The sequence below is a fragment of the Paenibacillus sp. S-12 genome, from assembly GCF_030363895.1.
GTDB lineage: Bacteria > Bacillota > Bacilli > Paenibacillales > Paenibacillaceae > Paenibacillus_B > Paenibacillus_B alvei.
In genome coordinates this window covers 1-57,671 of the sequence record NZ_JASIUF010000027.1, presented here as the reverse complement: position 1 = coordinate 57,671, position 57,671 = coordinate 1, and the positions used below count along the sequence as shown (strand labels likewise).

43 protein-coding genes and 1 pseudogene (1 of these 44 running past the window's edge) are annotated in these 57,671 nt (G+C 48.1%); 12 read left to right on the top strand and 32 right to left on the bottom strand.

The window, feature by feature from the left end; translation table 11 throughout:
• The 8 genes from NO352_RS24885 to NO352_RS24855 form a co-directional block, all read right to left on the bottom strand.
• Window positions 1-7,116 carry the 5' portion of a non-ribosomal peptide synthetase gene (locus tag NO352_RS24885; RefSeq protein WP_289357026.1) on the bottom strand. It extends 447 nt beyond the left edge of the window, so 7,116 of the gene's 7,563 nt are visible here — the first part of the coding sequence; it begins with the start codon at window positions 7,114-7,116; the stop codon falls past the left edge of the window.
• A gap of 562 nt (window positions 7,117-7,678) precedes the next feature.
• The gene (locus NO352_RS25235) at window positions 7,679-8,026 is read right to left on the bottom strand and encodes a YrvL family regulatory protein (protein WP_353961280.1); all 348 of its coding nucleotides are present in this window, start codon (window positions 8,024-8,026) and stop codon (window positions 7,679-7,681) included.
• Window positions 8,027-8,546: 520 nt separating this feature from the next.
• Entirely contained in the window at window positions 8,547-10,088 is a 1,542-nt protein-coding gene (gene guaA / locus NO352_RS24880; RefSeq protein WP_005543185.1) for a glutamine-hydrolyzing GMP synthase, read from the bottom strand.
• 234 nt (window positions 10,089-10,322) lie between these two features.
• Window positions 10,323-11,288 (bottom strand): ABC transporter ATP-binding protein, encoded by a 966-nt coding sequence (locus tag NO352_RS24875; protein WP_005543186.1) that lies wholly within the window; start codon window positions 11,286-11,288, stop codon window positions 10,323-10,325.
• Entirely contained in the window at window positions 11,281-12,264 is a 984-nt protein-coding gene (locus NO352_RS24870) for an ABC transporter ATP-binding protein (RefSeq protein WP_289357025.1), read from the bottom strand. The genes NO352_RS24875 and NO352_RS24870 overlap by 8 nt, the downstream gene beginning before the upstream one ends.
• A gap of 14 nt (window positions 12,265-12,278) precedes the next feature.
• Window positions 12,279-13,205 carry an oligopeptide ABC transporter permease gene (opp4C, locus tag NO352_RS24865; protein ID WP_005543188.1) on the bottom strand — a complete coding sequence of 309 codons (927 nt, stop codon included), beginning with the start codon at window positions 13,203-13,205 and terminating at the stop codon, window positions 12,279-12,281.
• A gap of 12 nt (window positions 13,206-13,217) precedes the next feature.
• Window positions 13,218-14,174 carry an ABC transporter permease gene (locus NO352_RS24860; RefSeq protein WP_289357024.1) on the bottom strand — a complete coding sequence of 319 codons (957 nt, stop codon included), beginning with the start codon at window positions 14,172-14,174 and terminating at the stop codon, window positions 13,218-13,220.
• 69 nt (window positions 14,175-14,243) lie between these two features.
• Complete coding sequence (locus NO352_RS24855; protein WP_289357023.1) at window positions 14,244-15,986, bottom strand: ABC transporter substrate-binding protein; 1,743 nt, start codon at window positions 15,984-15,986, stop codon at window positions 14,244-14,246.
• A gap of 753 nt (window positions 15,987-16,739) precedes the next feature.
• Here NO352_RS24855 and NO352_RS24850 point away from each other — a divergent pair.
• From NO352_RS24850 to NO352_RS24840, 3 genes are read left to right on the top strand one after another with little or no spacing between them, the layout of a single operon-like run.
• Window positions 16,740-17,498 (top strand): hypothetical protein, encoded by a 759-nt coding sequence (locus NO352_RS24850; RefSeq protein WP_289357022.1) that lies wholly within the window; start codon window positions 16,740-16,742, stop codon window positions 17,496-17,498.
• A gap of 40 nt (window positions 17,499-17,538) precedes the next feature.
• Window positions 17,539-17,946, top strand: coding sequence for a BlaI/MecI/CopY family transcriptional regulator (locus NO352_RS24845; protein WP_005543200.1), 408 nt, complete (start codon window positions 17,539-17,541; stop codon window positions 17,944-17,946).
• Window positions 17,946-19,883, top strand: a complete 1,938-nt coding sequence (locus NO352_RS24840; RefSeq protein WP_289357021.1) for a M56 family metallopeptidase — start codon at window positions 17,946-17,948, stop codon at window positions 19,881-19,883. Before NO352_RS24845 ends, NO352_RS24840 begins: the two co-directional genes overlap by 1 nt.
• A 217-nt stretch (window positions 19,884-20,100) precedes the next feature.
• On the opposite strand, the gene NO352_RS24835 is transcribed toward NO352_RS24840, so the two are convergent.
• Together NO352_RS24835 and tdh are read right to left on the bottom strand one after the other, a co-directional pair.
• On the bottom strand, window positions 20,101-21,279 hold the full coding sequence (locus NO352_RS24835; protein ID WP_289357020.1) for a glycine C-acetyltransferase: 1,179 nt from the start codon (window positions 21,277-21,279) through the stop codon (window positions 20,101-20,103).
• A gap of 48 nt (window positions 21,280-21,327) precedes the next feature.
• Window positions 21,328-22,386, bottom strand: a complete 1,059-nt coding sequence (tdh, locus tag NO352_RS24830; protein WP_289357019.1) for an L-threonine 3-dehydrogenase — start codon at window positions 22,384-22,386, stop codon at window positions 21,328-21,330.
• Window positions 22,387-22,545: 159 nt separating this feature from the next.
• Here tdh and NO352_RS24825 point away from each other — a divergent pair, with 159 nt between their 5' ends.
• Complete coding sequence (locus NO352_RS24825) at window positions 22,546-23,115, top strand: helix-turn-helix domain-containing protein (protein ID WP_005543205.1); 570 nt, start codon at window positions 22,546-22,548, stop codon at window positions 23,113-23,115.
• 284 nt (window positions 23,116-23,399) lie between these two features.
• Here the strand turns inward: NO352_RS24825 and NO352_RS24820 are convergent, their stop codons facing one another.
• From NO352_RS24820 to NO352_RS24795, 6 genes are all read right to left on the bottom strand, one after another.
• Entirely contained in the window at window positions 23,400-26,114 is a 2,715-nt protein-coding gene (locus NO352_RS24820; protein WP_289357018.1) for a transglutaminase-like domain-containing protein, read from the bottom strand.
• Window positions 26,077-27,540 (bottom strand): DUF58 domain-containing protein, encoded by a 1,464-nt coding sequence (locus NO352_RS24815; protein ID WP_289357017.1) that lies wholly within the window; start codon window positions 27,538-27,540, stop codon window positions 26,077-26,079. Before NO352_RS24815 ends, NO352_RS24820 begins: the two co-directional genes overlap by 38 nt.
• Complete coding sequence (locus NO352_RS24810; RefSeq protein ID WP_005543210.1) at window positions 27,537-28,730, bottom strand: AAA family ATPase; 1,194 nt, start codon at window positions 28,728-28,730, stop codon at window positions 27,537-27,539. Before NO352_RS24810 ends, NO352_RS24815 begins: the two co-directional genes overlap by 4 nt.
• A gap of 273 nt (window positions 28,731-29,003) precedes the next feature.
• On the bottom strand, window positions 29,004-30,524 hold the full coding sequence (locus tag NO352_RS24805) for a polysaccharide deacetylase family protein (protein ID WP_289357016.1): 1,521 nt from the start codon (window positions 30,522-30,524) through the stop codon (window positions 29,004-29,006).
• Between the two features lie 308 nt (window positions 30,525-30,832).
• Window positions 30,833-32,182 (bottom strand): FtsW/RodA/SpoVE family cell cycle protein, encoded by a 1,350-nt coding sequence (locus tag NO352_RS24800; RefSeq protein WP_289357015.1) that lies wholly within the window; start codon window positions 32,180-32,182, stop codon window positions 30,833-30,835.
• Between the two features lie 2 nt (window positions 32,183-32,184).
• Window positions 32,185-32,517 carry a PadR family transcriptional regulator gene (locus tag NO352_RS24795; RefSeq protein WP_289357014.1) on the bottom strand — a complete coding sequence of 111 codons (333 nt, stop codon included), beginning with the start codon at window positions 32,515-32,517 and terminating at the stop codon, window positions 32,185-32,187.
• Window positions 32,518-32,765: 248 nt separating this feature from the next.
• Between NO352_RS24795 and NO352_RS24790 the strand changes: the two genes are divergently transcribed.
• From NO352_RS24790 to NO352_RS24780, 3 genes are all read left to right on the top strand, one after another.
• Complete coding sequence (locus NO352_RS24790; protein WP_005543218.1) at window positions 32,766-33,542, top strand: ABC transporter permease; 777 nt, start codon at window positions 32,766-32,768, stop codon at window positions 33,540-33,542.
• Entirely contained in the window at window positions 33,539-34,330 is a 792-nt protein-coding gene (locus NO352_RS24785; RefSeq protein ID WP_005543219.1) for an ABC transporter permease, read from the top strand. Before NO352_RS24790 ends, NO352_RS24785 begins: the two co-directional genes overlap by 4 nt.
• A 176-nt stretch (window positions 34,331-34,506) precedes the next feature.
• Window positions 34,507-35,484, top strand: a complete 978-nt coding sequence (locus NO352_RS24780; protein WP_268598924.1) for an ABC transporter ATP-binding protein — start codon at window positions 34,507-34,509, stop codon at window positions 35,482-35,484.
• On the opposite strand, the pseudogene NO352_RS24775 reads toward NO352_RS24780, so the two are convergent.
• A pseudogene (locus tag NO352_RS24775) lies at window positions 35,482-35,664 on the bottom strand (IS4 family transposase); the annotation flags it as partial. The gene NO352_RS24780 and the pseudogene NO352_RS24775 overlap by 3 nt on opposite strands.
• Window positions 35,665-36,403: 739 nt before the next feature.
• On the opposite strand from NO352_RS24775, the gene NO352_RS24770 reads away from it, so the two are divergent.
• Window positions 36,404-37,228, top strand: a complete 825-nt coding sequence (locus tag NO352_RS24770) for a hypothetical protein (protein WP_005543225.1) — start codon at window positions 36,404-36,406, stop codon at window positions 37,226-37,228.
• Between the two features lie 431 nt (window positions 37,229-37,659).
• On the opposite strand, the gene bcp is transcribed toward NO352_RS24770, so the two are convergent.
• The 5 genes from bcp to NO352_RS24745 all read right to left on the bottom strand — a co-directional run bounded on the left by bcp (window position 37,660) and on the right by NO352_RS24745 (window position 41,930).
• Window positions 37,660-38,139, bottom strand: coding sequence for a thioredoxin-dependent thiol peroxidase (bcp, locus tag NO352_RS24765; RefSeq protein ID WP_005543226.1), 480 nt, complete (start codon window positions 38,137-38,139; stop codon window positions 37,660-37,662).
• A 307-nt stretch (window positions 38,140-38,446) separates the two neighbouring features.
• Window positions 38,447-39,097, bottom strand: a complete 651-nt coding sequence (locus tag NO352_RS24760; protein WP_289357013.1) for a hypothetical protein — start codon at window positions 39,095-39,097, stop codon at window positions 38,447-38,449.
• 142 nt (window positions 39,098-39,239) lie between these two features.
• On the bottom strand, window positions 39,240-40,025 hold the full coding sequence (locus tag NO352_RS24755) for an ABC transporter permease (protein WP_005543228.1): 786 nt from the start codon (window positions 40,023-40,025) through the stop codon (window positions 39,240-39,242).
• A gap of 5 nt (window positions 40,026-40,030) precedes the next feature.
• The gene (locus NO352_RS24750; RefSeq protein WP_005543229.1) at window positions 40,031-40,825 is read right to left on the bottom strand and encodes an ABC transporter permease; all 795 of its coding nucleotides are present in this window, start codon (window positions 40,823-40,825) and stop codon (window positions 40,031-40,033) included.
• Complete coding sequence (locus NO352_RS24745) at window positions 40,818-41,930, bottom strand: ABC transporter ATP-binding protein (RefSeq protein WP_171418509.1); 1,113 nt, start codon at window positions 41,928-41,930, stop codon at window positions 40,818-40,820. The genes NO352_RS24750 and NO352_RS24745 overlap by 8 nt, the downstream gene beginning before the upstream one ends.
• Before the next feature lie 181 nt (window positions 41,931-42,111).
• On the opposite strand from NO352_RS24745, the gene NO352_RS24740 reads away from it, so the two are divergent.
• Entirely contained in the window at window positions 42,112-43,146 is a 1,035-nt protein-coding gene (locus NO352_RS24740; RefSeq protein ID WP_289357012.1) for an LCP family protein, read from the top strand.
• A 15-nt stretch (window positions 43,147-43,161) separates the two neighbouring features.
• A complete protein-coding gene (locus tag NO352_RS24735) occupies window positions 43,162-44,478 on the top strand; it encodes a glutamate-1-semialdehyde 2,1-aminomutase (protein ID WP_289357011.1) in 1,317 nt (438 codons plus the stop codon).
• A 112-nt stretch (window positions 44,479-44,590) separates the two neighbouring features.
• Here the strand turns inward: NO352_RS24735 and NO352_RS24730 are convergent, their stop codons facing one another.
• The 9 genes from NO352_RS24730 to NO352_RS24690 all read right to left on the bottom strand — a co-directional run bounded on the left by NO352_RS24730 (window position 44,591) and on the right by NO352_RS24690 (window position 54,302).
• The gene (locus NO352_RS24730; RefSeq protein ID WP_289357010.1) at window positions 44,591-45,457 is read right to left on the bottom strand and encodes a J domain-containing protein; all 867 of its coding nucleotides are present in this window, start codon (window positions 45,455-45,457) and stop codon (window positions 44,591-44,593) included.
• Window positions 45,458-45,475: 18 nt separating this feature from the next.
• Complete coding sequence (locus NO352_RS24725) at window positions 45,476-46,159, bottom strand: helix-turn-helix transcriptional regulator (protein WP_289357009.1); 684 nt, start codon at window positions 46,157-46,159, stop codon at window positions 45,476-45,478.
• A gap of 281 nt (window positions 46,160-46,440) precedes the next feature.
• Window positions 46,441-47,886 (bottom strand): PTS transporter subunit EIIC, encoded by a 1,446-nt coding sequence (locus NO352_RS24720; protein ID WP_005543235.1) that lies wholly within the window; start codon window positions 47,884-47,886, stop codon window positions 46,441-46,443.
• Window positions 47,887-48,096: 210 nt separating this feature from the next.
• On the bottom strand, window positions 48,097-48,954 hold the full coding sequence (gene glcT / locus NO352_RS24715; RefSeq protein WP_268621319.1) for a glucose PTS transporter transcription antiterminator GlcT: 858 nt from the start codon (window positions 48,952-48,954) through the stop codon (window positions 48,097-48,099).
• 249 nt (window positions 48,955-49,203) lie between these two features.
• Complete coding sequence (gene ptsP / locus NO352_RS24710) at window positions 49,204-50,937, bottom strand: phosphoenolpyruvate--protein phosphotransferase (protein WP_268621317.1); 1,734 nt, start codon at window positions 50,935-50,937, stop codon at window positions 49,204-49,206.
• Window positions 50,938-50,981: 44 nt separating this feature from the next.
• Window positions 50,982-51,242, bottom strand: a complete 261-nt coding sequence (locus tag NO352_RS24705; RefSeq protein WP_005543238.1) for an HPr family phosphocarrier protein — start codon at window positions 51,240-51,242, stop codon at window positions 50,982-50,984.
• Window positions 51,243-51,301: 59 nt separating this feature from the next.
• On the bottom strand, window positions 51,302-51,784 hold the full coding sequence (locus tag NO352_RS24700; protein ID WP_262866371.1) for a PTS sugar transporter subunit IIA: 483 nt from the start codon (window positions 51,782-51,784) through the stop codon (window positions 51,302-51,304).
• Window positions 51,785-52,315: 531 nt separating this feature from the next.
• The gene (locus NO352_RS24695; protein WP_163974282.1) at window positions 52,316-53,107 is read right to left on the bottom strand and encodes a DeoR/GlpR family DNA-binding transcription regulator; all 792 of its coding nucleotides are present in this window, start codon (window positions 53,105-53,107) and stop codon (window positions 52,316-52,318) included.
• 136 nt (window positions 53,108-53,243) lie between these two features.
• The gene (locus tag NO352_RS24690) at window positions 53,244-54,302 is read right to left on the bottom strand and encodes an SIS domain-containing protein (protein ID WP_289357008.1); all 1,059 of its coding nucleotides are present in this window, start codon (window positions 54,300-54,302) and stop codon (window positions 53,244-53,246) included.
• Window positions 54,303-54,392: 90 nt separating this feature from the next.
• On the opposite strand from NO352_RS24690, the gene NO352_RS24685 reads away from it, so the two are divergent.
• Window positions 54,393-55,262, top strand: coding sequence for a class II fructose-bisphosphate aldolase (locus NO352_RS24685; protein ID WP_289357007.1), 870 nt, complete (start codon window positions 54,393-54,395; stop codon window positions 55,260-55,262).
• A 20-nt stretch (window positions 55,263-55,282) separates the two neighbouring features.
• Window positions 55,283-56,224, top strand: a complete 942-nt coding sequence (gene pfkB, locus NO352_RS24680) for a 1-phosphofructokinase (protein ID WP_289357006.1) — start codon at window positions 55,283-55,285, stop codon at window positions 56,222-56,224.
• A 100-nt stretch (window positions 56,225-56,324) separates the two neighbouring features.
• On the opposite strand, the gene NO352_RS24675 is transcribed toward pfkB, so the two are convergent.
• Window positions 56,325-57,671, bottom strand: a 1,347-nt coding sequence (locus NO352_RS24675) for a methyltransferase domain-containing protein (protein ID WP_289357005.1), incomplete at its 5' end; no start/stop codon positions are given.

Here is a 57,671-nt window from a genome sequence, read left to right as displayed (position 1 = left end):
TGATATGAATTGGTTTGAGGCAACCCCATATTGCACCATAAATTTGAAGCGGCTCATAAATGCATTGTCCGCGATATTATGTTGATGTTGCCCATCACTGTGCCTGTTGGTCAGATTGCCCACCCGGTAAATGGCAGCGTCCACCCCATTCGAGATCGCTTGGAATAGTGCATGTTCCGCCCAAAATTTACTTTTCACATACACATTATCCTCATAATTTTGTTGTACGTAAAAATCGTTTTCGGTAAATACATGCTGCTCCTTCCCAAATGAAACATGACCCGACACGCTCATCGTGGACATATAGTGCAGTCTTTTATTACGCCCTACGAACGATATAAGCTCTTCCAGCGTTGTCACATTCGCTTTTTCAAAATCAGCGTAATTACCGAAGTGTTTGGTCAACGCGGCAGAATGGATGACACTACTGATCGTACTGTCAAGTTGAGCATATTCAGCATCGCTTAGGCCGAATTGTTTCTCGGACAAATCTCCCTTTACGATAACAACCCGGCTGCTTAGCATAACTTTATACTTCTCAAACTTGTCATGAAAGTAAAAGGCAAGCTGTTCCAACAACCGATTCCGTGGGTCACTTCCCCGAATCAAACAGTATACCCTGCTATTGGTTCCATCCAGCAGCTCCGCTAGTAGATGTATACCCAGGTAACCCGTGACCCCTGTAAGCAATACATCACCGATAGGGTCGTAATTTGCATGAGCGATGTCTTTCTTCGGAGGCTTGAGAAATTGCAGCCTGGATGTATCGGAATGCAAGTAATCTTTGGAACCATGGTTAATCTTTTGCGCGATTTTTTGTATGGTTTGCAGATCGTAGTAATCCTTAACCGTTACATGCCATCCTTCTGTCAGCCCTTTTGCCAATGCCTCCATAATCTTCATGGAGTGCCCGCCTAAGTCAAAGAAGGAATCGTGGATGCCAATTGAAGTTTCCTTCATCCCTAACACGCTTGACCAAATCTGTACAAGTTTTCTCTCTGTTTCATGACGAGGCGCGATATAACTTGCAGGAGTTTGTAGTACACTGTCCATTTTCGGGAGAGATTTCGTATCGATTTTCCCGTTCGGCGTTAACGGCAAACTGTCCAGTTGCACAAAATACGTCGGCACCATATAGCTTGGCAATCGCTCGCTCAAGTATGTCCGCCATTCCTGCGCGCTGCCTTCTCCGACCAGATACGCCGCCAGTTGCTTTTCCCCCGGCCTGTCTTCCCGCACGATAACGACAGCTTGCTTGATTGCCGGCAACTGACTTAGCACCGTTTCAATCTCTCCGAGCTCAATTCGGAATCCTCTGATTTTCACCTGATCGTCGATCCTGCTTACATAGATCAGGTTGCCGTCCGGCATATACTTTACAGCATCTCCCGTTCTGTACATTCTCGCTCCAGACTCACCGCTGAAAGGATCCGGAAGGAATCGCTCCTCTGTCAGCTCTGGACGATTCAAGTATCCGCGGGCGACCCCTGCCCCGCCAATGTACAGTTCCCCGGCGACACCGATTGGTACAGGTTGTTGATGTGAATCCAACACGTATAACTTCGTATTCGCTATGGGCCCTCCAATCGGCGGTATGCCCTCCTGCAAGGGGCTGACCTCTGCTGCTGTAGCCACGACTGTACACTCTGTAGGACCGTAGTTGTTGATGAGTGCAAAAGGCAATGAAGCTGGCGGAGACTGCCGCAGCAAATCTCCTGCCGTCAGCAAACAGCGCAACGATGTATGCGGCGGCCAGTGCAGATGAATCATGATTTCGGCCATCGGCGTTGGCATAAAACCGATCGTAATTTGCTGGTCAACGATCCAATCCTGCAACGCTACAGGATCCGTTCTTACGCTTTCCTTGCACACATGCAAACTGGCGCCTTTGCTCAAATAAGGCCATATTTCTGCCACTGCGGCATCAAATGCGATGCTTGCTATTTGACTCGCACGATCTTGCTCCGTAACTTGGAAAAATTGCTGGTGCCAGAACACCATATTGATCAGTGTGTGATGTTCGACCATGACCCCTTTCGGATTTCCAGTCGTTCCTGATGTGTAAATCAGATAGGCCATGTTGTGCGGCGTCGTGGCGATCGGCGGATTCTGATCGCTCTCCTGCGACAGCATCTCCTGATCGGCAGCGCTGTCCAGACAGATGCGCGTGACAGACTCCGGCACCCATCCGCTTGCCTCGCTCTGAGTCACCAGAAGCTCAATTCCCGCATCGTGCACCATGTAAGTCAAGCGCTGCTGCGGATACGACGGATCCATCGGCACATACGCGCCACCGGCTTTCAATATTCCCATGATCCCGATGATCAGGTCCGCCGAGCGCTCCATGCAGATCCCAACCAGCGTCTCCGGCTTCACGCCTTTCTTTCGCAAGCAGTGCGCCAGTTGGTTTGCCCGCGCATTCAGTTCCCCGTACGTCAGATGGCGGTCTTCGTCAACGACTGCCACCGCTTCCGGCCGTGCCGCCGCCTGCTCCTCGAACAGCTCCTGAATCACCAAATCCCGGGGATACGCCGTCTCCGTCCGGTTCCATATCTCCAGTTGCTGCTTCGTTTCTGCTTCACTAATCAACGGCATCTGGCCTATTGATCGCTCCGGATGCTCCGCCACTTCATGCAGCCATCGCTCGAAGTGTGCCGCCATCCGCTCGATTGTTGACGCGTCGAACAAGTCCGTGCTGTATTCGAAGCTGACGCGCATCCCCTCTTCGGCTTCTTGCACGCCTACCGTCAAGTCGAACTTCGCGACCGACATAAAGCTGCTTATCGTGTCCATCCGGCGTTCCGAGTCCATCGGCAGCTCGCTCGGACGGCTTTGCAGTGTAAACATCGTCTGAAACAATGGCGCATAGCTCGCCGACCGCTCCGGCTGCAGCGCCGCCACGATCTTCTCAAACGGGATGTCCTGATGCTCCTGCGCTTTCCATGCTTTCCCGCGCACTTGCGACACCAACTCCCGGAAGCTCGGATTGGCCGACACATCCGCACGGTACACAAGGGTGTTGACAAAAAATCCGATCATCCCCTCGGTTTCCTCGTAATGCCGGTTCGCAATCGGACTGCCGACGGCGATATCCGTCTGTCCCGTATAGCGGGAGAGGAAACCTTGGTAGGCGGCAAGCAGCGTCATGAATAATGTCGCTCCCTCTTGACGACTGAGTGCTTTGAGCTTGACGAGCAAAGCGGCCGGAAGCTCCACTTCATACCGCTCTCCCCGGTAGCCTTGCTGCGCCGGACGCGGACGATCTGTCGGCAGTTGCAGCACAGGCAGTTCCCCGCCCAGTTCTTCCTCCCAATACGCCAACTGACGGTTCATCACGTCTTCGCTCATCCAGTTCCGCTGCCAATGCGCATAGTCGGCATATTGCAAGGATAGCGGCGCCAATGCCGCTGGCTGCCCTCCCGCAAACGCCTCATACAGCGCGAGCCATTCCCGGACGAAAATGTCCAGCGACCATCCGTCAAAGATGATATGGTGCAGCGTGCACATCAGCACCCAATCGTTCTCTCCCATCGCGATGACCTGCGACCGGATCAACGGTCCCTCGGCCAGTTGGAACGGCTTGTCTGCCTCCGCTTGCATGAGCGACTTCATCTCGCGCTCCCTGTCCTCGCTTGCCAGATGGCGAAGATCCGTCACAGGCAGACGCTCAGGCTGGTGCTCGCGAATGATCTGCACCGGCTCGCCGTTCGCCTCGCCAATGACGGTGCGCAGCGCTTCATGACGCTGGATCAGCGCATCGTAGGCCTGTTCCAACGCGTCCAGCTTCCAGGCTCCCTGCAGCCGCCATGCGCATGGAATATTGTACAGCGGACTGTTCGGTTCCAGTTGATCGAGGAACCAGAGCCGCTGCTGGGCATACGATGCCGGCATATGCGCGCCTCGTTCCACCGCTTGAATCGGCGGACGCTTCTTCCCTTCTCCCCCTTGAGCTAGCAGCGTTAATCGGCGGGACAAGCTTTCAATCGTCGGGTGTTGGAACAGGTCGCGCACCGCCACCTCCATGCCGAACACCTCGCGCAGACGCGATACCGCTTGTGTTGCCAGCAGCGAGTGGCCTCCCAAGTCAAAGAAGGAATCATAGATGCCGATCCGCTCCACGCCAAGCAGTTGGCTCCATACCGCCGCAACAAGTTCCTCCGCCGGCGTTTGCGGAGCCGCATAGCCCTCTTGCGACGACACTGTCGGAATCGGCAGTGCCCTCGTATCGATTTTCCCGTTCGGCGTTAGCGGTAAACTGTCCATCTGCACAAAATACGTCGGAACCATATAGCTTGGCAATCGCTCGCTCAGGTATGCCCGCCATTCCTGCGCGCTGCCTTCTCCGACCAGATACGCAGCCAGTTGCTTTTCCCCGGGCTTGTCTTCCCGCACGACGACGGACGCCTGTCGCAAAGTCGGATGCTGGCTGAGCATCGCCTCAATCTCGCCGACTTCGATCCGGAATCCTCTGATTTTCACCTGTTTGTCCATCCGCCCTAAATAAACCAGATTCCCATCGGGCATCCACTTTACCCAATCCCCTGTCCGGTACATGCGTTCTCCCGCAACGAACGGATTGGACACGAATTTGTCTGCTGTCATGTCAGGCTGGTTCAAATACCCGCGCGCCACGCCGTCTCCGCCCAAACAAAGCTCCCCCGGCACGCCGACAGGATTTAAGTGATTTTGCTTATTGACCACATACGCCGTCGAGTTGCCTATCGGTTTACCGATAGGTATGTGTTCCTCATACGCACGGTCAATCAAGAAACACGTTGAGAACGTCGTATTCTCGGTCGGACCGTACCCGTTCCATAGCGATAATTCTGGAGAAGAACGCAGCACCTGATTGACATGAACTGGCGACAACGCATCCCCGCCGATGATGAGATGCTGAAGACCCGCGAACATGGCAGCGTCCTTTTGAACGAGTTGGTTGAACAATGGAGAAGTCAACCACATCGTCGTCAACTGATGACGATGTACAAATACTGCCAGCGCAGGCGCATCCAGCAACGTTTCCCTTGGTATAGGATACAGCGATCCTCCGTTTAGCAGCGCGCCGAACACTTCAAACGTGCTGGCATCGAACCCGATCGCACCGGTTTGAGCCATTCTATCTTCGGCGCTGAAAGGGATGTAGCCCGCTTGTTTCACTAGACGAACCACGTTGCGCTGCTCCACAACCACGCCTTTCGGGTTTCCGGTAGATCCTGACGTATACATGACGTAAGCTGCGTTTTGTGGTGTCGTCATGACCGGCGGATTCCAATCGCTCTCCTGCGATAGCATCTCCTGATCGGCAGCGCTGTCCAAACAGATGCGCGTAATAGTCTCCGGCACCCATCCGCTTCCCTCGTTCAGGGTCACCATCAACTCAATCCCCGCATCGTGGGCCATGTAAGTCAAGCGCTGCTGCGGATATGACGGATCCATCGGCACATACGCGCCCCCGGCTTTCAATATCCCCATGATCCCGACGATCAGGTCCGCCGAACGATCCATGCAGATTCCAACCAGCGTCTCCGGCTTCACGCCTTTCTTTTTCAAACAGTGCGCCAATCGATTCGCTTGCGTATTCAGTTCCCCATACGTCAGCTGGCGGTCTTCGTCAACGACCGCCACCGCCTCCGGCCGTGCCGCCACCTGCTCCTCAAACAGCTCCTGAATCACCTGATTTCGTGGATACGCCGTCTCCGTCCGGTTCCATTCCACCAGTTGCTGCTGCTCTTCATCCTGAGATAAAAGTCGAATGTTAGCCAAGCTTTCTTCAACATTATCCAGAACCGTATGAATAAAATGATCAAAATGACGAATCCATCTTTGAATTGAATCTTCATGGAAAATATCATTATTATATTCAAAATTCGCCACAATTGATCCATTACTTTCTTGTTCGACAAATAAAGTCAGATCGAATTTGGAAACCTTCTTTTCCAAAGGAAACGGAGCGAGCTTTAACCCGTGCAAATCAAAAACATTTGTAGCATTGCCCAGAAAAATAGCCGCATCTTGCTTGCAAGCTTTTTGCAATACAAACCCTGCTTGGAAAACCGCTGGAATACTCATATCACGCTGAAGACCGTGTTCTTTAACCATAAGCGAGAAAGGATAATCCTGATGTTTGGTGCAATCCGTTATTTCTTCCTGTACTTGCAGAAGCAATTGTTTAAAAGAGCAATTATCACTAAAACGCATCCGAATCGGAAGTAAATTCACAAAGTAACCGCAAGAATGATGGAAATCTCGATTCTTTCTTCCGTATCTGGGCGTTCCAACGATAATTTCGGTTTGCCCCGATAACCGATGTAAAAAAGCAAAGTAGAGCGCTAATAACACGCGATTCAAAGACATGTCTTCTTTGTTGCAAAATGCAGACAGCTTCTCGCTCGTTTTCACCTGCAAGGCAAAAGGCGCCAGTCCTCCGGCAAAAGCAGGAACAGGCGGACGCTTCTTATCAGCGGGCAGTTCCAGCACAGGAAGTTCGCCTGATAGTTTATCTTTCCAGAACTGTGCTGATGTTTGCCCTGCTTCGCTCTGTAACAGCCTTTCCTGCCAACTGACAAAATCCGAATACGAGTACTCCACGCATTGCAGTTGGGTATTCTCTTCCAGATCTCCGTTATATAAACGTTTATACAATAAACCAAACTCATCTAATGTCAGAGATAAAGACCAGCCATCAAAAACAATATGATGGAGCACGATGTACAGCACATAATGTTCCTCGCTCAAACACAGCAATCTGACTTTAAACAATGGCCCGTTGCTCAGGTCAAAACTCTCCTGAGACTCTGCCAACAGGTACTGGTTAACTGCCGACTCTCCCCAGTCCCCTACTGCGATCGACTTGAAATCGAGAACTGGTTCGCTGTACACTTTTTGCACAGGCTCTTCTTCCATTATAAAGACAGTTCGGTAACATTCATGACGTTTTACGATTTCAATAAAAGCATTTTGTACAGTTGTCGCATCCAGCTTCGAATAAATATGCCATGCAAACGATTCATTGTAGCAAGTGTTGTTTGGATACATCGATTCATGTGATAAAAACGGGATTTGTCCCTTTGACAACGGAACTGTTTTGATAAACGTTTTACTTGACAAGTAAACCATCCCTTTCCGAATATGATTTTATACGTGTTCCATACTCTGTTTCCTCACATCCGTACAGTACAGTTATTGAATTCATAATCAATGACGCTCTGTTCACGATAGAAGGCATCACTTCCTTCCCTTGTAATTTGCTGGCACCTTGTCAGCCGAATCGTGGCGAATGATGGTACCTTTTGTAATTATATAAAGGAATTATTAAGAATCATGTCGAAATGTGTTAATTCTTTGTAATGCAATACTAAATGTTGTTTTTTTGACATAATTGTACAGTTTACATCCATATCCAAAATGTGCATCCACCATCCAAAATATGAGTTATGCACAGCTTCACTCCAGTAAAACTAAAGTAATACATAGAAAGCCCATACTTTAAAGGCACGAGCCGCCGACATTTATGCTCAAGCTTACCTCACTTAAAGAAACACAAGTTTAAGAGGAGCACATGAAGATACTCCCCTTATAGCTGCTTGCCTATTTATCTTTTTCCTATAAATCAGTTGCTGTCTAATGACCACAACGAAAACAATTGCAAAGAGAAGATTGGATCAAAATGTCCGAATTTTTATCCACTTCTAGGATTACCGGAATCCCTCTTGTTTACAGTCATTGAGATATCAATTGTAGAGATAATAATTGCGAAAACTACCTCGGCAATAAAAGAGAGCCGAACCGAAGACATACATTCATCTATCGTGTAAACAGCAGTAAAGTTAAGCACAATTCGCAGTATAAATTCATGCAGTCTCCGAAAATTGCGCTCTACTTTAGAGCAATTCATCTTAATATACATGAGAACAATTGTAACAACAGCATCTGCAATCAGTGACAATCCATAAAACAAGAGTATTGACTTCCATGAATCATATTCGATTCCTAAGAGTTCAAAAATGCCGACATTGAAAAAAAGAATAAAGTGATTGATGTAATCACTGCAAATAACAACATTAGACTTACAATAGCAATAGGGATTATTTTCTCCATCAATTCTCTAGCTTGTTTCTTATATCTAAAGTACATCTAGTGCCTTTCATAAGTTCTCCGATTATTTTGTTAACCACTTCATCCAAAATCCCCCTTCAAACCGCATTGATTAATCTATCTATATTTTACCATTTTATGAATAGCGTGTAAATATATGAATACTATGGGGTGAAACTAACATGAAAAGGACGAGAATATTCTTGTTTTCTAGCTATATCGGTAATAATTCGCCTTTACCTGTTCAAAATTTGGGGGGTTAACTTGAAAATCATTGTCCGTTCTTTAATTTTAGTCATAAAAAATACTCTCTTTTATTTGCTAACAACGCAAATAAAAGAGAGTATTTATATGCACTCTATTGTTGTATGCCTATTTGAACTCCGACGCCTCTATCGTTGAAGCTCCTTGCATCAAGGGTTCAAGGGCGTTTAACAACTAAATTCCCCAATCTACTCCCACTCGATTGTTGCCGGTGGCTTCGAGGTTACATCGTACACAATACGGTTCACGTTCTCAACCTCGTTGACGATACGTACGGAGATCTTCTCAAGAATATCCCACGGAATACGTGCCCAGTCAGCCGTCATGCCGTCGATGGATGTTACCGCACGGATACCCACTGTGTAGGAATACGTACGAGCGTCGCCCATTACGCCGACACTCTTCATGTCCGGCAATGCCGTGAAGTACTGCCAAATTTCATTGTCCAAGCCAGCCTTCGCGATTTCCTCACGCAAAATCGCATCGGATTCACGAACTATCGTCAGCTTGTCCTCTGTAACTTCGCCCAATACGCGGATCGCAAGACCTGGCCCTGGGAACGGCTGGCGCCATACGATTTCACGCGGCAAGCCGAGCTCTTCGCCGACTTTGCGAACTTCGTCCTTGAACAACGTGTTAAGTGGTTCAATCAGCTTGAACTTCATGTCTTCCGGCAAGCCGCCAACATTGTGGTGGGACTTGATCGTTTGAGCCGTATCTGTTCCGCTCTCTACGATATCGGTATACAACGTGCCTTGTGCCAAGAAATCGAAATCGCCCAGCTTTGCGGACTCCTCATCGAAGCAGTAGATGAACTCATTGCCGATGATTTTACGCTTTTTCTCTGGATCGGATACGCCTGCAAGCTTGCTCATGAAGCGCTCGCGTGCATCGATTTTAACCACGTGCATATCGAATTTGCCTACGAACGTTTCCATTACGCCTTCTGCTTCGCCTTTGCGCAGCAGGTTGTGATCGATGAACATACATGTCAATTGATCACCAATTGCTTTATGAATGAGCGCTGCTACAACGGAGGAATCCACACCGCCGCTAAGTGCGCACAATACTTTACGATCGCCGACTGTTTCGCGGATTTCGCGAACCTTGTCCTCAATGAATGTTTCCATCGTCCAATCGCCCTTGCATCCGCAGACACGGAACAAGAAGTTGCGGATCATTTCATTTCCGTATACGGAATGACGTACTTCCGGGTGGAATTGAACCGCATAGAAGCGCTTTTCCGGATGGCTCATCGCCGCAATCGGCGCATGCTCCGTACCCGCATCAACGCGGAAGCCTTCTGGAAGTTCAACAACCAAGTCTGTATGGCTCATCCATACGGTTTGGTTCGCTTCCAAGCCATGAGCCAATTCGCTGTCCGGCTGGAATACAACATCAGCTTTACCGTACTCACGCTTGCCCGCACGTTCTACCTTACCCTTCAATTGGTGCGACATCATTTGCATGCCGTAGCAAATTCCCATGATTGGAAGACCCAATTCATAAATGCGCGGATCGACCAATGGTGAATTTTCTTCGTATACACTCGCTGGTCCGCCAGAGAAAACGATCCCCTTCGGATTCAACTCCTGAATACGTTCAATGGAAGTGTTGTATGGAACCAGTTCACTGTACACGCCCATATCGCGAATACGACGTGCGATGAGCTGGTTGTATTGTCCGCCAAAATCGAGGACAACGATCATTTCATGATGTTGCTTTGTCATTGCCGTGCCTCCCTATACATATTGTTCATTATTATAACGAAATCGAAAAACCAGAGTCAATGTGCAATCTGATTAAGATTGAGTACATCGTCCATTTTATAAAAAATATTTGGTAAAGTGTTATTATTTTTCTTCAATTAGGAAAGTATTCAAGTTGTTATTGGATCCTTTTCACCAAAATGAGAAAAGCCCCGAAGTCGCAATCCGACAGCCGGGGTATTTATGGTTATATGTTCAGACGAGGTGGCAGGCGACTTGATGATCATTGCCAACATCCCGGAATACCGGGATCTGCTCGCGGCAAATATCGGTTGCGAATGGGCAGCGCGTGTGGAACTTGCAGCCAGACGGCGGTTTCGCCGGATTTGGAATATCGCCTTGCAGCACAATTCGTTCGCGCTTCAGCTTCGGAATGGGAATCGGCACTGCCGATAGCAACGCCTTCGTGTAAGGGTGCAATGGATTGCGGAACAGCTCATCTCGCGACGCCGTTTCCATCATTGTCCCCAAATACATAACCCCAATCCGATTGCACAAATGCTCTACCACACTCAGATCGTGGGAAATGAACAAATAAGTTAAGCCGCGGGTCTTTTGCAGCTTGCGGAACAGATTAATAATTTGTGCCTGGATGGACACATCGAGCGCAGATACCGGTTCATCCGCAATGATCAGATCCGGGTCGAGAATGAGCGCTCTCGCAATTCCGATTCGCTGACGCTGACCGCCAGAGAATTCATGCGGGAAGCGATCATATTGATACGCTGACAAGCCGCATGCTTCCATGACCTCCAGCACTCGATCGCGAACTTCCTCTTTCGTCGTCATTCCATGATTCAGCAGCGCCTCGCCGATTGCATCGCCTACGCGAACGCGAGGATTCAGTGAGCTGTACGGATCCTGGAAAATAAGCTGCATCTTCGGTCTTATCTTGCGCAGTTCCTTCTCTGGCATGCTGTAGAGGTCAATGCCTTGGAACTTCACTTCGCCTTCCGTTTTCTCCAACAAGCGAATGATCGTGCGGCCGACCGTACTCTTGCCGCTGCCAGACTCCCCTACTAAACCGAACGTTTCTCCGCGCTTAATTGTGAAGCTGATATCATCAACTGCCTTTACATGGCCGACGGTGCGATTGAACAGGCCTGAGGTAATCGGGAAGTACTTCTTCAAATTCTTCACTTCCAACAATGTTTCAGCCATGTTGAACTCCCTCCTCATACAGCCAGCAAGCTACCTTGTGTCGATAAGTCATATCCTTCAGCAGTGGCTGCTTCGTTGTGCAGAGAGACATGCAGCGGTCACAGCGATCATGGAAATAGCAGGATTCCGTTAAAGACAATGGATTCGGCACCTGTCCTGGGATCGAATACAAGTCATCCTGACGCTGACCGAGAACTGGCTTAGAACGCAGAAGACCTTGTGTGTAAGGATGCTTCGGGTTCTCGAACAGCTCGACGACCTCACCTTCTTCCACGATCTTGCCGGAGTACATGACGATAACATAGTCCGCAATCTCCGCAACGACACCAAGATCATGAGTTATAAGCAAAATGGACATATTGGAGTCTTCTTTGATCTGACGCAGCATATCCAAAATTTGCGCCTGAATCGTCACGTCGAGTGCCGTGGTCGGCTCATCCGCAATGAGCAGTTTCGGATTGCAGGACATTGCGATCGCAATCATGATCCGCTGCAGCATCCCGCCGCTCAATTGATGCGGATAGCTGTCTAGGATCTGCTCTGCCCGGGATATCCCAACTAGCTCAACCAGTTCACGCGCCCGCTCGCGCGCATCCCTCTTTGACAGCTTCAAATGCACCATTAAAGGCTCCATGATCTGCTTGCCGATCGTAAGCACTGGATTCAACGAAGACATCGGCTCCTGAAAAATCATCGCAATATCGTTGCCGCGAATTTGACGCAGCTCTTCCCGCGAAATATGGAGCAAATCCTTGCCGCCGAATTGGATATTGCCGTTCACCACTTTGCCAGCCGGCCCCTCGACAAGTCCCATAATAGACATGGCGGTGACACTTTTTCCGCATCCCGATTCCCCGACAATGCAAACCGTTTCCCCTTCGCGAATGCGCAGACTAACATCATTAACCGCCTTAACGGCTCCCGCCTCGGTATAAAAATAAGTACTGAGATGATCAATTTCGATTACATTTTTCATCAACTGTCATTCCCTTACTTCTTCTGTTTAGGATCAAGAACGTCCCGCAAACCGTCTCCAAACACATTAATCGCGATTACTGTAGAAAAGATCGCAACGCCCGGCGGAATCCATAGCCATGGACGCTTCTCGAAATCCATCAAGCTGTTCGCCGCCTCAATCATATTCCCCCATGTCGGGGTAGGAGGCATAACGCCAAGACCGAAGAAGCTGAGCGCAGATTCACTCAATATCGCACCGCCAGTGCTCAAAGTAGCAACAACGATAATAAGTGGCGCGATATTCGGAATCATATGATTGAAAAGCTTGCGTTTGTCATCAAGACCGAGTACAATCGCCGCCTGCATAAATTCCCGCTCGCGAATACTGAGCATCTGACTGCGCACGAGCCGTGCCAACCCAGGCCAGCCAATAAAGCTGAGCATGAACATCACGAGATACATCCGATATTCCGTCGGCACTTTCCACTCGGACAGCATCGCCCCTAATATAAACAGGATCGGCATGCCTGGAATCGTTAACAGCAAGTCGGCAAGCCGCATAATAATTTGATCCACAATGCCGCGATAATAAGCCGCGACCGCGCCGAGAATCGAGCCGATACATACTGAGATCACCATAGATGCAAAACCTACAGTCAAGGATATGCGACCGGCTTGCAGCAACCGTGTCAGCACATCTCGTCCAAGCCCGTCTGTACCAAGCCAATGCTTCAACGATGGAGCCTTATTCATCATGGCAAGATTGCTCTTCCCGTCCGCATATGGCGAGAATAAAGGCCCGATGAAGCAAGCCAAGAACATAAAAATGAAAAATATTAAACCGGATACGGCCAGCTTGTTTTTTAATAACTTCTGAAATGCCTGACGCCATAGCGACGTTCGAGCCGCTGCCGGCGCCGTCCGCTGAACCTTGGTTACTCCGCCGGTAATGGATGACATGTTGGTTCCCCCTTAATGCAATCTGACGCGCGGATCGGCGACATTGTACAAAATATCGGAAATAAGCGTCCCGATAATCGTCAAAATGGCGATGAACATCGTAAAGCCCATGAGCAGCGGATAATCTCGCGTACCGAAAGACTGGAGATACAATTGGCCGATCCCCGGCCAGTTAAATATCTTCTCAATGATCATCGAGCCGCTGAACAAGCCCGGCAGTTCAAAACCAACCAAGGTAATCGCCGGCAGCATCGCATTGCGAAGCGCGTGGCGATATAGAACGACTCGTTCCTTCATCCCCTTCGCCCTTGCTGTCCGTACATAGTCCTGCCGAATGACGTCAATCATATTGCTGCGGAAATATCGTGTCAGCGAACCGACTCCAAGCAAGACCATTACCGCTACCGGCATAATCATATGATCGATGACTTCCCACACATGCGCCATGCCCGTGGAGTTGCTCCCTGTCGTAATCATTCCTCCAGGAGGCAGTATCTTCAAATCAACCGCCAGCATCTTGATCAGATACAATCCGATGAAGAACGATGGAATGGACATCGCAGCAAATAAAAAGACCATCACGGCGGTGTCAAAGAATGAATACTGCTTGTACGCTGAAACGACACCAATAATAACCGCCAACAACCATGTAAAAAAGGTTGAAACAATCGCCAGCAAAAATGAATTCCACACATAATCATTGAACAGCGTTATGATAGGCTTTTGCTGTGCTAACGAGTATCCGAAGTTGCCATGGAAGGCATTGGTCAACCAATTCCAATACCGCTCCAATACAGGCTGGTTAAGGCCATATATAGCTCGAAGCTCTTCCTTCCGTTCCGGTGACAGCTTCGTATTGCCCGCCAGAAAATCGCCAGGCATCATTGCAAACAGTACAAAAATAAATAAGGATGCCGCAGACAAAATGAGGATCATGTACAAAAATCTTCGCAGCAAAAAGTTACTCATGTTCGCACTCCTTTTGGAAGTCATTCGCCCCTGGCTGCAATTGAATATGCAGGCCAGGGGCTCCTATGCTCATGATTTCAATTCCCAGTCGAACACGCTTCCAGCTACACCAGTCAATGGAGAGATCTTCATCCCTTGAATACGTCCATTGTAGGCATAGACCGACTTGCGATAGCTTGTGAAGATGTAAGGCATATCATCATTCAGAACTTGGAACAGCTCCTTATAAATCTTCTTGCGTTCTTCAATGTCTGTTGCTGCCAAGCCTTTGTCGTACAGCTCTTTCACTTTTGGATTGTCATAGCCCTTCACTTCGCCGTTCACGAAGCGACGAACGCCATCCGCTGGATCTACCAGAACCGGCGTTGAGAAGGAAGCAAGATCATAATCGCCGCTGTCGGCTTTCGCACCTAGCGCATTAAAGTCTGCGAACAGCTCTGGCTCGAATTGAACCCCGATCGCTGCATAGTTTTCCTTCGCAATCGTGACGAACAGATCATTCCCCTTGCTCTTCGAGCCGATAAAGTGAAGCTTCAGCTTTTTACCGTCCTTCTCGCGAATTCCGTCGCTGCCAATCTTCCAGCCTGCTTCATCAAGCAGCGCTTTTGCTTTTTCTGCATCATAGCTGTAGGTGTTAATACCTTCTTCTGTATAGGCCCAAGATGTCGGCGGGCATGGAATGTTTGCCACTTGTCCTGCACCCTGGTTCGCATCCACAAAAATCGATTGACGGTCAAGTCCGTAAGTCAGTGCCTGACGAACGCGTTTATCTTTGAACGTATCGTGCTCATGGTTAAATGACAGGAATCCATAGTTGCTTGCTGTAGCTGGCACAAGATTCAAGAAGCCCAGAGCCTTCAGCTTATCAATATTTTCTTGCGTTGCAGTAAATGCACCATAGTCCTGCTCTCCTGTTTCAATGAACTGCCACGTGTCGCCTTCTGTTGTTTTATAGATAAAGTGCTCGGTCTTCGCCTTGCCTTTGAAATAGTTTTCGTTCGCAACAAATCGTACCTCTTGGCCTGGAATAAACTTCTCCAGCTTGTATGGCCCTGTTCCCACCGGATTCGCATGCAGGTTCTTAATATAGTCCAGAGACTGTCCCTGCTTATAATCCTTGCCGTAATAAGCCTTGGACAGCACGTCACCCCCAAGGATCGAGAGCGCCTGAGAATTTCCTTTTTCCAAAGTGACAGAGATCGTATTTGGATCAATCACCTTGATGCCTGCAATCGAAGTCGCCTTGCCTTCTTTATATTCTTTTGCCCCAACGATGCCGATAAGGGACAAATCTTCTTCACCTGTGTATCCCTTGTCATTTACAAGCGTCCACGTGAAAGCAACATCATCTGCCGTAATCGGTGAGCCGTCACTGAACTTCAAGCCTTTGCGCAGATGGAACGTAAACGTTTTTCCATCCTCTGTAATTTCCCACTTTTCAGCCAAGCCCGGAGTCGGCAAGCCTTTCTCATCATTCGTCACGAGAGGTGTATACAAAATGGAGGAAACGTTGCCGTCATATCCGCTTTGCTGGAAGTAAGGAGTAAATGCGCCGCTCGGGTCTGTCAGACCAACAATAATCGTATCTGTACGTTTCTTTGCTTGTTCTGGAAGCCTCGACATATCTGAAGCGCTAACAGGCTCTGTCAACACTTCCACAGGAGGTGTCTGTGTCTCTCCCGAGCTAGAATTGTTGGATGACACCTGACTTTGTCCTTTATCTGCAGTTGTCGCACTGTCATTCGAGCATGCTGTCAATAGCAAGCTGCTAGTCATCGTTAAAGATAAAAGAAGAAGCAATGTTTTCTTCATGTTGACCCTCCTGAAATGAACAAGTTTATAATCAACTATTCCTATAAGCTCAGTAGGAATTTTATAGGCCTTATTATAAGCCAGTGGTAAAATTATGTACACAGTAAAAATGCGTCAATTTTCAATTAAAAGTTCTGATTTTCTGGGAATTACCTATAAAAACCAAGGAAAACTCCACCACACATCCGATTATCTCTTTTTTTGCTTACTGTCTTTCTTTGTGAAGAAAAGGGCTTGCTGCCAAAATCGTTTATGCTGGGTCGATGATGTTAGAATGGATTGGTCATTGGGTGAGGGCCGATTCTGCGTTGAAAGGGTTCATTCGTTTCCCGTCGAGTGATACATAATTATGCATTTATGAGGTATCGATAACTTCGTTCACGTCTGTCCGTAATGAGAAGTCATTAAGCGGTGTAATTCCACGGATTGTGTACATTCCCCGTTCCTTTATTTCCTCCATAATGCAGTCCTATCATGATGTATATGTATGTATTTCTACGTATTATACTGCACGATTCCACAGAATAATAGTTATTTTTATACATGAGTCTATAATTATTTTGAATTCACTACACAGAAGCATGTTTGAATATACAACCCTTACCTAACAGGCTGTAAGGAAGTTATGTTCCATGTTTTCTTCGCAAAAAATTTTGCAATAAAGCATGTTGACATCATTAAACTACAGTTGTAGTATGTTAATTAACTACGGATGTAGTTTTTTCTGAACAAACATTAGAGAGGCGTGACAATGTGAAGGCAGCATCAAAGGTAGCAATCACAGCACTAGGCAGTATTTTATTACTGGGTTCTTCGGTAAACCTCGCGGCGGAGGCGGCATCCTCCCATCTGACCAAACAAACTGCAGCAAAGGAAACTACCAGCAAGGCTTCAAATACCGAAGAAAAAAAGTTCGTTGAAAGTGAGAGAAAAAGAGTAAGAGAACTGCCCAAGGAACCGGGTGATCTTTACATCATGTATTACAAATACAAGAACCTGAACAACGGACTGGAATTTGAACCTTTTGGCAAGAAATTTGCATTCTCAACCTATGAGGATTACGTTAAAAAGGCTTCCACTTTGAACGGTCCCATCTTGCAGCAACCTTCCAACTTGCCGGAGGGATATACGTTTTCTAAAGCGGTCATTGAAAATCCAAGGGCGAATGTTAAAAGTGAAATCGAGAAAAAATTCTTTGATGAGCTGAGAGCCGAAGGTAAAAAGAGCGGTAAACCCGTTTACACGAAAAGGCTTGATTGGAAAGAGCCGGGAGGCATCCGTCTTGAGTATACGAATGGCAAAGACACACTAATCTTCAATCAGTATACGGCCGACGAGGAATTTTCCAAGCTGAAAGGTTTCAGTTACGAAACGCCGCCTACTACAGGTCAACCTGTTAACAGATATGTTTTTTGGTATGGTACCGGCAAATACTATTACAGTATTACTACCCATTCGGATATGACAAAAGAGCAGATGACTGAAACATTGAAAGCAGTTGTGAAAAAATAACATTTATAGTCTGATTGAATTGACTTTGGAGGTTTCATGCATGAACCAAATCCCACCCATTACGGATGCAGAGCTGGAAATTATGCGCGTGTTGTGGACGATTCCAGATTGCCCTTCCAGTGAAGTCGTAAAACAAATGACGGATCACATGGGGTGGAGCCCGAATACGACCCGGACGCTTCTCAGTCGGCTGGTGCAGAAGGGAGCGGCAGGTGCCAAGCTTGAAAGGAGAGCAAAGCGTACCCGACTCTTTTTTCCTGTTGTCAGCGAACAGGAATATCTGCAATCCGAAACCAAATCTTTTATAAAAAAACTGTATGGCGGGGCATTAAAGCCGATGCTAGCTAATTTTTTGGAGGATAAAAAGCTAAATGCGCAGGAAATCGAAGATCTGAAGGCTTTATTTGACGAAAACCGCAGCGACGGTGAAGAAAAGAGAGAGCCCTGATGAGTCCTTGCATACATCCAACTTTGTTGTCGGTTTTTGGCTGGGTGATTCGCGGATCATTCATGGCCAGCATTCTGGTCGTACTTGTACTCATCCTGCAATTTCTACTGAAAAACAAGCTTGAAGCCCGGTGGAAATATTTACTTTGGATTCCTGTGGCGATTCGTTTACTGCTCCCTTGGGCACCGGAATCTTCACTTAGCTTGTACAATATTGTATCTTTGGAAGCCATAGTACCCGGTATTCATCAGCAGACTCAAGATCCATCAGCTTGGCGCGAATATTGGATAGATGCTGGGAGAAAAAACGAAGCAGAAGTTCATGGAAAGCGGTCTTTCAACTCGGAGAAAAACAGCCCTATACGGGAGACTATCGTATCGTATCCACCTCATGAATCTGGAACCGTACAAGAGAGCCGCTTGGGGTGGAATAGGATCAAGCAAATGAACTTTGCCGATGTCTTGATGCTCATCTGGCTTGCAGGTGTTCTGCTTCTTGCCGCCAAAACGGTATTCGATCAGCTTCGATTGAAACAAGCTCTGCGAGCAGGGCACCCTATCGAAACACCTTATCTATCGGCATCGTTTCACGAGACGAAGCAGTTGTTCGATGTCAAGCGCAAAGTGCAGTTCGTGGCTTCTGAAAGGATTCCAGGACCTGCCGTGGTCGGTTTTATTAAGCCTGCGATCGTCATTTCTCCAAGTCTGCTCATCACGTTAAAAAAGGATCAACTTCAGTATATTCTGGCGCATGAATTCGCCCATATCCGGCGGCGGGACGTGGCGGTGAACTGGGTTATGTTCATCATCCTGATCCTCCATTGGTTTAATCCATTATTGTGGCTTGCCGTACATAAAGCGAGAGAGGATCAGGAGATGGCCTGTGATGCATGTGTGCTGGATCGGATGAGTCCGCAGCAAAACAATGCATATGGGCAGACGATTATCCATGTGCTAGAGCATTTTTCAGGATACCGTCCTCAACCGGGACTTGCCGGCTTGTCAGCCACGCACAAACAAATGAAAAGGAGACTTACAATGATCAAACAATTTAACAAAAAATCATATCACCTATCCATTCTAGGGTTGGCGACGATTCTCACACTTGGTAGCGTGACGTTGGTTAATGCAAAGGAAAGCAAGGCAGAGAGCGTACCACAAGCGGCTTCCGTACAATCGGAACTGGGTTCAAACACTGCTGTGAATCATGAGCCAGATATTATCTATCCCGCGGGGGTTATCGATCGCGAGGATCGAGAGCTTTACAAGAAAGAAATGGAGAAGGCTATAAAAAAAGCGGAAGATGCAGCCAAAGCTATACCTGCGGATGAAAGAGAGTTTATCGCAAGTGAGAGAAAGAGAGTGAGAGAACTGCCCAAGGAACCGGGTGATCTTTACATCATGTATTTCAAATACAAGAACCTGAACAACGGACTGGAATTTGAACCTTTTGGCAAGAAACTGGAATTCTCAACCTATGAGGATTACGTTAAAAAGGCTTCTACTTTGAACGGCTCCATCTTGCAGCAACCTTCCAACTTGCCGGAGGGATATACGTTTTCTAAAGCGGTCATTGAAAATCCAATTGCGAACATAAAAAGCGAAATCGAGAAAAAATTCTTTGATGATCTGAGAGCCGAAGGTAAAAAGAGCGGTAAACCCGTTTACACGAAAAAGCTTGATTGGAAAGAGCCGGGACGCATCCGTCTTGAGTATACGAATGGCAAAGACACGCTAATCTTCAATCAGTATACGGCCGACGAGGAATTTTCCAAGCTGAAAGGTTTCAGTTACGAAACGCCGCCTACTACAGGTCAACCTGTTAACAGATATGTTTTTTGGTATGGTACCGGCAAATACTATTACAGTATTACTACCCATTCGGATATGACAAAAGAGCAAATGACTGATATTTTGAAAGCAGTGGTGAAAAAATAACATTGGACTGACCCCATAGAGTGGAATGAATCAAAACACCTTCAAGAAAATGCTCAATATCGGAAGATATAGAGACAACCTTGGAGGTGTTTTTGCAACAAGAGTGAGCTTATCGCTGAGCTGACCTTTCGAAATTGCAGTCATCACATTCAAAAAAATGAAATAACCAGTCGCCAATTGAATTTCGACGACTGGCTTCATAAATGGTGTTTTGAAATTAGATCATGCCAAATTCACTGCCCACTCTCTTCAGCGCTTCAAGCGCAAAAACCAAGTCCTCCGCTGTATGCTGAGCCGTCACAATCAAGCGAACACGCCCACGTTCCAGTGCGACTGTGGGATATACAATGCCTTGCGCACATATCCCCTCTTCCAATAATCGCTGTGAAAATGCCATTGTACGAGCAGGATCGCCAACGATAATCGGAATAATCGGTGTCTGGCTCTCACCCGTATCGAAGCCTGCCTGCTGCAAAGACGTTCGGAATGAATTCGCATTACTCCACAACCGCTCAGTTAGCTCTGGTTCATTCTGAAGAACATCAATCGCAGCAAGGCAAGTTGCGGCGACTGATGGCGGCAGAGAGGTGCTGAATAAGAAAGAACGCGCCGTGTGAGTCAAGTAATCCTTCAGCACTTGAGAGCTTGCCACATAGCCTCCAACTGCGCCGATTGCCTTCGATAAGGTTCCTACCTGAATATGCACGCGCCCGTGCAATCCAAAGTGATCCGTGGAGCCTTTGCCGCATTTGCCAAGCACGCCGCTTGCATGTGCATCATCGACATAGACGAGCGCATCATAACGTTCTGCGAGTTCTACAATGCTAGGCAGCGGAGCTATATCGCCATCCATACTGAATACGCCGTCCGTCACAACAATTCGCTGGCGAAATGAGCCAGATGCCTTCAACGCCTCTTCAAGCTGATTCATATCTTTATGGGCGTATATTTTCTTATTTGTTTTTGTCAGTCGGATGCCATCGATAATACTCGCATGATTCAGCTCATCACTAATAACTACATCATCTGGACCCAGAATTGAAGATAGCACTCCTTGGTTTGTTGTGAATCCGGATTGGAATACAAGCGTTGCTTCTGTACCCTTGAATTCTGCCAAGCGCCGCTCCAGCCTGTCGTGAATGTCGAGTGTTCCTGTAATGGTGCGAACGGAGCCTGCTCCAACCCCATAAGCCTCTATAGCCTCTATAGCGGCTTGCTTGAGCACTGGATGCTTCGTTAATCCCAAATAATTGTTCGAGGACATTTGCAGTACGCGTCGACCATTCTGCAAGGTCATCCAGGAATCCGAGCCTCCCTCCCATATAGAGAGCGGGCGATAGCGACCTTCCTCCTTCAGGCTGTTCAACAGTCCTTCAATCACTTCAAACCCTGCCATTTTGCCAACCTCCTAAATTTGATATTACATACATTGCATTTGCGCCAGCTATATCGCTTGATCCCTGTCATGGGAAAACACAATTTTTCCGCATTTGCCGGAAGCCATCAGTTCGAAAGCCTCTTCATATTGATCAAGCCGAAAATGATGAGTCACGAGCGGCTCTAAATTCAAGCGACCACGATTCAATAGTCCCTTAATTTGATACCAGGTATCGAACATGCGCCGTCCTGTAATGCCTTCAATATGCAGGCCTTTGAAAATGATATCCCGTGCCAGGTCGAATGGCACTTCCTGTGTAGGTATGCCTAGCAGTGATACGCGCGCTGCCTGTGCAGCCGCTTTCAAAGCATCGCGAATCGCTCCAGGATGACCTGACATTTCAAGCACGACCTCGACGCCTTCGCCGCCTGTATGCTGCATCAAGCTCTCGACCATCGGCTCTTCCGCGCTATTAATGACAACATCGGCTCCCATTGCCTTTGCCATTTCCAACCGATACGGATTAATGTCAACGGCAAATACCGTTCCACTGCCGCACGCCTTCGCCACCGCAATCGCCATCATTCCAATCGGACCAACGCCGATAACTGCAACACTCTTACCGACAATGTCCCCGGATAGTGCGGCCTGTACCGCATTGCCAAGCGGATCCTGCAGACAAGCAAGATGCGGAGGCAGGTTTGGATCATTATGGATAACGTTGCTGTCCCGTACGACCGCATATTCTGCAAAGCAGCCCGGGATCGTAATGCCGAAGCTGCGCGTATTCGCGCACACGTGCGCATTGCCTGTTCGACATGCCTTGCACATTCCACAGACCACATGCCCCTCGCCAGACACGTAATCCCCTGGCTTCACATTCGTCACTTCACTGCCGACAGCAGTGACGATTCCCGCAAATTCATGTCCAAATACATTAGGTGTAACGACCGTACGGGCCGCCCAATCATCCCACTTATAAATATGGACGTCTGTCCCGCATATCGATGAAGCTTTTACTCGAACAAGCACATCATGGGGTCCATAAGTAGGTATAGGCACCTCTTTTAGAATTGCCCCAGGCTTGCGCTCTGCCTTTACTAATCCGATCATCGTTTGGGTCATAAACCGATTGCCCCTTCCTCGATTTTTTTTTACAATAGAAGCAGCAAATATTTCTAACTTTTTCCTGTATAATATATTATACGAATGTGCGTTATATTGTATATGGTGATTTGTATGATTTTGGAATGGATCGTATAGACAACCAGAGAGGAGTATCCAATGCAAGAACCGATACATAAGAAAATCGGCAAGAATCTGCAAGAAATACGGAAATCACGCGGCTTAAGCCTTGATCAAGTGTCCGAGATGAGCGGAGTCAGCAAGGGGATGCTGGGGCAAATCGAGCGCGGAGAATCGAACCCAACCATTTCCGTACTATGGAAAATTGTGAATGGCCTTCGTATCTCATTTGCCACCCTAATGGAGGAATCCACGCCAAATGTTACTGTTGTCCACATGGAAGAGACAACTCCCCTGGTAGAGGAAGAAGGCGCGTATCGGGCATATCCGATTTTCCCGTTCGAGCAGGACAAAGGATTTGAAGTGTACAGTGTCGTCATTGAACCTGGCAGCAGCTATACCTCAGAACCGCATTACGAGGGGGTTGAGGAATTTATCTGTGTCATGAACGGGCAGCTTCAAGTCAGCATTGGCGGCGCAACCTATACCCTTGAGCCGAACATGGCGCTTCGTTTCACCGCGAATGAGAACCACACGTATACGAACAACACCAATGTTGCCATCCGCTATATTACACTGCTCCATTATCCAACTGTGGGCAAATCATGAGAGACCAAGCCCGCGTTTGGTCTCTCGCCACCTGCTGATGTCTTCTGGGCAGGGACAATGAATGCGGCTGGCAAGCGTGTCATACTCTGTTTTTATGCGGGTGAATCATCATCTGTTGCTCCCCTTTCACGATTATCCCCTTCGCTCAGGTGTCTTCCTATAAAAAAAGAACCTCCCCGATATGGGAAGATTCATCATTCATTCATTGTTTTGAGGTGGGTTTCTATTCGGTCTGCATTAGATTTAGCCGGTTTATTGTCGGTGATGGTCGGTTGATGGTCGGTTTATTGGCATCCGCATCTTTTCTTTTCTCTTGCACAGTCTCGAAGCACACCGTTGCAACCGTCAATAAACTGCTGCTGAACCGCCTGATCAGTTGGTCTGCCTGCGAAGAACAGGACGTTGCAAGCGGACACAAATTGGCTGATAGCTTCACGCGACTGTCCCGCGTCAACACGTTCCGTTATGGTAACCTCGCGATGTTCTTGTCCTGTACGATTAGACATTTTTGTCTGGCTGACATATTCCGTCCATGTCATTCCACAAGGCTTCGCGCCATACTTCCGCTCAACTAGCATCCAAGCGATACTCCCCATCTCCTGTACCCGGCTCATGCGAAACTGATTCTGCTGAGCTTGAACAAGCCTCCGCAGCCTGCGCTGTAGTGCATGGCGTCTCGAAATATAGCGTATCGCGAACAGAAGCAATAGAACCCCGGCAGCACCGCTGCATAGAAGCAGCGGCATACGAGTAACTACGTGGTAACTAACCACCATTATGGCCGTCCCCGTACCCTCCCGCTCCACGATCGCCTTCCAATCCGCTGAGAGATGCCGAAGTGCGAGCCATTCATTTGCCAAATAGGTGTTGATACTCTGCATACCGATATTCCACCAACGCGCTATTGTGCTGCTTATGGATCGAACAACGTCCCAACTTCTTCCTGTATCCGCTTCAGGAGGATTGTTCAGCAGAGCAGCTACCTCAGGTGTTATACGGTATTGGGATAGCTTCTGTTCGCTCCCGGATATGGCTTCTCCGGATTCACTTCCCGCTTCGATTTCCGATGCCGCTACAACATCCGGATTGGATGCTGCATCCCCTCCTGGCACTCCAACGGGCGGCGTCGCTTCGAACGGCACCCAGCCTATTGCATCGAAATACACTTCCACCCAAGCGTGCGCATCTACACCCTTTATCGAGTATTGACCTGGCGAGGTAGCCTCTCCCGGCGCAAATCCCTTCACCCAGCGGGTGGGTATCCCTTGTGTGCGAAGCAGTACAGCCATGGCCGTCGAGAAGTGATTGCAATATCCTTGCCGAGCGTCAAAAAGAAAATAATCGACGAAATCTCGCCCTGACGGGGGCACAGCCGTGTTCACCTTAGTATAGGTATATTCCTGCTGTAAAAATTGCTGCACGTTGCGAACCTTGTCATATTGACTGTCCGCCCCTTCAGCAAGCCGCTTTCCAAGCTCGCGCACCCGATCAGGCAAGGTGCTTGGCAACTGCAATCCATCTCTGCCCACCATTTCCGGCCAATTTCCTTCGGCAGATGACCGCAGCAGACTTGCATTGAATCGAAATACTCGCGTATCGTATTGATAAGTTAAGGGAATCGCTTCTGATTGTCCTTCTGCCATGCTTGTATCCGTGCTATATCTCCCAGATGCAGAATCAAAGCGTATAAAAGATTGTGAAGCAGATAACGCTCCCCCCGCACCAGCTTGCGGTGACCAAGAAGTTATTCGTTCGGGAATTCCGCCGAACAACAGTGGATAGGCAGGACGGAACGACTTCCATATGACTGTCTGCTGGAAAGGGGCTGACCAACCTTGGGAGGTGTCCGCATGTTCCGGCTGCAAGGCCCCCGATACATCAAGACGCTCTATTGCTGATTGTGACGCCTCCCAGCCCCGGCCTGTGTAGATCGACTTGCTTTCTCCCCGCCAATACGTTGGCTCAGGGGATATTGCGGTGAACCATTCTGTATCATTGTCTTGAAGCGAGCCCCCGAGCTCCGAATCATCCATACTGTAGCCTGTTATTTTAGCGATCGAGCGGTTATGCTCCGCTAGCTGACCGGTGGCATCACGTTGTGCACGGCTCCCCCCGCCTGCTCGGGCCCTCGATTGTTCGGGAGACAGGGACTGCGTCAACGCTGCAAATGAAGCGAAAGGAGACGGCTTCGGCCAGGGATACACTTGTTTCATTCCTTCTGCCAAGCCCACAACAGCTAGGGACAGGAGCAGAGCGCATACCAGCCATCTGAGCGGCCATTGCCCTATTCGTGAATGTTCTGTATCCGATCCAAGCTGCTCATCCAAGTAGAGCGAAGCGGATAGCAGAAGTCCCCAGCCGACTGTACGTGCGATCGAACCTGTCACATCAAGTCCGAATCCCCATTCAAAGCCAAACAAGTACACGATCGTCGATATCGTAAAAAAGAGAACGGTTCTGCGGCTGAGCATAAGGGATTGAATCGAGGAAGCTAACATCGCCCACCCAATCAGCAGCAGCAAAGTCCGAAACTCCCCGCTTGTATGCAGCCATTTCCCATCCACCCAGCCATTAATGTCAGAACGAAGCGCTGACGCGATTCGCGCCAGTCCTACTAGCAGAGAACGAACAAATCCCTCTCCGGCTAACCAAGAATCGGAAGTATGAGGGAGAACGCGAATCGATCCAAACATCCAAGCCGTTGTCCCGAGAGCAACCATGCCATACAGCAGGGTAGACAGCACCGAGCTGCGAATGATCAGGCCGATAAGCAAATAGATGGCTACCGCAACAAGAAAAGGACGTACATCATTCAAATCAATATTTCGTCCTACCTCCTGCAGCGGATAGAACCATTCTGCGAACAAGGCGTACAGCAGCACCGTGAAGCCAGCTGCCTTCCAGCGCAGCAACCAGGTCCCCCGGGCGCTCACAGCGGCTTCTGAAGTCAGTGAGCGTCCGTTATCCTTGCGCTGACGTCCAGTTATCGGAATATACATGATACTCACCTCGGTTTCCACTATCGTTCATTTGCCCATCAGACATCCGGGCCTCTCTGTTCATCGCCTCGGCGGATGTCACTTCCGTACGTTTCTCGGTACTTCTAACGGATCGAGGAGCACCGATTCCCACCTTCTCCATCTGCCAGTCATCCACATGCAACCATTGATCGACTTGACCTAAACCTGCAAAAGACGTAACAGCCCCCCGCATTTGGGAAAACCGCTGCGCGCTCACAACTGCCAGCCGCCTATGAACCGATGTATCCGAGTGAAGCGAGCTGGGAAGTGTCTCGTCATACAGCCACCGCAGCTCCTCCCGTGTGCCCAACTGTTCAGCCGCCAATGCGATCATGGCATTTCGAGCTCCCTGTACAATCCTACCGTCGCTGATCCATATTAATCGAACAGTACGTCCGGCTTCTGTTTCACGCTGAATAAGGGATGCTGCAACAGCAAGCGTCTCCTCCATCTTCTGTACAAGCTTTCTACACTCGTTTTTCTTTTCACCATCATCCATAGCATTCTTGCTGTTCTCGCCATTCTTGTTCTTGTCATTCGTGTTCAGATTCCATTCCAACCGCCATAAGGAATCATCAATAGCAATATCCCATTGTTCGCGCTGGCCTGATTCAGGAACACGAACCGATAGCGTTCGCCGTTTCGCATACACTCTCCAATCAATCGATCTCAAAGGATCGCCAGCACGGAATGCCCGCAGCTCCGCGCTTCGATAGCCGCTAGCAATTTGTGTGTTGGGAATGCTTCCTGCGATATGGCCTCTCTCTGGCAAAATCATCGGATTGGATGCCTGATCATACAGTCCTTCGCCGCAGTCGTCCGCCTCTTGACCAGTACTTCCCTGACTGGACTGCCACGCCTGCTCGCTTACGAATATATTCGACTGGGTCATCGCTGGCGGCATAATACAGATAGGAGCCGTATCCGCTACCGGGCGAATGATGACGTGATGCTTGAACCAGCCGAACAAATCCCCGTGCTGGAACTCAATACGTTCCAGTTCATACACACCTCGAGGAGCACCGACAAACGACGAGGTGAATGCTAATGTCCGGCGGCGGCGGGGGAACAGTAACCTCCGACACATCCATGTCCCACCCTCGCCTCCGGTTCGCGTCCAAAACTCCGTTACACGCAGCCATAATACGGGAAAAGGCCGATCCAGCTTAAGGGTGACGTGAAAGATCATATCTTCTCCATTTCCCTGCTTGGCGCTTAATGGCTGATGCTCAGCCCGAATGGAGCGCAGTCTCTGCCCTATCCAATAAAAACGAATGCTGCTTATCAGCATGACGGCTAGTATGGCTGCAAGAAAAAATCCCGCAGCGCTTGCGCGTACAACTCCCATCCATACTAACGCAATGCATCCGCCAACTGTAAATAGGTATCGCAGCGCCTGCTTCATCGAAATAATCCTCCGAACCATATTCGATTGTCAGCTTGGCGAGGAGTCGACTCAGCTCCATAAACAGGAGGAATAGACATCCCTCTGGAATCCGAAGCGCGATAGGCAGTTCCTTGCCTTGATCGTCCCGCCTTGGCCGCCGAAGCGTTGGAGCCCCCTCCCCCAGCTCTTCTGCTCACAGAACCAGTGGGGAAGCCAGGAACAGCAGTATGCTGAAGCACCTCAAGCACAATTTCCTCGGCCAGCACGCCACTGCGAACGGCCTGCGGCTGAAGCAGCAGACGGTGAGACATCACATGAACGGCCACCGCTTGTACATCATCCGGCACCGCATAGGTTCTGCCTTCAATCCATGCATGCGCCTGTGAGGCTCGCATTAAGGCGAGCGTTCCTCGTGGACTGACACCAAGCGTTGTTGCTTCATGGACGCGAGTTGCGAGCGCCAGCTCCGCCATATAGCGGCACAGCACCTCATCCACATGTACGGATTGAACACGCCGTACAAGCAAGCGCCATTCCTCTGGAGTCCAAAGCGGCTTCAGGCGCAGCAGCGGTTGCTCATCCTGATGACGCAGCAGCATATCCGCTTCCTGCTCAGCATGCGGATACCCGATAGACAAGCGCATCATGAACCGATCAGCTTCCGCTTCCGGCATGCGATAAGTTCCTTCAAAATGATGCGGATTTTGAGTTCCAATCAACATAAAAGGATCCGGCAGCGGACGTGTTGTGCCGTCCACTGTAACCATGCGCTCCTCCATTGCCTCAAGCAGAGCAGACTGTGTCCGGGCAGGGGCACGGTTCAATTCATCAGCCAGCACAACATTTGCCTGAAGGGCGCCTTCACTATAGCGCAGCTCACCCGTGCTTGGCTCCCATACCATACTGCCTGTAATATCTGCCGGCATCATATCCGGTGTCATCTGAATGCGGCGGAAGGTTCCGCCCGTAATCCGCGCAAGCGCACGTGCAAGCACTGTCTTCCCTACGCCTGGCACATCCTCAAGCAATATATGTCCGCCTGACAGCATCGCGATCCCTGCCATTTTCACGACCTCTCGTTTGCCGATAATGACTTGTTCCATGCGCTCAAGATAAGAAACCCAACCCCGCTGCGCGAACTCCGTCATCCATACATCGTTATCCGCCTGCGGACGCTGCCCGCTTCCTGCAATCCATTCATTCGTCATATGATTCCCTCCCTATCAACCACTATCAACCCTGACTTGCTTATATGATTCTTATTCTTCTGCACATTCATAGACAACAACACGACAAAAAGCCCGGAACGATTCCCGCGTGCAGCTGCACGTCTGTCATCGTCCCGGGCCGTTCTATATATCAGTGTCGCCCAAGCTGCTAGTTTTCAAACCTATCATGTCCGCAATCTCTTACATCATCTTGAATCTTTCATTCTTTCAATTGGATCTGCTTCAAAATGAACCTAATTCTAATGGAGAGCTCTATTCCTGCTTATTTTTATCTGTTAATTCGATCGGGGAAAGCGTATAGCTTGTCAGCTTCACACCGAATGCATCCAGCACTTGCCGCAAAGGAACCCATGAAACATACTTCTGTGTCACGACTTGGAGAGGCTGCACCTTCACTTCCCCATCCTCGCCTGATTGCCCTATCAATTCCAGCTTGCCCGCCCGTACATTTATGCCAACTGTGGTGTTATTCCACTTGATATTTACTCGTTCCCATTCCGTGTTCCATTCTACCGAACCATTTAGGCGCTCTACCAGCATGCGCAATGGAACATAGGTAAGATCCTGATAGCTTATAAATTGATCTGGAGTGAACTCGATCTCCCCTTGATCCGTCGTTATCTTCAGCAGCCTATCCAACTTTACGGGCTCTGCTGGTTTTGGATTCACCTTCGGATCCGTTGTACCGTCTGCTTTCGTATCTGGTTTTGGTTTTGGTTTTGGTTTTGGTTTTGGTTTTGGTTTTGGTTTCGGCTTCTGCTCTGGCTTTGGCTGCTTATCATGATTCGCCGTCTCCATCGGTTTCACATTTGCCTCAATCCATGCAGTGCTTACAGGTGATCTGGACCAGCGTTTTTTGGCAGCTAGCTTGAACTGCACGGGCTTTACATAGGAAGAAAGCACATCGAATGTATATCCCTTTGTTTTATAATAACGAATGATTTCTGGAAGTGCCTTTACAGTCTCCCCATGCCCTATTCCATCATGCATAAGCACAACAGTTGACGGGAGCAATCCCCCGTCCTTCACCCCTTGCACAATTTCCTTGGCAGGAACGCCGCGCCGCTTAGAATCGCCACTGTCTACATGCCAGTCGTATACGAGATACCCCGCTTGATTCATCAAGTCGAAATATTGCTTATCAAAGTTCAAAAAAGTACCGCCAGGCGCACGAACTAATTCGGGCTCAAAACCAACAATTTTCTCAATAATTTGCCCAGTCCGCTTAATCTGACTCCAGAAATTCCGGAAATCGCCATACAGCTCTGAATACTCATGATTGTAGCTATGATTGCCAAGCGCATGGCCTTCCTGCACAATACGCTCCACCAGCTTCGGATTCCATTCTGCCTGCTGTCCCAACACGAAGAATGTCCCCTTCACCTTCTCTTTCTGCAAAATATCGAGTACATCCTTCGTATGTATGCTAGGGCCATCATCGAATGTCAAATACACAACCTTGTCCGGCTTATTGGCAGGCACCTCGGATTTGCCCTTGCTGCTTACTAGAACTTGCGCAGCCGCCGCTTCAACGCCAACTCGCTGACCCGCGAAATGTAACGAATCAGTTGCAGACAATTCAGGAGTTGGGTCACTGGAAGATTCCAATGTATGAGAGCTGGATGATAGATTGCTATCCTGAACATGCCCCGATGAAGCATATGCAACATGTTCCGTTGACGAACGTCCATCAACGGAGGCTAAGCTTCCAACCAGAACAAGCAAGGCGCTCAGCGCCGTAATCATTAACGTTCTTAACTTGCCATTCATCATTATCATCGTCTCCTTCTTCCCTTTCGTAATGCATTCAAGCGTGAACTTGTCCCTGTTTCTATTACCTATTGCTAGATTATATGGCGGAAATAAAAAAAGATGACACCGAATGGCGCCACCTTTTTTCTAGTTTGCGGCTACTACTTGATCATACGATTTCACCAGTCGAATAACAACATTTTCCTATTCAAAAAAAAGGGACATCGATTGAATGTCACCTTTTCCTCATTGCTGCTACTACGAGCATATGTAATTCTTCAACTCAAACTCTCTTAAACGCAATAGCCCACTTACTCTCACAACTCAGCTCATCGATTTAGAACCGATACCATGTCTTTGTTCCAATGTGAACTGGAATACAACCCCAGCAACAGCATCCACAGTACAATCTCACTCCCGTCGGATCCGAGCAGAGGAAGTCCTGCACCACCGTTCATGGGAACGACCCCGATAATTCCCCCGATATACAGCAAGCTCTGAATCCCCATCATCCCGCTCACCAAAAGACCAATTCCTCTAGCAAACGGATCACGAAATAGCAGCGCTGAATTGTACATCGTAACGATAATAACGCCAAGGCAGATTATTAATACCAAGCCTCCTGCCCACCCAAACATATGCACGATCGTCACAGTCAAATTTTCGCTATCTAGGTAAGGAAGAAGTCTGCGAATATTATTAACTCCGTTCCCGAACCATCCTGCTTCGCGAAACAACTGCTGTACCACTTTTTGAGTGTAACCCCCGTCTCTCCAAAAGCTATGAAACCATACTACTAATCTGTGATTGACCATAAAGCGAAGACTCTCTATAAGCCAATAGCAGAGTCCGCCTGCTATGAGTGTCACACCGGCCGCAATTGCCATATTCTTTCCCTTCACTCCTGCCAGCTTGAATACGATTATACCTCCGACAAGATAAGTGGACACTTGCAGCAGATTACAATTTACAAGAAATATAATGATCGGCAGTATAAAAAGAACGATTTTCAGGAAAATTGCACGATGCATGTTCTCTGGTATTCTGCTCCACATCGAATACAAAGAAAAGAGGTATAGATACGGACTCATATAAAAGATATCGATGGGAATGTCACCAAGGATTGGGATTGCCTTTAGTCCAAATTGAGGGTACCCATTTATGGTGTAAACGGGAAAAAACACAGTATACACATTTAAACACAACGTAATGCCATATATCCATGCTGCTTCTTGTTGCAATTTCTGATAACCTACCCAAAATGCAAACAGAAAAGCCACCACCCCCGGTACTAGACGCCATGCATAACCTTCGGCAGATAAGCGATAAAGATCTTGAGGATTTCCAGCTTGCACGGCGAACAAGCCAACTACACAAATAGCAATCCACACCAATACGGAAATCCACAGCTTCCAAGGGGCCTTAGGACGATGCACCTGATTGAACTGCGCTGCTACAACGGAAGGCTCTCCCATGTTGCGCACCGCCTGCTGCGCAGACACTGCTTCATCCATACCATAATCCATCCCTGATTCCGTCTCATTCAGCAAATGATCCAGCAGTTCAGCTCGAATCTCACTGTGCATCTGCTTGGCCTTCACGTGAGCAAGGACGTCGCCCACGAATTGTTCAAGGATCGAGCTGTGCTGCGTATCTCTAGATTTCTGATCACATGGCATCCCTATACCTCCCCAAGCACCTGATCGAGAGAACGACGGAATAAGCGCCATTCCTCCGTCTTCTCCTGCAGAAGCCTACGTCCTTGATCGGTAATCCGGTAATATTTGCGGGCTCTGCCATTTGCCTCATTCCAATAAGCTTCTACCTCGCCTTTGCTCTCGAACGCATGAAGAATCGGATACAAAGTTCCTTCCTTCAGCGCAAACAATCCCGACGACGCAGCTTCCAACCGCTTGGACAGCTCGTAGCCGTACATTTCTTCCTTTTCCAGCATGGACAATATGAGCATCGCCGTACTGCCTTTTAATAGTTCCTTGCTCACCTTCGGCTGCATGATATCGATCATCCCTCCCACATCTATGTAATACCTAGATATACTATATATCGTAAATCTAGGTATTTGGCAAGTATAGGAATATGAGCAATAGCTTTAAGCCGTTCCATCGAATCTCTTATGTTTGCTAAATAATGCTTGCCTTTCCATCATCCCATCTGGTATTATGTTCCTCGCTCTCTTTTTTTATTTCACCCAGCATCACTAGTATGGCACGCCGCAATACGAGAAGATGACGGAGGTGGAGAATGCTCTTTTTTACTTTGGCTCGCAAAAAATATCTCAGTAATTTGCAGTACCGAAGTGCACATATGGTGCACAACATCGCCAGCTTCATGTTCGGATTTATCTACATTTCGATCTGGACAGGAATTGGCGAAGGAAGACCGCTTGGCGAGTACGGCTTGAACGGCATCGTAAGCTACGTCGCCTTCAATCAGGCAAGCTTGTGGGTCGCCGCCTTTCTTACAAATGGACTTGGCATCCAGCAGTCCGTTCGGACTGGGCAGATCGCCCTTGATCTTGTTCGTCCCGTTCATTTGTTCTATCAGCTGATGAGCAAGGAATGGGGGCAAATCGCCTACCAGTTTGTTTACAAGTTTTTACCGATCTACATTTTATATTTCTTCGTAATGCCGCTTCACGTCCCCTCTACGATTATCACTTACGTGTGGACCGCTGTAGCTTTGACGCTGGCCGCGTACATTTCGATATGCCTGAACTATCTGATCGGAGCCGCTGCGCTCTGGACGACAGAATCTGTCTGGCTGTACTGGGTCAATTATGCGTTCAGCATGCTGCTGTCGGGCTTTCTTATCCCGATCGAATGGCTGCCAACTTGGCTTGGCGATATTAGCCGTGCTTCTTTTTATCCGTTTTTGCATTATGTCCCTACCCGGATCTATCTCGGCATGGAATCCCCGTCCGCGCTGTTAGGTTCGCTGGTGTGGTGCATCGTATTCACTGCTGCATGTCTCGCCGTTACCGGGATTATGCGACGCAAGGTGGAGGTGCAGGGCGGATGAAGTGGATTCGTATGTATGTGCTTCTCGTTCGCGCAAGCATTCGCAGTCGTATGCAATACAAGTTTAATTTCTGGTTCTCTACGCTAATGGCGACCGTTATCAGTGTCGTCGAATTTCTTATGCTTGCGGTCATCCTGTTGAAATTTGGCCATATCCAAGGCTGGAGCTTAGCGGAAGCCGGGTATTTGTATGCCATTTTGTCCTTGTCTAAGGCGATGTACCGCATGGTTGCTTCTGACGTACACCATTTGGAGCATTATCTCGTAAATGGAGCACTAGACGGACTTCTGCTGCGCCCTATTCCTGTTCTGCTTGCGCTCATGTCCCAGAATTTCTCCATAAGGCTCGGAGAGTTCGTGCAAGGGACAACCATATTGACCATTAGCATGAGCACTATGATGCAGAACGGACAGATCGGATGGACAGCCGTTCCTTTGACAATCATCGTCATCCTATCAGGTGCCGTACTGTTATTTGCCATTGGGCTGCTCACCGCTTCTGCGGGCTTTTGGGTAACCCGGATCGAGGAATTGCAGAACATTACGGAGGATGCTGCCCGCACAGCAGCGCAGTATCCAATGACCATTTATCCGAAATGGATGCAAGGCGTCCTGCTCAGCATCATTCCGGTCGGGTTCGCGAACTATATTCCTTCGTTGTACATCCTGCGTCAGCAATCTGGAATATGGCTAGTTGGGCTGTCTATCGCAATTACGGCTGCCGTATTTCTGATTGCCCTGCGCGTATGGAAGCTTGGAATTTCCCGCTATCAGAGCACAGGAAGCTAAGCTGACGTCCATATCGAGCCGATATGGAGCCCATATGGAACTCGAAATGAATTCGATATGAAGTTCGAATGCAACTTGATATGAAGCTAGGCACAGAGCTAACTACAATAACGCCAATAACCAACCGGAATAAGAAGCTGCATCACACGTAACGATCGGAATAAAGGGGGATTTTCGTGATTACCGTAACTGATTTACATAAACGATTCGTCCGTCCCGCACCGAAGGAGGGGGCCTTCAAGGGCATCCGTACTCTTCTCTCGCGCGACAAGCTCGTCAAAGAGGCTGTCCAAGGCATCAGCTTTACCATCAACAGCGGCGAATTTGTCGGGTACATCGGCCCGAATGGTGCAGGCAAGTCAACGACAATTAAAATGCTGTCCGGCATTCTGCACCCGACATCCGGAGATGTGCGCATCTTCGGATTAAGTCCGTACAAGGCACGGCGTCAAGTAACCCGGCGACTTGGCGTGCTGTTCGGACAGCGCACGCAGCTGTGGTGGGATCTCCCGACACGAGATTCCTACGATATCTTGTCAGCCATGTATGGTCTTGATGCCGCAGATAAGCACAAGCGAATTCAACAGTTGACGGAACTGCTGGAGATGGATGAATTCATGAATACACCTGTACGCCAGCTCTCGCTCGGGCAGCGAATGCGCGCCGATATTGCGGCCGCGCTGCTGCATGATCCAGACATTCTGTTCCTCGATGAGCCAACGATTGGCCTTGACGTCATCGCCAAGCGGAATATTCGCCAGTTCCTGAAGACGATTAATCAGGAGCTCGGCAAGACGATTCTGCTGACAACGCATGACATGGACGATATCGAGCAGTTGTGCAATCGCGTCATCGTCATTAATCATGGCAAGCTCGGCTTCGACGGCACAATCGACGACCTGCGCAAGCGCATCGGCTTGCCGACTGTCATCTCGGTTACCTATCGAAGCAGCTGCCAAATCTCTGACCAATCTAAGAATATACCCAGTCCGCTTCGCTTCCGTGAGTTGAACGGCCAGACTTTAACCGTGGAATGCAATCGCGAGGAATTGAGTGCCATGGATGCACTCCGTATCCTGGGGCAATTCGGTGAAGTGGAAGACGTTCACATGGAAGAACCGGATTTCGAGGATGTTATCCACCGTGTGTACTAGGCATATGGCTTCATCAGAAATCACAAAGAACAGCCCGACTAAGAAACGACTATCTTGTTCACAGCGTCGTTCCCATTCCTTGACTAAATATCGTGCGAATACAATCGTGGTATGGCTGATGAGCATGTCAAAGGATCTACCTTGAAATTCTGTACCTAGCTTCAAGTAAGATATCGCTATTATTTAAAGGTGCAAGTTTTTATAAGAAAGCTCGCAAAAAACTTGCACCTGATCAAATTTCGAAACCCATAGTTTTCTTTGAGTATCTCATGATTTTCCGCGTTTATGCATTATTCAGCAATCCCTAGTTAGTAAGGGTTTACCTCGCTTTTATAGCTGCGAAAGTTGAGTTATTAGAAATAGTTTTATAAAGATTTTAATACTAGATTTTCGCTGGGGATTTAGTCGCTCATCCGAATACGCATAAAAAAATCCCCTACGTCTACAGTATTGAATTCAAAATAGCTTGAATTCTTTATTGCTGTCTGCGATTAGGGGAGCATAGTAGATAACATCACTTTGTATTGTTAGGTTTTAAGTCTATTAAATTACAGAGACACAATAGAAAAAACAACAAAAGATGAATAGGTTGCTTGCCTGACTTTATGTTGGAAATATATTGATTTAAATTTGTTCATTTATAGTTCATAGGTAGAATATTTAATAATAAACTCTTCAAAATCCTGCAATCGTAGAAATGCATGCTGACTTCTGTAATTTACCCACACTGCTGACTGATCATCTAAAACGACGCACAGCATCCTCAAGTAAATCGTTTTCAAAAGGGGTTCAATTTAAAACTGGACATAATATACAATTTATGTTAAATTATCCTATAGTTGATAGGCTATATTTCCACCCTAGAGTATAAGACATCAAGTATATGGTCTTACACTAAAACAAATTTCGGAGGTGGCGAATGTTTAAAAAATTAGTAATCTCAGTTCTCATTATTTCTTTAATCGGTAGTATTTCTGGACAAGTATTTGCTAAGGAATCAATTCAAGTTACAGAACATTCAATACAAAACATCTTAGCAATGCCAAAGAAGGATATCACCTTCATTAAGGGTGGCTTTGACGATCTGAGTGATATGGAATATACGTATACTAGTAATTCAAAGAAATATAAGGCAATTGAGAAAACTTCCCCTGATCTCACACATGTTGATAGTGAAATCTATGAAGAAACAACGACTGGAGAGTTTGAACTCATTGCTAATCTAATGGTCGAGGTAAATGGGGCTGTCGTTGAAACCACAATTACCCCATCCAATGGAGAGCCCAAATTTGTTGATACCTTTATTAAGCCAGAACCAACTGATGCTAATACCTTTTCACCGGAACTAAACACTCTTGGTGATCGTGGTGATTATCCAATTTCAAGTTGGACTCATTATGGAACCTTTAATTATTCCACAAAAATCAAAAAATATACCGTCGCTGCTGTGACTGCAGTAATCTCAGGAATTGTAGGTGCAAGTACGATGGGAGCTGGGGCTGCTGCAACAATTAGTTCTACCACTGGGTTAATTGCTTATATCGTGGACGATCAAATCGAGGATATTTGGTATACTGATTTTGTATACTATAAAACTTTGCTTCCACCAGACCCGAAAATGTTTAGAATGAAAGTAGCTGAAAAAACAGTTCATTATTTTTATTCTGACTCCAATAGAGATAATCTTATGAAAGGAAGCCCTATTACTTCTGAATTTTGGTTGGATGGGTATAAGAAAAATTAATTAATGATTTATCAAATTATGTTAAGCATTTTCCTAGTATCTATTGGTTTTACTAGTTACCATTTAATAAGTGGAAAAGATTTAATGTCAATTGATTGGTATGAAATGTTGTATCTGATCATGTTTTCAGTTGTCCCACAAGTTATAGGAAGGATTTTAAGAAAATTCAAGAAAAAACAATGAAGATAACTCCAATAGGCTATTGGTGAACTGTGACCCGAGAGATGGACACTTAAGAGTGCCCCTCTCGGGTTATTTACGTTGCTTATAATGATCCCCAAGTATGAAAAACAAAGCAAGAAAAAATAAATTAAACTGAAACCATGGAGAAGAGCTCCATGGTTTTGGAAGCGTCTTTTCCTTACTTGCCGGACATATTCATTTGTAGCTCCCCTGATGGGGGCAGCCCTTCCTATATAGATGAAGCGACGTTATACGAGCTCGCGCACCGCTTCCAGCACTTGATCCGTATGTCCTTTCACTTTCACGCTCCGCCATTCCTTGATGAGCTTGCCTTCTTCATCAATGAGGAAGGTCGAGCGAACAATGCCGTAGTATTCGCGGCCGTACATCTTCTTAAGCTGCCATACTCCGAACAGATCCGCTACTTCATGCTCCGTATCAGACAGCAGCGTAAATGGCAGGCTGTGCTTCTCAATAAATTTGGTATGCGACTTGATCGGATCTGGGCTAATGCCCAGTACGACGGCGCCATATTTCTCAAAATCTCCATGATAATCACGGAAATCACATGACTCCTGTGTACAGCCTGGCGTCATATCCTTCGGATAGAAATAAATCACGACTTTCTTTCCCCGATAGTCGCTCAGCTTCACTTCCTGTCCGGTAGATGCCGGCAGCGTAAATTCAGGGGTCACTTGTCCAAGTTCAACTTGAGTGGATTGTGTCATTCGTATGAGGCTCCTTCCCGGCAGCCAAGACTGCCGTTCTATTGCTTTAAGCTTATCATCCCCCACTCTTTTTTTCAAAAATGATCAAGCTATCCCACTAAGAAAATACCTCTCTATATCATTACCAATAGGAAACAGCATACTCCTCCATTGACTAAAAATAGATCGTAAATAGCGGCGTTTCCTCTGTCACTTCAACAATTTTGGCTACTTCACTGCCGTATCGATCCACATTGAGCCAGTCGATAAAGTCCTCTGCCCCATACACATTGATATACCCCTTATATGAGAGCTCCCCAAATTCGATTCACTCATTATGCTGCCTAAATGGATGATTCCCCGTAATATTTTGCAAAAAATCTAAAAATTCACCTGACAAAGCCTTGATGTTCTCCCCTACACACTTGGGAACATCGATATAAGTAATAATGTGGCGCGCTACTATGATTTCAACTAAAACAGAGTCTTCTCCTTGCGGATCTGCATGTTGATCCAACACCAGTAATCCCTCTGATAATTGTTCAGAAACTTCACCATGCCTCGAAAGAAATTCAATCATCCGCTCCCTCGTATGGTATCTGAAATATTTACTGTAGCGAAGCAGCAATTCTTCTGACGTTGCATGAATTGGAATATCATATCTGTTAACCATAATCAACGCTGGACCAGTTTCGGGAGATTCATAATGATACCCTCGTTCAGAGGAGCCAATGCGGAATACGGTTAGAATCAGCGCCAGCTCCTCTCTCGTCAGACTAATCAACAGCTTCATATACGGCTCAAGCAGATTATTGCACTCGTACTGGTGGTCTCGGATTGCATGACTGCCATTCTCTTCTGATACATACTGCCCCATTTCTATACGCGTATCATTCGCTATCTCCCATGCTCGAATCGATGCACTAAAATGAATCACTTGATGTATGATTGGCTTCAATCTAACTACTTCTCGGTACATGCCCTTGCCTCCCTCTACTTCTTCTATTTCTTAATTCGACTCCTGTGCAAACGCGACCTTTATCCTGCCCTCATATCTCGGTGAAAACAAAAAAATCGCCCTCCAAACCCATTGCTGAATTGGAAGGCGATAACCTATTCGATTAAGATCCCGCCCCGCGGTATCGCTTAACACCGATGTTCCACAGCGTTAACCCAAGGGCGAAGAAGATAACCCCCACAACCGGAGTCAGGAGCGCCATCTGCTGCAGTCCCTTGTCCTTCATGAAGTAGGAGGCCGGAATGATGCCCACGAATGCGAATGGCAGAATCCATGTGAGCAGCACTTGAATGAACCGATTGTAGATCGTTAACGGATAACGGCCATAGCTCTGAATGTTCCACACGAGCGGTAGAATGCCTGTCGGCGCATCCGAATAGAATGAAATCGATGTTAGTGCAGAATAAATGCCGAAGTACAGCATCACCGATCCGATCAGCATCACGAACAGCATGAGCAGCTCCATGATGCCGAAGTCGAGACCTAGCCTGTTCCAGCATATGCCCATCATGATTGCACCAACGATAGAACCGATAATGGAGGGGGGATCTACATTTTCAAGGAGAATCTGAAATAGATTATGCGCTGGACGCGTCAATATCCGATCCATTTCCCCCTTTACGATATATCGCTCACTGAACCCCCACAAATTGAAGAAGCAGCTAAATATGCCATATGGAATCATGAAATAGCCATAGACGAACACCATCTCATCACGCGTCCAGCCAGCCAATGTCGGCGTATGCATGAAGACGATGAAGATGAAGATTAAATTCGTGACCTGAAATAGCAGATCCGATGCGATCTCTATCCAGAAGTCTGCACGATAGGTAAGGCGTGTTTTGATATAGTTTTTCAAATACTCACTAACAAGTCCGAAGTAATACATCGTGATCAACCTCCCTGCACGAACAAGCGTCTGCGCGCGGAACGCCACAGCAGCACAATTGGAATAACGAGCACTACCGCCCACAGCAATTGGATGCCGAGCGCTGCCCACACTTGATCTCCTGCCACTCTGCCTGTAAATACAGAGCTCGGCAAATACGTGATCGCTTGGAATGGCAGCCATTCATTCAACGCGAGCAGCCAGCCTGGGAAGAAGCTGATCGGTACAATAACACCGGAGAACAAATCGACGACAACCCGCTTCATACGAATCATGCCCTCATTATTTTCGATGAAAAAGGCCGTCAATCCCGTCAGCATATTCAACTGTGAATTAATCAGGAAGCTCATAAACAGCATGACACCGAATACCGCCCACTGCTTCGGATCCTGCGGAAGCTTCACTGGGAAAAGAATGCATGCGATGACCATACCCGGCCCCATGAAGAGCAGCAATCGGAACAAGCCTTCGCCGAACGCCTGCATCAGCTTGACGAATAGGTAATTGTAAGGCCGAATAAATTGGATCGCTACGCTGCCATCTCGAATTTCCATGGCAATATCACGATCCATGTTGTTGAAGTAAAAGGCGCGCGCCATCCAAGAAACCGCGATGTAAGTCGTCATCTGGTCAGCCGTAAAGCCTGCAAGTGTTCCTTGTCCGCCGTAAATCGCCTGCCAGGTGAAATAATACACGCCGATGTTGAGCGTATAGATGAGAATACCGGAATAGTAATTAACTCGGTAAGCCAGCATCAACAGGAAGCGAATGCGGATAAATTCAAGATATGCGCTAGCCATGAGTCACCGCTTCCTTCTCCTTGTCGTTCTCTTCCTTGCGCTCAGCGTCGTCTGTCTCCGGCTCCTTCGATTGTATGGACAAGAGAGGGCTTAGCCCTTCTGGCTTCTCAGCCGTGCCCGCCTTGTAAATCTCACGAACGATATCATCGGTATTCGTCTCAATAATGCTCAAATCCGATATCGACGCACCGCCAACCACTCGTCCTATGACATCCGATACATTCGTGGCAAATGGCACAAGAACCCCCGCTTCATAAGGAGATTCAACTGTCCATTCCACGTCAAGGCCGGAAGTAAGCGCCTCAACATCACCCGCTCGCATAGGCTTCGCAAATTGGAAACGAACCTCTCGTCCCTTGCCCCACGTAGACTTGAGCGTGTCCAATCCGCCGTCATAAATAATGCGCCCATCATCGAGCATAATGACACGCGTACATAGAGCTTCGATATCCTGCAAATCGTGGGTAGTCAGCAAAATCGTTGTTCCATGCTCTGCATTCAGCTGCTTCAAAAACTCCCGAATTTCCGTTTTCACAACGATATCGAGGCCAATCGTCGGTTCATCCAAAAACAGCACGGAAGGCCGGTGCAACAGGGATGCCACCAATTCACAGCGCATGCGCTGACCAAGGCTCAGCTTCCGTACAGGCCGGTTCAGCAGCTCTTGCAAGGAAAGACGCTCGACCAGCTCATCCAGCCGCTGCTTAAATTCCTTCTCTGGAACGCGGTATACCTTGCGCAGCAGCCGAAAAGATTCGATGACCCCAATATCCCACCATAGCTGGCTTCGCTGCCCGAATACAACGCCGATGCCGCGAACGAACTTCTCCCTTTCCTTATGCGGGATGAAGCCATTTACATGAATATCCCCAGCCGTAGGTACTAAGATACCAGTCAGCATCTTAATCGTTGTCGACTTGCCAGCTCCGTTCTCCCCGATATATCCGCATATTTCCCCTTGCGGAATCGTAAAGGAAATATCCTTCACTGCCATGACCTCGTTGTATTCCCGCTTAAATAGATCAAGCAAGGCCCCCTTCAATCCATCGCGGTTTTTTTGTACTTGGAACGTTTTGCGCAAATCCTGCACATCAATGGCGTTCATATATGATTCAGTCACCCTTTCCCTGATCATTGACCCGATACGCGAGTACAACTCATTCAATTGATTCGATTCTGTAAAAATTCTATAATTGGTTAGACAAGATGCGGAGCATTTGCCCATAACCTTTACTATAGCACGTAGGACGACTTGAAAGAATGCTGAATGCACCGGATTCGACATCATGATTCTCGCCGCTTTGCCGCCGGATGCGGAAAGGACGATACATATGTTGAAAAAGTATTGGAAGCATGCCCTTATCTCTGTTTGTGTATTCCTTCTGGCAGGCGCCGGTTATTATATCTGGTCCATGTACAGCAGCTTGAGCACTTTGCAAAAGCCGCCCGAAGCATCCCGCTTCACTCCTGTTGTGCACCGTGTGCCGGAGAAGGTTAATATCGAGCCTCCCAAATGGCAGGGAGAGGAGCGAGTCAATATTTTGCTGCTGGGCGGAGACTCTCGTGGCTTGGAAGCCAATGAAGTGCCCCGTTCAGACTCGATTCTGCTCGCCTCCTTCGATCCGAAGACGAAGCGCGCCAACCTGTTCTCCCTTCTGCGGGATACATACGTTGACATTCCTGGCTTCGGCAAGGATCGTCTCAATGCCGCCCTCTCCTACGGCGGGCCGGAACTAGCAATGAAGACGGCAAGCACCTTAACGGGACTAGACATTCAATATTATGTGTATACAGACTTCGTTGGATTTATCAAGCTCATTGACGCTCTCGGCGGCGTGGAATTTGAAGTTGAGAAGGATATGAAATATACGAGCAAGGCAGATAAGCACCAATACGATATTGATTTGAAAAAAGGAAAGCAACTGCTGAACGGGGAAACAGCGCTCATGTATGCCCGCTTCCGCTATGATGCCATGTCCGACTATGCCCGTACCCAACGGCAGCGCGAGCTGCTCGGGGCAGTGGCTGATAAGCTTAAATCGACTTGGAACCTGCTCCAGCTCCCCTCTCTCATTAAGGAAGTGTCGCCCTATGTGGAAACGAACCTATCGGCAGATGACATCGTGAAGCTGGCTGCCCTGGGCTATGACAGCACGATTGGAGCGAGTCATCAGCTTCCGCCAATGGACAATGTTGCCGATGCGCGGATCAACAATGCAGCCGTGCTCAAGGTCATGGACGACAATAAGCTCAAGCTATACATTCAAGAAGCTTTGGAGGTCACAGACAAGCCCTCCGTATCTGAAACTATTACACAATAAAGGGGATTCATCAACATGACAACGAATCGGAACCGTTCGGGACAATTGTACGAAGAAGCGCTCCAACATATCGTAGGCGGGGTCAACAGCCCTTCCCGTTCATTCAAGGCAGTCGGAGGCGGCTCTCCCGTCTTCATGGAACGCGCACAAGGCGCGTATTTCTGGGATGTTGACGGCAATCGATACATTGACTATCTAGCTGCCTATGGCCCTATCATTACAGGCCATGCCCATCCGCATGTAACGAAGGCTATCGTTCGGGCAGCACAGAACGGCACCCTGTACGGCACGCCAACCGAGCTTGAAATCAAGCTTGCTCGGATGCTGAAGGAAGCCATTCCGTCCATGGATAAAGTCCGCTTCGTCAACTCGGGCACCGAGGCGGTTATGACAACAATCCGCGTAGCCCGCGCTTATACGAAGCGAACGAAGATTATTAAGTTCGCTGGATGCTACCACGGACATTCGGATCTCGTGCTCGTTGCAGCAGGCTCTGGTCCTTCTACACTTGGCATTCCAGACAGTGCTGGGATTCCAACCACGATTGCTAACGAAGTCATTACAGTTCCATTCAACGATCTTGGCAGCTTGAAGGAAGCATTGGAGCATTGGGGAGACGATGTGGCTGCCGTTATGGTCGAGCCTATCGTCGGCAACTTCGGCATGGTTATGCCTGCAGAGGGCTTCCTTGAAGGCTTGTGCAAGCTCGCTCGCGAATACGGGGCGCTTGTTATTTATGATGAGGTTATCAGTGCATTCCGCTTCCATTACGGCTCTGCCCAAACATACCGCGCCTTCCCTGACTTCGCGGCAATTGAGCCGGATCTGACGGCAATGGGCAAAATCATTGGCGGCGGCCTGCCGATCGGCGCCTATGGCGGACGCAAGCACATCATGGAGCAAGTAGCTCCGCTAGGCCCTGCATACCAAGCAGGTACAATGGCAGGCAACCCTGCTTCGATCTCTGCCGGCATCGCATGTCTGGAGGTTCTACAAGCAGAGGGCGTATACGAGCAAATGGAGGAATTGGCGATCCGTCTGACGAACGGCATTCAAGAAGGTGCTGACCGTTATGGCGTACCGCTTACAATCAACCGTATTCGCGGCGCATTCTCAACGCACTTCTGCGATCATCCGGTCACGAATTATGCAGAAGCACAGGAAACGGACGGTGAAGCATTCGGCGCATTCTTCCGTCATATGCTTGACCAAGGCATCTGCCTTGCACCTTCGAAGTACGAAGCATGGTTCCTGACTACCGAGCATACCCCGGAAGACATCGAGCGTACGATTGAAGCCGCGCACGAAGCATTCCGCCGCATGAGAGACTAGTTCGGCGAAGAGACGAATAAACAAAGAGCTATTTCTATCATCTAAAACAGATCCGTTATAGCACAGCGCCCCAACCAATGCAATAAGCACAGGTCGGGGCGCTTCTTCTTTATCATCGTGCAGTGTGACTTTCTCGACGAAGCCGACTTGCTTGATACATGTCGTATGCTTCCTTTACCCATGTGAACAAATACGCGCTCCCGCCGTGATCGGGATGCAGCACCCGCAGCAGCTTGCGGGACTGCTTCCTCACCTGCTTCGCATCCGCTTCTTCAGGGACACCAATTAGCGTATGAAAGGACAAATCCTTAGCGGCGGATGGTGCGTTCCCTGTTGAACGCGAGCTGTCTCCATAGGTTCGGTTGTATGTATTCCTCTCACGAGATGCCTCTTCCTCCCATGCAGCCAGTTCCCGCAGCCATGTTGAAAGCACGCGCTCCAGCTCATTTTCATCTGTAGGCAGCATGCCCTGCCAGAAGTCATACTCCATTTGCCTCATTCGCTGTTCAAGCTGCTCCATAACATCATTTCGAGTAATTAGCACAGCCTTCACACGCTCTGCTTTGCGGAAAAGCTGAAGAATTTGCCGGGTCGCCCATTCCGGTATCTCGGCAGCAAAGGCATGCAGCACCTTCGGCATTTCCTGATCCCGAACATGAAAGTCCTGAAGAAACTCCATTAGCCACTCCTGTTGGCTTACGTTCAGGCTGGAGCCGATTTGAACGGCAAGCTGAAGCTTGATGCCGCCATTCTTCAGCTTAACAGACCAAGACTCTGTCAACTGCTCTAATGCATTTACAATGGAAATCAGATAAGGATCCGTAACTTCTATAGCTTTATTACCTTCTGTATCTTTATTGCTTTCATTACTCTTGATCCCGACTGTTGTCTCAACTCCGGCATCCTTCTGTTCACCCTTCCGCTTCATCATCATGCTCCTTTCCCCAGCAAGCTTCAACCCTACACTAAATTGATTCATGCTTGGGTGCCTGTATCCTTACACATCCGGTTCAGGTCTCTCAAGCAGTCCTCCTGGAACTGGCTCAACGATACGGAACATGCATTTCGTACCGCCTTCCACGATGCATTCCATCCGATCGACATCCGCATGAAGCACCGTGGCAAACATCGACTGCTCGCATCTGCAAGGAGAACCGAACTGAGCCGCAACTTGCGAAATCGGGCAATTGGCCTCTTCCAGCCAATAGCTTCCGTCCTCACATCTGCCCCATCTAACCATATAGCCTTCCTTATCCTGTAGTGCTGCCAATGCACAGATACGTTCCTCTAAGGTGGCTTGATTTAATAACGGAGCATACCGTTTCTCTTGCTTCTGCCTGCGATAATGGAAAAGCTGCTCCACCGTATCTTCACCGGACTGTTCCTGCAGTTGCTCAAGAATATCGATGATCAGCGCATCATATGCACTGACGAACAGCATGCTTGCTTTATCGGTCAAACTATACTCATAAGTAGGTCTTCCTAGCTGCTGACGAATCAAATGAGCGTGTACATACCCGCCCTTTTGCAGCGCATATAAATGCCTGCGAACGGCTATAGCCGATAGTTGAAGGTGCTTCGCGATAGCGGGCACCCCGACTGTTCCCTGTTGCTTTAAAAACAATAAAATATTACGACGGGCTGAATGATTAATCATATTGGCCTGCTGCGTAATCGTCATCTTACAGCCTCCCTAACTTGCAGGCGATGCGGGTCTATTCTTTTCCTTTGTCCCAATTCCACCATCTCCTTATCTTCGGTCTGGAACAGCGGTTTGATTTACGCTCGATTCACGTATAGTATAGAAAATATTTTTCCTTAGATCAACTTTGTTTCCTCAAACAGATATACACCCAGCTTTATTGCCTGCTTCATCGAAATACGAAAAAAGCCAACGGAACGAATCCGCTGGCTTTCTGCCTTGCCATCTGGCTTATTTGAATGTACCAACCAAGAGGGTACTTACAGCTTTTTAATTTCTTCCTTCAAGAGCTCAGACTGGGTACCGAATACAACTTGTACGTTGCCTTTGCCCAATCTCATAATGCCTGCTGCCCCCAACGCTTTCAAACCAGACTCGTTAACCAAGCTGTCATCTTTCAGCGTCAGACGAAGACGAGTAATACAAGCTTCGTTTGTAATGATGTTATCTTTTCCACCTATATTTTCCAATACCTTAACAGCCTTTTCTTTGATCGTGCTATTAGCTGCACTGGCTGTTGCCGCATTAGACTCCTCTGTCTCTACTTCGCGTCCAGGTGTCTTCAGGTTCAGCTTCACGATAAGGAAGCGGAATAAGAAGTAATAAACAACGAAGTATGCAATACCGATTGGAATGAGCAACAGTGGCTTAGTCGCAAGCGGGAAGTTCAGTGCATAGTCGATAAACCCTGCCGAGAAACCAAAGCCGTGCTTGATTCCCCACAATGCTGTAATTACGCCGGAGATACCGGACAACACAGCATGCACTACGAACAATACTGGAGCTGCAAACATGAACGCAAACTCAATCGGTTCTGTAACACCTGTTAAGAAAGAAGCAAATGCAACTCCCATAAAGATCGATGCTACAGCTTTGCGTTTTTCAGGACGTGCAGTGTGAATAATGGCAAGTGCTGCACCAGGCAAAGCAAACATCATAATCGGGAAGAAACCTGTCATAAACATACCAGCCGACTTGTCTCCTGCGAAGAAACGAGTAATATCACCCTTCACGACCTCGCCAGCGGCATCTGTAAATGTACCGAGTTGGAACCAAGCAATGTTGTTAAGGATATGATGCAAGCCTGTTGGAATAAGCAAGCGATTAGCCAGCATAAAGCCGCCAGAACCGATTGCACCTAAACCAACAACCCAGTTACCAAATGAATCGATAGCTTGTTGTACCGGACCCCAAACAATCGCAAAAGCAAGACCGATAATAATAATCGAAACGGATGTTACCATCGGAACAAATCGTTTTCCGCCAAAGAATCCTAGCCAATCAGGCAGCTTGATATTATGATACCTGTTGTACATAAAGGCAGCCAAACATCCTGCTAATATACCGCCTAATACACCCATATCCAATTTCAAGTCATCTGGGATGAAACTGAAAATACCAGGAGTGATCTCCAATATTTTCATAAGAATGATATGAGCAAGCACAGCCGCTAATGCAGCAACTGCATCTCCCGCTAATCCTATTGCAATGGCTACTGCAAATATGAGCGGTAATTGTTTAAAGATGGTATCCCCACCTGCAAGTAAAAATGGAGCTACATAATGGTTCAAAAACTCGCCTGCAGCGCCCATGTGAAAATCTTTCACGTAGTCAATAGCGCCGAATCGAAGTAAAATTGCCGCCGCCGGAAGAGTTGCTACCGGAAGCATCAATGCACGACCAATTTTTTGCAAAAAGGCTAGCATGTGTCGTTCCTCCTTGTGGTGAATAAGTAAAGTATGGATAAAAGGTCAAAGATTTATGCTTCGACCTGTCATCTCCATCGCCCAAATGAAAGCGCATTAGAGAAAATAAAAAAAGCATGAGCTTGCGACGAGCCGACATCCCAAATTGCCTTGGATGTTGTCTCTCAGCAAGCTCATGCCTAGTCGAACTAGTAACACGCTTGTATGGCTTTATTCTGAATCTTTATGGAACAAGCGATATAAATGCATTGCGATGTATGCCGTTTCATCTTCGGGGACTTCAATCTCCAGCTTCTTCGACATTAAGTCTGCACATTTCTGTGCTACGCTGAATTCATAGGGCGCCATATCCTTCAAATTTTCTCGGAATGGGTTCTTCGTCGCCTCCCCTTGGCGAATGCGTTCCATCGCAAAGCGCAAATGCGTTATCAACCGTAAGTAATCAATACTGTCCTTCGGAATGGCCCTGCTCCGTTCACGTTCGATAAGAGCAACCAAATCCTTCAACAGATGATTGTATTGTACAAAGCTCCCGACAGGGACATGAGCAACGGCAGATTGGATATGGATTGTCAAAAATCCAATCTCATCTTCCGGTACTACAACATCGAACGTCTTCCCGATCAGCTCAGCGGCTTGGGAAGCAAGTTCGAATTCCTTCGGGTTCAATGTGCGAATTTCCCATAGAAACGGATTCTCAATCGCAATATCGTTGCGAAGACGATAAAGCGCATATTCAATATGGCTCGGCAATGCGAGATGAATATGCTCGTTTAAATCCGGCGTTAACTGCTCCGACACCATCGAAATAATCTTCTCCGATACGACAATGACTTCTGCATCAATTTGTTCGAGCAGCATTTGATATTGCGATAAATGCTGCTTATCTTCAATCGCAAAAGTCTTCTCGATTCGTGTATCACCCATCTCCAGCGAACCTCCGGGCTTTGCGCCGAAGCCGAGCCCCTTACCCATAAGAATGGTTTCTTTGTTCGCCAACACATCGTTTGCCAATACGACATTGTTGCTTAATGCCCGTACGATTTCAAAGCGACGTTGTTCTGACAAAGTAAGGCTCCTTTCCCCTGAGAGTGCACATCGAAGATCCCATTTTGAAAACGTTTTCGATTCTGCGTCAACTGTATCATTTATTCTAGGTGAATCTACAATCCTTGTCAACGAAATAAATCTAATTTTGTCGAATATGTACGAAAATTGCAGAATAATAATTCTTTGTCATTTTATAGACACATATGGAAAGGATGATGCAGCCAAGAGAGAATCTGATCCTCCCCCAATTGCATCATCCATTATATTTTAAATAGACATTTCTTGAACTGCAGATACGCGGTCAACGACCAGAACTTGAATCTCTTCAGCCGTCTCCAGCATCAGTGCTTCTTCCGCAAGCTTGCGCATTTCTTCACGGTTCAAGCGGCTGAGCAGCACACGTACCGGAAGCACAGAGCTTGCGCTCATGCTGAACTCATCCAGGCCAAGGCCTAGCAGAATTGGAACAGCCTTCAAGTTGCCGGCCATTTCGCCGCACATGCCGGCCCATTTGCCTTCCTTATGCGCAGCATCAATAACCATCTTGATCAAGCGCAGAACGGCTGGATTGAATGGCTGAGTCAAGTGAGATACTTGCTCGTTCATTCGGTCAGCAGCCATCGTGTACTGAACGAGATCGTTCGTGCCGATGGAGAAGAAGTCAACTTCTTTTGCCAGCTGATCTGCAATAATTGCCGCAGCCGGAACCTCGATCATCATGCCGACTTCCATCTCTTTATTGTAAGCAATGCCTTCTGCATCCAGCTCTGCTTGGGTTTCCGCCAAGATTGCGTTCGCTTCGCGGAGCTCGCTTATCGTCGAAATCATCGGATACATCAGCTTAATATTGCCTTTCGCACTCGCGCGAAGAATTGCACGAAGCTGTGTCTTGAATAGATCTTTACGATCCAGGCACAAGCGAATCGCACGGTAGCCGAGGAATGGGTTCATTTCCTTCGGAAGCGGCAAGTAAGGCAGCTCCTTGTCCCCGCCAATGTCCAATGTGCGGATAACGACAGGCTTTTCTGCACCAAGCGTTTCACATACGGCAACATAAGAGTTGTATTGCTCCTCTTCAGATGGGAAGTTGTCGCGACCCATGTAGAGGAATTCCGTCCGATACAAGCCAACACCCTCAGCACCGTTATTGCGCGCACCAAGCGCATCTTGCGGGTTACCGATGTTCGACACGAGCTCAACCTCGTGACCATCCGCTGTGATTGAAGGTTTGTCCTTGTACAGCTTCATTTCTTCCTGACGCTTCTCGAACTTCATTTTCTTCTCTTGGTAAGTCGCAACCGTATCCGCATCTGGATTGATGAGGATAATGCCGCTAGAACCATCGAGAATGATCATGTCGCCGTTCTTAACGGTAGATGTAGCATCCTGCAAGCCCACTACTGCAGGAATCTCCATCGAACGAGCCATAATCGCAGAGTGGGAAGTACGTCCGCCAATGTTCGTCGCGAAGCCTGCTACCTTGCTGCGATCCAGCTGGGCTGTATCGGAAGGAGTCAAATCATGCGCGAACAGCACAACTGCCTCTTCGAAATCATTCAGAGAAGCAGATTTCTTGCCGGACAACAGACCCAATACACGCTTGCTTACATCGCGGAAATCCGCCGCACGCTCACGCATATATTCGCTGTCCATGCTGCTGAAGATGTCAACCAGCTGCTGAGTCACTTCCGATAGAGCAAACTCTGCATTGACTTTCTCACTGCGAATCTTTTCAATTGCCTGTCCAATAAACTCTTCATCCTGCAACACAAGGATATGTGTAGCAAAAATTTCAGCCTGATGCTCGCCTAATTTTTTTGCAGTATCTTCTTTAATCTGTTCCAGTTCGTTCATCGCCAACTGTACAGCTGTTTGCAAACGAGTTGCTTCTGCCTGCACATCGTCAATCTGCTTGCGCTCTACCTCGGACGTATCGTGTTCAAGGATGAAAGCTTGACCGATGGCGTAACCGGATGCAGCTGGGATACCTTGAAGTAGCATCGGTTCCTCCACTCCTTTTCCGCGTTAATGATTTACTGAATCTATTAGTCCAATACGGATTCGATTACTGCGCCTACCGCTTCAACTGCTTCAGCAGCCTTTTCGCCTTCCGCAGATACGGTTACGGTGTCGCCAGCTTTCATACCAAGCGTCAATACGCCCGTGATGCTTTTTGCGCTTACTTTGCGGCCGTTGAATTCGATTGTAATTTGCTCGCCTGCGAATTCGGCAGCTTTCTTCATGATTGCGCCCGCTGGACGAGCATGGATACCTTGTGGGTTTTTAATTGTAAATTGTTTTTCCATTGTTATGCCCTCTCTTCTCATGTGTAGTAGAATGCGTTTTTCTTCTTTAAAAAAACAATCTATTTCAATACAATTTCCAACAGCTCATCGGAGTCTGCTTTTACATTGCCTGTGTTCGCTTTCAACTCAGCGACAATGTCGCCGTTCGCGACAATAATCGGAGTAATAACTGGAAGACCTGCTTCTTTAATTTGTGCAATATCGAACTCGATAAGCGTTTGGCCTTTTTTCACTTTGTCACCGGACTTCACATGCGGCTTAAATGGCTTACCTTGCAAGGATACTGTGTTCACGCCGATGTGAACAAGCAATTCCAAGCCGGACTCATGCGCAAGAACCAAGGAATGGTGAGAGTCGATCAAATGCACAACATGACCGTCGAATGGAGAGACGAATACGCCCTCTGTTGGCTCAATAGCAATACCGTCACCAATAATTTTTTGTGAAAATGCTGGATCCGGTACTTGCTCCAATGGTACTGCTTGACCTGTAATCGGTGCTGTAATGGAAATTTTCTTTTTCTTTTTACCAAAACCAAACATATTGAGTTCCTCCTTGTAATTAACCATGTGAACTTTCGTCCGTCATTGTATTTGTCGTTATGACGTTTGAAAAAAATGCCAATTTCTCTTGTGAGAAAATAAAAAGGCATGCGCTAAAGCATGCAGTTCACCCCCGTGAACGGCCGCTTAGCTCATGCCTAGTCGTACTAGTAACACGCTAACTTCCTGTGTAAAATTCACACCCATTGTATCATGGTGGCTGCGCGGGATGCAAGCGAGCGGGCTATTGGTGAAATCTAGTCGATTCGCACCTTCCTCAAATGGCTGCTGAGTTATGCGGTATCCATAAGATGTGCGTTCTGGATACAATTCATACCGTCCGCACCTCATTATGACTACATTACATATATACCCACTATATCCACAAATGCCGCAAATGCACCACATGATTTATGGTCGATTATGATCTTATTTTATTCATACGCAGCTCTCGCCATAACGTTTCAAACTGCATATGCACAACTTTTCCCTACTATGTACAATCCGAGATTCATTACGGGACATCATTGCTTATTCGCTTTGTTCTGCGTAGTAGCAAGAAACGCCTACTTTCAGCAATTTGCTGGTCATATCGTCCGGCAGCGGACTGTCAGTGATGCATCCTGTCAATCCTTCAACAGAAGTAACCGTAAATAAGGAGGCCTTGCCTACCTTCGTATGGTCAAATACGGCAAAGGTTTGCTGTGCTTGGCGCATCAGCATGCGGGCCGTTTGCGCTTCCAGCTCCGAGTACGTTGTAATGCCCTTGGTTATGGAGAAGCCATCGATGCCCATAAATAATTTTTCAATATTCAAATGCTCAATTGTTCGTTCCGCTAAGGGCCCGCACAGCTCGAAACTGTTGCTGCGCATAACGCCGCCAATCACGACAACCTGTATTCCTTCACAGTCTGACAGCTCCATCGCAATATTTACAGCGTTCGTCACGACGGTAATGCCTTGTCGCTGCTTCAATAACCGGGCAAGCAGGAATGTAGTTGTTCCCCCGGTCAAGCAAATACTGTCGCCTTCTTCAATGAAGTCCAAGGCTCGTCTAGCGATTGCTTCCTTCTCCAGCCACAGCAATTGTCTCTTCTCATCGAAGGAAACCTCTCTCACTGTGCCCGGCCCCTCAAGCAATGCTCCGCCAATCGTACGAATCAGCTCCCCCTTGCGCTCCATTAAATCCAAATCCCGTCGCGCTGTAGCTTCTGAACATTCGAACCGCTCAATAATCTCTGCTATCGTAATGCGTCCATTCTGCTTCATCACTTGCAAAATTTGCTGGCGCCGCAATTCACCCTTGGATAACGATTCACTCATGCGTTACACTCCATCCGTTCCATATTCATACCTGTGTCGGGGTTTGCTTCTTATGATGAAACGCGATCCTAACGAAAGGCGCCAGCTGCTTATAGTCCTTGGCTCTCAAATTCCAGACCAGAACAACTCGCCTACATTAAATAGATACAAACTGCGTCAGGTTCCGCGGATCGTCCGGATTCAAGCCCCGCTTGATCGCTGTATAATATCCGTTATATTGAACAAAAGGCAGGTACAACACCGCACGCGCTTCATCGCACGCATCCACATGGCCAAGCTCAATGACCTTATCTGCGAATGCCGTGTCGGCTCCCGCTTTTGCCGTTACAATCACAATCGTCGCTCCGTACTGCTTCATCTCTTCCGCTACCTTGAGCTCATAAGCACGAGCACATTCCGACAAGAGCAATACGACCTGCGCTCCCGGCTCCACAATCGACTTCGGGCCGTGTCGGAATTCCAGAGTTCCATATGCCTCTGTCCACATATAGGTCATTTCCTTCAGCTTCAAACAAGCTTCAAGAGCCAATCCATACAGCGCCCCCATGCCCAAATATATCGTTTTCTCAAATTGATGATTGTTCACCCACGCAGATGTCGTTTCATCCGCCATTGTAACGAACGCACTGCTGGATTGCAACACTGCCTGCAGCTCGGCCAATTCCTTCTCGCGCCCCGCACCAAGTGCAATAGCCGCCTGCATCATAAATGTCATGCTGCTGAGCGATTTCGTCATAACCGTACTCTTCTCTGCACCTAGTGGAGATACGAGGCATGGCGTCATTTGCGCCATCTTGCTGTTCGGATGACATGTAATGCCGCATGTTGTCCAATGCGTCAAGTCCTTGACTGAATCCAGCGCCAGAATGACCTCATGGGATTCACCAGAACGAGACACCCCGACGAGCAAAGTTTTCTTCGATGGCGTTACGGTCTGCTCACGGAACAAGAACAGATCAGAGGATGGATGCGCAGCCGCACTTCTCCCTGTCCACTTGCGGTATGTAGCCACCATTGTCATTGCCTGGTACCAGGAAGAGCCGGAACCAATGAATATAACCTCTTCAAATTGATCGTTGCCTATATATTGATCTACCCAATCCTTCTGATTGTGCAGCTGATCCCAAGCCGCCTGGAGCGCCGCCGCTTGCTCGCTGATTTCCCGGTACGTATGTGTATCAAGTTGGTTTGACATCTCACAATTTCCTCCCTTATAATCAACTTAATGAAATTATAAATCATAATTATGATCGTTTCAATCATTTATATGCAGGAGGTTACGGAAATGGGACATCTTATCAGCTCTACATCCATGCTTCAAGCTGCACGTGAACAAGACTTCGGAATTACTGCATTTAATGTACATACACTAGAAATGCTGCAAGCGGTCGTAGAAGCAGCCGAGGACACGAATACACCGCTCATCTTGCAAACGACGGTAGGAACGGTTAAGCATTTAGGACCGGAATATATCGTTGCCGCTGCTCAGACAGCAGCGAAGCAAGCCTCTGTCCCGATCGCACTGCATTTGGATCACTGTACGGATTATGAGCTTCTCGTTCAATGCATCCGCGCAGGCTATACGTCTGTCATGATCGATGCTTCGATGTATCCTTATGAAGAGAATGTTCGCCGCACGCAGGAGGTTGTGAAAGTAGCGCTCGCTGCAGGCGTCAATATTGAGGCGGAACTGGGCAAAGTTGGCGGCGTGGAGGACGACATCGTCGTCGAGGAAGAAGATGCGCGTTTGGCTGTTCCAGAGGAGTGCGCTGCATTCGTAGAAGTTACAGGTGTTCCTACATTGGCCCCTGCCATTGGAACTGCACACGGTATATACCAAGGCGAGCCGAAAATTGCCTTCGATCGGTTGGAACAAATATATAAGCAAGTCGGCGTACCGCTCGTTCTGCATGGCGGCTCCGGCATCCCTGAGGAGCAGGTGAAGCGCTGCGTGAAGCAGGGCATGGCGAAGATGAATGTTGCAACTGAGCTGCGCATCGCCTTCTCGAATGCAATCAAAGATGTATTCACAGCGAATCCAAATGAGAATGACCCACGTAAATATATGGTGCCAGCGAAACACGCCGTAAAGGAATTGGCGATTCGCAAAATGGAAATGGCAGGATGCATCGGCAAGGCAAACGCCGTTCGCTAATGGCAATTGGAGGAACAAAAATGATTACAACGGTTACCCTAAATGCAGCGATTGATAAGACCTATTACATTCCCGGCTTCAACAGCAATGCGCTGTATCGGGTCGACCAGACGCTCGCAACAGCGGGAGGCAAAGGCATCAATGTCGCTCGTGTTATCCATGCCCTAGGAGAAATGGTAACGGCTACAGGCTTCGTAGCTGGCTACAATGGGATGGCAATCACGGGTATGCTTCGAGAGGAAGGCATTGGAACAGACTTCATCTCCGTTCCCGGAGAGTCGCGTCTCTGCCTGAACATCATCGATCCAACGGGAGGCACACAGACGGAACTGCTAGAGGCTGGCCCATCGATCACCCCGGAATCAATAGACGCGATGAAGGCCAAGATTGAGGAGCTTGCGGCAAAATCTTCACATGTTGTCTTCTCGGGGAGTCTGCCGAAGGGCTGTGGCACGAACCTATACGCAGAACTCATCGACATCGCTCGCGGTCAGGGTGCAATTCCTGTTCTCGATACAAGCGGCGATGCGTTAATCGCAGGGATTCAAAGTCGACCTTACTTGATTAAGCCGAACGAACATGAAGTTACGAAGCTAACAGGCGGACTAGCTGACAGTGAGGATGAGATTGTGCGTGCTGTACAGCAGCTCATGCAAAACGGAGTCGACAATGTCATTGTCTCCCTAGGGGAACGAGGTGCGCTCGCTGGCTGCGAAGAACAGTTATATGGCGTGTCCATTCCTCGTGTGGAAGCCGTGAATGCAGTCGGCAGCGGCGATTCCATGGTGGCTGGTCTCGTTGTGGCGGATCGTCGCGGTTTATCTCCTGAAGAAAAGTTAAAGCTTGGCGCAGCTTGCGGCACAGCCAATGCGCTTATGCCCTCAGCAGGTATGGTAAGGATGGCTGACGTAGAGTCGCTGCTTCGCGAGATACAGGTTACACCATTATCTTCATTCCTTTAACGCTTGTATCATTAAGTAAAAAAGTCGTGCGCTCCGTTTTAACGGCCAAAGCTACACGACTTTTTTATTTGCGGAATCAGCAAAAGTTACTTAATCTCCCCTACAGGATTGGCGCAAGCACTTTGCCTTTTTGAACAAGGCAATAAGCGACCTCATAGGTAAGCGGAATAAGGCCATTCTCCTGTTGAAAGGTATCGATATATGCTCGCTTCATGGCTTGCATCAATGTTCGATGGCTCGTTCCTTTTTTTCTGTCCCCACTCTCCGCTCCATTCCCTTGCTCGCTATGAACCGCATTTCCAGCACCAACCCGTCTCACCTGCGCAAGCGCTGCATGCACGTCTGGAAACGTGCAGCAATAGCTTTTGCTCTCCCATTTGATTGTTTGATCCTTGTTGCACTCTTTGCTATTCATAAGCCATGACACCCAATCATCCTGATTCGGATAACACTGGCCTCGCGGAACAAATGGGATCCCTAGCGCAGCTTCAGCTTGACGGAAGGACTTATGCAGTTCCTTCACCGTCCCCGGCAAAAAGGTCGAAAACGCCAGCATTCCGTCAGGCGCAAGCAATCGAAGCATGTGCTGGACGGTAATAGCTGGATGATTGAACCACTGAAAGGCGGCACTCGATGCAATCAAATCGAAGGTTGGCTTCTTCATCTGTGATTGCATCTCATCGAGCCATGCCTCGACATCTGCCGCTATGGGATACACCCTGTCAAGTGATACTCCCGCTCGTTCCAGCTTCGTACAGGCATGCTCCAGCATCCGCGGCGAGAGGTCAATCAATGTAAGTTCTACGTTGGGGAATACCTGCACTAATTGCTCTGACAGCATCCCTGTCCCGCATCCTACATCAAGGATGCGCATGGTGCGAGGTATTTCGCCGCCGCTCTGTATCGATTCAGCCGCATGGCTGCCTTGGGGATAAGGATGAAGGGATGGATAAGTAGAATTTGGAGCGTACTTTGGAACGGACTTTGAAGCGGATTTAGGGACATATTTTGAAGCAGACTTATGGGCAGACAGCACAGCCCCTTGACATGCCCCCCGCAAAGGTGCGAGCTCCACGGTGCGGCGAATCTGCTCTACAAGCTCATCCGCCATCATACGCTGCACTTCGGCATAGCTGTCATACTCCTTGGCATGTTTGTCAAATCGCCGTTGTACGAGCTTTTTGTCTACGTTTGCTCCCTGAAATCGCTCGGTATGTTCAACCTGTTGTTGCTTCCCGTTCATTCCTGCCCTCCTTCCCCATTGATGTGGTGGTAATGGGGGATATCTGTAGACGGTGCGCTGCACCACGTACGCACCGATTGTATCCATTGCGCCGTCTGCGTAGCGAACGGCGCGTGTCCGGCAAGCGGTGAAATGCCGGCTGAAGGCTTCCATAACCAAGTCCATATAGGATAGCGGCAGCACAGAGCATCCAAGTGGATGTAC

Coding starts and splice junctions, on each gene's coding strand:
- NO352_RS24810 (WP_005543210.1), bottom strand. CDS start 28,730: ATGACGAATGAATGGATTGCAGGAAGCGGGCAGCGTCCGCAGGCGGAT.
- ptsP (WP_268621317.1), bottom strand. CDS start 50,937: ATGCTACTTCAAGGTATCCCAGCTGCATCCGGTTACGCCATCGGTCAA.
- NO352_RS24720 (WP_005543235.1), bottom strand. CDS start 47,886: ATGCTAGCCTTTTTGCAAAAAATTGGTCGTGCATTGATGCTTCCGGTA.
- NO352_RS24795 (WP_289357014.1), bottom strand. CDS start 32,517: ATGCAGCCGAAGGTGAGCAAGGAACTATTAAAAGGCAGTACGGCGATG.
- NO352_RS24845 (WP_005543200.1), top strand. CDS start 17,539: ATGAACCAAATCCCACCCATTACGGATGCAGAGCTGGAAATTATGCGC.
- bcp (WP_005543226.1), bottom strand. CDS start 38,139: ATGACACAATCCACTCAAGTTGAACTTGGACAAGTGACCCCTGAATTT.
- NO352_RS24805 (WP_289357016.1), bottom strand. CDS start 30,524: ATGATGAATGGCAAGTTAAGAACGTTAATGATTACGGCGCTGAGCGCC.
- NO352_RS24800 (WP_289357015.1), bottom strand. CDS start 32,182: ATGCCATGTGATCAGAAATCTAGAGATACGCAGCACAGCTCGATCCTT.
- guaA (WP_005543185.1), bottom strand. CDS start 10,088: ATGACAAAGCAACATCATGAAATGATCGTTGTCCTCGATTTTGGCGGA.
- NO352_RS24695 (WP_163974282.1), bottom strand. CDS start 53,107: ATGAGTGAATCGTTATCCAAGGGTGAATTGCGGCGCCAGCAAATTTTG.
- NO352_RS24750 (WP_005543229.1), bottom strand. CDS start 40,825: ATGGCTAGCGCATATCTTGAATTTATCCGCATTCGCTTCCTGTTGATG.
- NO352_RS24820 (WP_289357018.1), bottom strand. CDS start 26,114: ATGTATATTCCGATAACTGGACGTCAGCGCAAGGATAACGGACGCTCA.
- NO352_RS24770 (WP_005543225.1), top strand. CDS start 36,404: ATGTTTAAAAAATTAGTAATCTCAGTTCTCATTATTTCTTTAATCGGT.
- opp4C (WP_005543188.1), bottom strand. CDS start 13,205: ATGTCATCCATTACCGGCGGAGTAACCAAGGTTCAGCGGACGGCGCCG.
- NO352_RS24690 (WP_289357008.1), bottom strand. CDS start 54,302: ATGTCAAACCAACTTGATACACATACGTACCGGGAAATCAGCGAGCAA.
- NO352_RS24840 (WP_289357021.1), top strand. CDS start 17,946: ATGAGTCCTTGCATACATCCAACTTTGTTGTCGGTTTTTGGCTGGGTG.
- NO352_RS24760 (WP_289357013.1), bottom strand. CDS start 39,097: ATGTACCGAGAAGTAGTTAGATTGAAGCCAATCATACATCAAGTGATT.
- NO352_RS24700 (WP_262866371.1), bottom strand. CDS start 51,784: ATGTTTGGTTTTGGTAAAAAGAAAAAGAAAATTTCCATTACAGCACCG.
- NO352_RS24870 (WP_289357025.1), bottom strand. CDS start 12,264: ATGAAAAATGTAATCGAAATTGATCATCTCAGTACTTATTTTTATACC.
- NO352_RS24790 (WP_005543218.1), top strand. CDS start 32,766: ATGCTCTTTTTTACTTTGGCTCGCAAAAAATATCTCAGTAATTTGCAG.
- NO352_RS24705 (WP_005543238.1), bottom strand. CDS start 51,242: ATGGAAAAACAATTTACAATTAAAAACCCACAAGGTATCCATGCTCGT.
- NO352_RS24755 (WP_005543228.1), bottom strand. CDS start 40,025: ATGTATTACTTCGGACTTGTTAGTGAGTATTTGAAAAACTATATCAAA.
- tdh (WP_289357019.1), bottom strand. CDS start 22,386: ATGACCCAAACGATGATCGGATTAGTAAAGGCAGAGCGCAAGCCTGGG.
- NO352_RS24875 (WP_005543186.1), bottom strand. CDS start 11,288: ATGGCTGAAACATTGTTGGAAGTGAAGAATTTGAAGAAGTACTTCCCG.
- pfkB (WP_289357006.1), top strand. CDS start 55,283: ATGATTACAACGGTTACCCTAAATGCAGCGATTGATAAGACCTATTAC.
- NO352_RS24785 (WP_005543219.1), top strand. CDS start 33,539: ATGAAGTGGATTCGTATGTATGTGCTTCTCGTTCGCGCAAGCATTCGC.
- NO352_RS24735 (WP_289357011.1), top strand. CDS start 43,162: ATGACAACGAATCGGAACCGTTCGGGACAATTGTACGAAGAAGCGCTC.
- NO352_RS24745 (WP_171418509.1), bottom strand. CDS start 41,930: ATGAACGCCATTGATGTGCAGGATTTGCGCAAAACGTTCCAAGTACAA.
- NO352_RS24835 (WP_289357020.1), bottom strand. CDS start 21,279: ATGGCAGGGTTTGAAGTGATTGAAGGACTGTTGAACAGCCTGAAGGAG.
- NO352_RS24815 (WP_289357017.1), bottom strand. CDS start 27,540: ATGAAGCAGGCGCTGCGATACCTATTTACAGTTGGCGGATGCATTGCG.
- NO352_RS24685 (WP_289357007.1), top strand. CDS start 54,393: ATGGGACATCTTATCAGCTCTACATCCATGCTTCAAGCTGCACGTGAA.
- NO352_RS24855 (WP_289357023.1), bottom strand. CDS start 15,986: ATGAAGAAAACATTGCTTCTTCTTTTATCTTTAACGATGACTAGCAGC.
- NO352_RS24730 (WP_289357010.1), bottom strand. CDS start 45,457: ATGAATCAATTTAGTGTAGGGTTGAAGCTTGCTGGGGAAAGGAGCATG.
- NO352_RS24740 (WP_289357012.1), top strand. CDS start 42,112: ATGATTCTCGCCGCTTTGCCGCCGGATGCGGAAAGGACGATACATATG.
- NO352_RS24825 (WP_005543205.1), top strand. CDS start 22,546: ATGCAAGAACCGATACATAAGAAAATCGGCAAGAATCTGCAAGAAATA.
- NO352_RS24860 (WP_289357024.1), bottom strand. CDS start 14,174: ATGAGTAACTTTTTGCTGCGAAGATTTTTGTACATGATCCTCATTTTG.
- NO352_RS24725 (WP_289357009.1), bottom strand. CDS start 46,159: ATGACGATTACGCAGCAGGCCAATATGATTAATCATTCAGCCCGTCGT.